This window comes from Bradyrhizobium neotropicale (assembly GCF_001641695.1).
Classification (GTDB): Bacteria; Pseudomonadota; Alphaproteobacteria; order Rhizobiales; family Xanthobacteraceae; genus Bradyrhizobium; species Bradyrhizobium neotropicale.
The window spans coordinates 94308-149864 of sequence record NZ_LSEF01000080.1; the positions used below are offsets into that span (position 1 = coordinate 94308).

The 55557-nt window shown below is 65.4% G+C and carries 57 protein-coding genes, 1 tRNA gene, 3 pseudogenes and 1 riboswitch (1 of these 62 cut by a window edge); of the genes and pseudogenes, 29 read left to right on the forward strand and 32 right to left on the reverse strand.

All coding sequences use genetic code 11. The features are described from left to right. The 3 genes from AXW67_RS44315 to AXW67_RS25650 all read left to right on the forward strand — a co-directional run. Nucleotides 1-1229 (forward strand): tetratricopeptide repeat protein (locus AXW67_RS44315; RefSeq protein ID WP_245315720.1); only part of this gene is annotated, 1229 nt, incomplete at its 5' end. 371 nt (nucleotides 1230-1600) lie between these two features. Next, nucleotides 1601-2518 (forward strand): sulfite exporter TauE/SafE family protein, encoded by a 918-nt coding sequence (locus tag AXW67_RS25645; RefSeq protein WP_027549709.1) that lies wholly within the window; start codon nucleotides 1601-1603, stop codon nucleotides 2516-2518. Continuing rightward, nucleotides 2515-3285 (forward strand): TIGR02186 family protein, encoded by a 771-nt coding sequence (locus AXW67_RS25650; RefSeq protein ID WP_027549710.1) that lies wholly within the window; start codon nucleotides 2515-2517, stop codon nucleotides 3283-3285. Before AXW67_RS25645 ends, AXW67_RS25650 begins: the two co-directional genes overlap by 4 nt. A gap of 152 nt (nucleotides 3286-3437) precedes the next feature. On the opposite strand, the gene AXW67_RS25655 is transcribed toward AXW67_RS25650, so the two are convergent. Both AXW67_RS25655 and AXW67_RS25660 read right to left on the reverse strand, forming a co-directional pair. Then, a complete protein-coding gene (locus AXW67_RS25655; protein ID WP_063680109.1) occupies nucleotides 3438-4211 on the reverse strand; it encodes an MBL fold metallo-hydrolase in 774 nt (257 codons plus the stop codon). Nucleotides 4212-4223: 12 nt separating this feature from the next. Then, nucleotides 4224-5135, reverse strand: a complete 912-nt coding sequence (locus AXW67_RS25660; RefSeq protein ID WP_063680199.1) for a DMT family transporter — start codon at nucleotides 5133-5135, stop codon at nucleotides 4224-4226. A gap of 95 nt (nucleotides 5136-5230) precedes the next feature. Between AXW67_RS25660 and AXW67_RS25665 the strand changes: the two genes are divergently transcribed. Continuing rightward, entirely contained in the window at nucleotides 5231-6094 is an 864-nt protein-coding gene (locus tag AXW67_RS25665; protein WP_063680201.1) for a LysR family transcriptional regulator, read from the forward strand. Nucleotides 6095-6113: 19 nt separating this feature from the next. Here AXW67_RS25665 and pdeM read toward each other — a convergent pair whose 3' ends face one another. The 4 genes from pdeM to AXW67_RS25685 form a co-directional block, all read right to left on the reverse strand. Then, nucleotides 6114-6812, reverse strand: a complete 699-nt coding sequence (gene pdeM, locus AXW67_RS25670; RefSeq protein ID WP_051310470.1) for a ligase-associated DNA damage response endonuclease PdeM — start codon at nucleotides 6810-6812, stop codon at nucleotides 6114-6116. A 149-nt stretch (nucleotides 6813-6961) separates the two neighbouring features. Beyond that, on the reverse strand, nucleotides 6962-9538 hold the full coding sequence (locus AXW67_RS25675; protein WP_063680110.1) for a ligase-associated DNA damage response DEXH box helicase: 2577 nt from the start codon (nucleotides 9536-9538) through the stop codon (nucleotides 6962-6964). Nucleotides 9539-9797: 259 nt separating this feature from the next. Then, nucleotides 9798-11027, reverse strand: a complete 1230-nt coding sequence (locus AXW67_RS25680; protein ID WP_027549716.1) for an ABC transporter substrate-binding protein — start codon at nucleotides 11025-11027, stop codon at nucleotides 9798-9800. Nucleotides 11028-11143: 116 nt separating this feature from the next. Continuing rightward, the gene (locus AXW67_RS25685; protein WP_063680111.1) at nucleotides 11144-12070 is read right to left on the reverse strand and encodes a class I SAM-dependent DNA methyltransferase; all 927 of its coding nucleotides are present in this window, start codon (nucleotides 12068-12070) and stop codon (nucleotides 11144-11146) included. 133 nt (nucleotides 12071-12203) lie between these two features. Between AXW67_RS25685 and AXW67_RS25690 the strand changes: the two genes are divergently transcribed. The 5 genes from AXW67_RS25690 to AXW67_RS25710 all read left to right on the forward strand — a co-directional run bounded on the left by AXW67_RS25690 (nucleotide 12204) and on the right by AXW67_RS25710 (nucleotide 17982). Continuing rightward, nucleotides 12204-13241, forward strand: a complete 1038-nt coding sequence (locus AXW67_RS25690; RefSeq protein WP_063680203.1) for a ligase-associated DNA damage response exonuclease — start codon at nucleotides 12204-12206, stop codon at nucleotides 13239-13241. Beyond that, nucleotides 13238-14899 (forward strand): cisplatin damage response ATP-dependent DNA ligase, encoded by a 1662-nt coding sequence (locus AXW67_RS25695; protein WP_063680112.1) that lies wholly within the window; start codon nucleotides 13238-13240, stop codon nucleotides 14897-14899. Before AXW67_RS25690 ends, AXW67_RS25695 begins: the two co-directional genes overlap by 4 nt. 609 nt (nucleotides 14900-15508) lie before the next feature. Beyond that, entirely contained in the window at nucleotides 15509-15814 is a 306-nt protein-coding gene (locus AXW67_RS25700; RefSeq protein ID WP_027549720.1) for a DUF6460 domain-containing protein, read from the forward strand. A 76-nt stretch (nucleotides 15815-15890) separates the two neighbouring features. Then, complete coding sequence (locus AXW67_RS25705; RefSeq protein WP_063680113.1) at nucleotides 15891-16625, forward strand: MBL fold metallo-hydrolase; 735 nt, start codon at nucleotides 15891-15893, stop codon at nucleotides 16623-16625. Nucleotide 16626: 1 nt separating this feature from the next. Continuing rightward, entirely contained in the window at nucleotides 16627-17982 is a 1356-nt protein-coding gene (locus AXW67_RS25710) for an MATE family efflux transporter (RefSeq protein WP_063680114.1), read from the forward strand. 115 nt (nucleotides 17983-18097) lie between these two features. On the opposite strand, the gene AXW67_RS25715 is transcribed toward AXW67_RS25710, so the two are convergent. After that, entirely contained in the window at nucleotides 18098-19195 is a 1098-nt protein-coding gene (locus AXW67_RS25715) for a quinone-dependent dihydroorotate dehydrogenase (RefSeq protein WP_063680115.1), read from the reverse strand. Then, nucleotides 19192-19536: a DUF952 domain-containing protein gene (locus tag AXW67_RS25720; RefSeq protein WP_063680116.1), complete on the reverse strand. Its 345-nt coding sequence runs from the start codon at nucleotides 19534-19536 to the stop codon at nucleotides 19192-19194. Before AXW67_RS25720 ends, AXW67_RS25715 begins: the two co-directional genes overlap by 4 nt. A gap of 205 nt (nucleotides 19537-19741) precedes the next feature. Between AXW67_RS25720 and AXW67_RS25725 the strand changes: the two genes are divergently transcribed. Beyond that, nucleotides 19742-20395 carry a S24 family peptidase gene (locus AXW67_RS25725; RefSeq protein WP_145927856.1) on the forward strand — a complete coding sequence of 218 codons (654 nt, stop codon included), beginning with the start codon at nucleotides 19742-19744 and terminating at the stop codon, nucleotides 20393-20395. A gap of 115 nt (nucleotides 20396-20510) precedes the next feature. Continuing rightward, entirely contained in the window at nucleotides 20511-21263 is a 753-nt protein-coding gene (locus AXW67_RS25730; protein WP_063680117.1) for a carbonic anhydrase, read from the forward strand. A gap of 67 nt (nucleotides 21264-21330) precedes the next feature. On the opposite strand, the gene AXW67_RS25735 is transcribed toward AXW67_RS25730, so the two are convergent. From AXW67_RS25735 to AXW67_RS25755, 5 genes are all read right to left on the reverse strand, one after another. Next, nucleotides 21331-22974, reverse strand: a complete 1644-nt coding sequence (locus AXW67_RS25735; protein ID WP_063680119.1) for a lysine--tRNA ligase — start codon at nucleotides 22972-22974, stop codon at nucleotides 21331-21333. Between the two features lie 197 nt (nucleotides 22975-23171). Next, nucleotides 23172-24107 (reverse strand): ABC transporter substrate-binding protein, encoded by a 936-nt coding sequence (locus AXW67_RS25740; RefSeq protein WP_063680207.1) that lies wholly within the window; start codon nucleotides 24105-24107, stop codon nucleotides 23172-23174. Nucleotides 24108-24344: 237 nt separating this feature from the next. Further along, nucleotides 24345-24935 (reverse strand): SCO family protein, encoded by a 591-nt coding sequence (locus AXW67_RS25745; RefSeq protein WP_063680121.1) that lies wholly within the window; start codon nucleotides 24933-24935, stop codon nucleotides 24345-24347. A 28-nt stretch (nucleotides 24936-24963) separates the two neighbouring features. After that, on the reverse strand, nucleotides 24964-25158 hold the full coding sequence (locus AXW67_RS25750; RefSeq protein ID WP_063680123.1) for a hypothetical protein: 195 nt from the start codon (nucleotides 25156-25158) through the stop codon (nucleotides 24964-24966). Nucleotides 25159-25278: 120 nt separating this feature from the next. Continuing rightward, nucleotides 25279-25800, reverse strand: a complete 522-nt coding sequence (locus AXW67_RS25755) for a Clp protease/crotonase-like domain-containing protein (protein ID WP_027549731.1) — start codon at nucleotides 25798-25800, stop codon at nucleotides 25279-25281. 251 nt (nucleotides 25801-26051) lie between these two features. Here AXW67_RS25755 and AXW67_RS44320 point away from each other — a divergent pair. From AXW67_RS44320 to AXW67_RS25775, 5 genes and pseudogenes are all read left to right on the forward strand, one after another. Continuing rightward, nucleotides 26052-26774, forward strand: a pseudogene (locus AXW67_RS44320) (FAD-binding protein); the annotation flags it as partial. Between the two features lies 1 nt (nucleotide 26775). After that, nucleotides 26776-27711, forward strand: a pseudogene (locus AXW67_RS44325) (FAD-binding dehydrogenase); the annotation flags it as partial. Between the two features lies 1 nt (nucleotide 27712). Further along, nucleotides 27713-28630 (forward strand): CE1 family esterase, encoded by a 918-nt coding sequence (locus tag AXW67_RS25765; RefSeq protein ID WP_145927857.1) that lies wholly within the window; start codon nucleotides 27713-27715, stop codon nucleotides 28628-28630. Between the two features lie 78 nt (nucleotides 28631-28708). After that, on the forward strand, nucleotides 28709-29059 hold the full coding sequence (locus tag AXW67_RS25770) for a RidA family protein (RefSeq protein ID WP_063680127.1): 351 nt from the start codon (nucleotides 28709-28711) through the stop codon (nucleotides 29057-29059). A gap of 172 nt (nucleotides 29060-29231) precedes the next feature. Next, a complete protein-coding gene (locus AXW67_RS25775; protein WP_027549735.1) occupies nucleotides 29232-29597 on the forward strand; it encodes a nuclear transport factor 2 family protein in 366 nt (121 codons plus the stop codon). Nucleotides 29598-29842: 245 nt separating this feature from the next. Here the strand turns inward: AXW67_RS25775 and AXW67_RS25780 are convergent, their stop codons facing one another. The 11 genes from AXW67_RS25780 to AXW67_RS25830 all read right to left on the reverse strand — a co-directional run bounded on the left by AXW67_RS25780 (nucleotide 29843) and on the right by AXW67_RS25830 (nucleotide 40286). Next, on the reverse strand, nucleotides 29843-30685 hold the full coding sequence (locus AXW67_RS25780; RefSeq protein WP_063680129.1) for an amidohydrolase family protein: 843 nt from the start codon (nucleotides 30683-30685) through the stop codon (nucleotides 29843-29845). Between the two features lie 3 nt (nucleotides 30686-30688). Further along, nucleotides 30689-31666: an aldo/keto reductase gene (locus AXW67_RS25785; protein WP_063680208.1), complete on the reverse strand. Its 978-nt coding sequence runs from the start codon at nucleotides 31664-31666 to the stop codon at nucleotides 30689-30691. A 122-nt stretch (nucleotides 31667-31788) separates the two neighbouring features. After that, complete coding sequence (locus AXW67_RS25790) at nucleotides 31789-32721, reverse strand: sugar-binding protein (protein WP_063680131.1); 933 nt, start codon at nucleotides 32719-32721, stop codon at nucleotides 31789-31791. Between the two features lie 93 nt (nucleotides 32722-32814). Next, complete coding sequence (locus AXW67_RS25795; RefSeq protein WP_027549738.1) at nucleotides 32815-33897, reverse strand: ABC transporter permease; 1083 nt, start codon at nucleotides 33895-33897, stop codon at nucleotides 32815-32817. Then, the gene (locus AXW67_RS25800; protein ID WP_063680133.1) at nucleotides 33897-34661 is read right to left on the reverse strand and encodes an ATP-binding cassette domain-containing protein; all 765 of its coding nucleotides are present in this window, start codon (nucleotides 34659-34661) and stop codon (nucleotides 33897-33899) included. Before AXW67_RS25800 ends, AXW67_RS25795 begins: the two co-directional genes overlap by 1 nt. Nucleotides 34662-34673: 12 nt before the next feature. Then, the gene (xylA, locus tag AXW67_RS25805) at nucleotides 34674-35996 is read right to left on the reverse strand and encodes a xylose isomerase (RefSeq protein WP_063680134.1); all 1323 of its coding nucleotides are present in this window, start codon (nucleotides 35994-35996) and stop codon (nucleotides 34674-34676) included. Beyond that, on the reverse strand, nucleotides 35997-37448 hold the full coding sequence (gene xylB / locus AXW67_RS25810) for a xylulokinase (RefSeq protein ID WP_063680136.1): 1452 nt from the start codon (nucleotides 37446-37448) through the stop codon (nucleotides 35997-35999). 109 nt (nucleotides 37449-37557) lie between these two features. Further along, nucleotides 37558-38622 (reverse strand): LacI family DNA-binding transcriptional regulator, encoded by a 1065-nt coding sequence (locus tag AXW67_RS25815; RefSeq protein WP_063680138.1) that lies wholly within the window; start codon nucleotides 38620-38622, stop codon nucleotides 37558-37560. Nucleotides 38623-38725: 103 nt separating this feature from the next. Beyond that, entirely contained in the window at nucleotides 38726-39190 is a 465-nt protein-coding gene (locus AXW67_RS25820) for a GNAT family N-acetyltransferase (protein WP_063680139.1), read from the reverse strand. Nucleotides 39191-39192: 2 nt separating this feature from the next. Then, nucleotides 39193-39705 carry a GNAT family N-acetyltransferase gene (locus AXW67_RS25825; RefSeq protein WP_082908050.1) on the reverse strand — a complete coding sequence of 171 codons (513 nt, stop codon included), beginning with the start codon at nucleotides 39703-39705 and terminating at the stop codon, nucleotides 39193-39195. Beyond that, entirely contained in the window at nucleotides 39705-40286 is a 582-nt protein-coding gene (locus tag AXW67_RS25830; protein WP_027549745.1) for a helix-turn-helix domain-containing protein, read from the reverse strand. Before AXW67_RS25830 ends, AXW67_RS25825 begins: the two co-directional genes overlap by 1 nt. 326 nt (nucleotides 40287-40612) lie before the next feature. Between AXW67_RS25830 and AXW67_RS25835 the strand changes: the two genes are divergently transcribed. The 4 genes from AXW67_RS25835 to AXW67_RS25850 all read left to right on the forward strand — a co-directional run bounded on the left by AXW67_RS25835 (nucleotide 40613) and on the right by AXW67_RS25850 (nucleotide 43397). Then, nucleotides 40613-41422: a cyclase family protein gene (locus AXW67_RS25835; protein ID WP_063680210.1), complete on the forward strand. Its 810-nt coding sequence runs from the start codon at nucleotides 40613-40615 to the stop codon at nucleotides 41420-41422. A 519-nt stretch (nucleotides 41423-41941) separates the two neighbouring features. Beyond that, nucleotides 41942-42181, forward strand: coding sequence for a hypothetical protein (locus AXW67_RS25840; protein WP_063680141.1), 240 nt, complete (start codon nucleotides 41942-41944; stop codon nucleotides 42179-42181). A 315-nt stretch (nucleotides 42182-42496) separates the two neighbouring features. Continuing rightward, on the forward strand, nucleotides 42497-42775 hold the full coding sequence (locus AXW67_RS25845; RefSeq protein ID WP_063680143.1) for a hypothetical protein: 279 nt from the start codon (nucleotides 42497-42499) through the stop codon (nucleotides 42773-42775). Nucleotides 42776-43196: 421 nt separating this feature from the next. Continuing rightward, nucleotides 43197-43397, forward strand: coding sequence for a hypothetical protein (locus AXW67_RS25850; protein ID WP_063680146.1), 201 nt, complete (start codon nucleotides 43197-43199; stop codon nucleotides 43395-43397). Nucleotides 43398-43500: 103 nt separating this feature from the next. Here AXW67_RS25850 and AXW67_RS25855 read toward each other — a convergent pair whose 3' ends face one another. Then, a complete protein-coding gene (locus AXW67_RS25855) occupies nucleotides 43501-43848 on the reverse strand; it encodes a hypothetical protein (RefSeq protein ID WP_063680147.1) in 348 nt (115 codons plus the stop codon). A gap of 313 nt (nucleotides 43849-44161) precedes the next feature. Between AXW67_RS25855 and AXW67_RS44785 the strand changes: the two genes are divergently transcribed. After that, the gene (locus tag AXW67_RS44785) at nucleotides 44162-44365 is read left to right on the forward strand and encodes an Arc family DNA-binding protein (RefSeq protein ID WP_161491289.1); all 204 of its coding nucleotides are present in this window, start codon (nucleotides 44162-44164) and stop codon (nucleotides 44363-44365) included. Next, on the forward strand, nucleotides 44362-44799 hold the full coding sequence (locus AXW67_RS25865; RefSeq protein WP_063680150.1) for a hypothetical protein: 438 nt from the start codon (nucleotides 44362-44364) through the stop codon (nucleotides 44797-44799). Before AXW67_RS44785 ends, AXW67_RS25865 begins: the two co-directional genes overlap by 4 nt. A 56-nt stretch (nucleotides 44800-44855) precedes the next feature. Here the strand turns inward: AXW67_RS25865 and AXW67_RS44330 are convergent, their stop codons facing one another. Continuing rightward, nucleotides 44856-44996, reverse strand: a complete 141-nt coding sequence (locus AXW67_RS44330; RefSeq protein ID WP_245315725.1) for a hypothetical protein — start codon at nucleotides 44994-44996, stop codon at nucleotides 44856-44858. 29 nt (nucleotides 44997-45025) lie between these two features. Between AXW67_RS44330 and AXW67_RS40880 the strand changes: the two are divergent. Then, nucleotides 45026-45760 (forward strand): annotated as a pseudogene (locus AXW67_RS40880) (tyrosine-type recombinase/integrase); the annotation flags it as partial. Nucleotides 45761-45813: 53 nt separating this feature from the next. Here AXW67_RS40880 and AXW67_RS25880 read toward each other — a convergent pair. Further along, nucleotides 45814-45887, reverse strand: a tRNA-Gly gene (locus tag AXW67_RS25880). Between the two features lie 172 nt (nucleotides 45888-46059). Between AXW67_RS25880 and AXW67_RS25885 the strand changes: the two genes are divergently transcribed. The 5 genes from AXW67_RS25885 to AXW67_RS25905 all read left to right on the forward strand — a co-directional run bounded on the left by AXW67_RS25885 (nucleotide 46060) and on the right by AXW67_RS25905 (nucleotide 49110). Further along, nucleotides 46060-46635 carry a methylated-DNA--[protein]-cysteine S-methyltransferase gene (locus AXW67_RS25885; protein WP_063680156.1) on the forward strand — a complete coding sequence of 192 codons (576 nt, stop codon included), beginning with the start codon at nucleotides 46060-46062 and terminating at the stop codon, nucleotides 46633-46635. 95 nt (nucleotides 46636-46730) lie between these two features. Continuing rightward, nucleotides 46731-47570 (forward strand): helix-turn-helix transcriptional regulator, encoded by an 840-nt coding sequence (locus tag AXW67_RS25890; protein WP_063680157.1) that lies wholly within the window; start codon nucleotides 46731-46733, stop codon nucleotides 47568-47570. Between the two features lie 55 nt (nucleotides 47571-47625). After that, entirely contained in the window at nucleotides 47626-47985 is a 360-nt protein-coding gene (locus AXW67_RS25895) for a VOC family protein (RefSeq protein WP_027549749.1), read from the forward strand. 126 nt (nucleotides 47986-48111) lie between these two features. Then, nucleotides 48112-48510: an SRPBCC family protein gene (locus tag AXW67_RS25900; RefSeq protein WP_063680159.1), complete on the forward strand. Its 399-nt coding sequence runs from the start codon at nucleotides 48112-48114 to the stop codon at nucleotides 48508-48510. A gap of 114 nt (nucleotides 48511-48624) precedes the next feature. Beyond that, nucleotides 48625-49110 (forward strand): hypothetical protein, encoded by a 486-nt coding sequence (locus AXW67_RS25905; protein WP_063680211.1) that lies wholly within the window; start codon nucleotides 48625-48627, stop codon nucleotides 49108-49110. A 50-nt stretch (nucleotides 49111-49160) separates the two neighbouring features. Here AXW67_RS25905 and AXW67_RS25910 read toward each other — a convergent pair whose 3' ends face one another. The 5 genes from AXW67_RS25910 to AXW67_RS25930 all read right to left on the reverse strand — a co-directional run bounded on the left by AXW67_RS25910 (nucleotide 49161) and on the right by AXW67_RS25930 (nucleotide 54416). Continuing rightward, nucleotides 49161-49868 (reverse strand): hypothetical protein, encoded by a 708-nt coding sequence (locus AXW67_RS25910; protein WP_063680161.1) that lies wholly within the window; start codon nucleotides 49866-49868, stop codon nucleotides 49161-49163. 146 nt (nucleotides 49869-50014) lie between these two features. After that, nucleotides 50015-51460, reverse strand: a complete 1446-nt coding sequence (locus AXW67_RS25915) for an MATE family efflux transporter (RefSeq protein ID WP_063680166.1) — start codon at nucleotides 51458-51460, stop codon at nucleotides 50015-50017. A gap of 166 nt (nucleotides 51461-51626) precedes the next feature. Further along, nucleotides 51627-52679 (reverse strand): hypothetical protein, encoded by a 1053-nt coding sequence (locus tag AXW67_RS25920; RefSeq protein ID WP_063680168.1) that lies wholly within the window; start codon nucleotides 52677-52679, stop codon nucleotides 51627-51629. Nucleotides 52680-52783: 104 nt separating this feature from the next. Next, nucleotides 52784-53197 (reverse strand): PAS domain S-box protein, encoded by a 414-nt coding sequence (locus AXW67_RS25925; RefSeq protein WP_063680170.1) that lies wholly within the window; start codon nucleotides 53195-53197, stop codon nucleotides 52784-52786. 112 nt (nucleotides 53198-53309) lie between these two features. Beyond that, complete coding sequence (locus AXW67_RS25930) at nucleotides 53310-54416, reverse strand: 2'-deoxycytidine 5'-triphosphate deaminase (RefSeq protein ID WP_027549756.1); 1107 nt, start codon at nucleotides 54414-54416, stop codon at nucleotides 53310-53312. 108 nt (nucleotides 54417-54524) lie between these two features. Next, nucleotides 54525-54604, forward strand: a riboswitch (SAM riboswitch). A 74-nt stretch (nucleotides 54605-54678) separates the two neighbouring features. On the opposite strand from AXW67_RS25930, the gene AXW67_RS25935 reads away from it, so the two are divergent. Next, on the forward strand, nucleotides 54679-55557 hold the 5' portion of the coding sequence (locus AXW67_RS25935; protein ID WP_063680172.1) for an O-succinylhomoserine sulfhydrylase. 309 nt of this gene lie beyond the right edge of the window; 879 of the gene's 1188 nt are visible here — the first part of the coding sequence; the start codon lies at nucleotides 54679-54681; its stop codon lies off the right edge, out of view.

Here is a 55557-nt window from a genome sequence, read left to right on the forward strand (position 1 = left end):
CCGCGCAGGCGGCCGCCGCGCAGCCCGAGAAACCCGCGCGCGGCGCCAAGGCAGCGACCGCCGGCCGCGCCAAGGACAACAGCAAGGACGGCACCTCGACGATCACCTCGAAGATCCGCTCGCTGCTGGTCGGCGCCAGCGTGGTCGTGATCGTGCTTGGCACCTTCAAGATGGCGATGAACCTGCTGGATGGCAGCGGTAGCGCGCCGGCGCCGCAGGCGATGGAGAATACGTCGAGCCAGCCGGCGCCGCAGCTCCCGCCGCCGCCTGCCGAGAGCAAACCCAGCGCGCCCGAGCAGATCACGCCGTCCATGACCTCGCCGACGCCGATCGGCCGGCAGTCACAGAACAATGCCGCCCCCGCGCCCGCAGCGAACTCGGGCAGCACGGCATCGGTCGAAATTCCGCCCGCGCCGGCTGCTCCGCCGCCCCCACCCGCGGCGAGCAACGACATCACCGGCGCGCTTCCAATGGCGAGCCGCGCGCGGCTCGGCCAGATCCAGGTGCCGCCGAGCGAAAAGCTGCCTGACGGCATCGGCGGTCCCGCGCTGCGCACGGCCGCGATGAAGGGCGATGCGACCGCGGCTTACGAGATCGGCCTGCGCTTCGCCGAAGGCAAGGGCGTCGCGACGAATTACGACGAAGCCGCCAAATGGTACGACCGCGCGGCGCAGGCCGGAGTGGTGCCCGCGACCTTCCGCCTCGGCACGCTCTACGAGAAGGGCCTCGGCGTGAAGAAGGACGCCGACATCGCCCGCCGCTACTACACGCAGGCCGCCGAGCGCGGCAATGCCAAGGCGATGCACAATCTCGCGGTGCTCGACGCCGACGGCGGCGGACGCGGCGCCAATTACAAGAGCGCTGCGCAATGGTTCCGCAAAGCGGCCGATCGCGGCGTCGCCGACAGCCAGTACAACCTCGGCATCCTCTACGCCCGCGGCATCGGAGTCGAACAGAACCTCGCCGAATCCTTCAAATGGTTCAGCTTAGCTGCGGCCCAGGGCGATGCCGACGCGGCAGGCAAGCGCGACGACGTCGCCAAGCGCCTCGACCCGCAGTCACTCGCCGCCGCCAAGCTCGCGATCCAGACCTTCAGCGCCGAACCGCAGCCCGACGACGCCGTCAACGTCCTGGCGCCTCCCGGCGGCTGGGACAGCGCGCCGCAGGCGAACGCCAAGCCCGCGCCGAAGCCCGTCGCCGCCAGGCGCACGGCCTCGGCCGCGCACTAAAGCGAAATAGCTAGATCAAACCAACCGGGCCGCAGGCTCGGTGCACCTCTCCCGCTTGCGGGAGAGGTCGGCGATCCCCGGGCGATGCGAAGCATCGTCCCGTGAGCGCCGGGTGAGGGCTTTGTCCTCTTGGGGAGTCTCACTGCGGAGGCACCCTCTCCCCAACCCTCCCCCGCAAGCGGGGAGGGAGCACACCTGCGTGGTCGTAACGATCACGCCCGGTTTCATGACGCTCTCGTCCCGCCCCTTCACCGCGCCCAAAATTCCTGATCCGCCCCGCATCAAATTCGGCTATTGAGGGACGCGGCAATCGTTCCGCTCTCCCGCGAGCATTCCGCGAAATCGATCCGTCTCGCCGGAGCTTCGGTCCGATGCAACTCTACCTCCCGATCGCCGATCTCCCCGTCAACGTCTTCCTGGTGCTGGCGATGGGCGCCGCGGTCGGGTTCGTCTCCGGCATGTTCGGGATCGGCGGCGGCTTCCTGATGACGCCGCTTCTGATCTTCATCGGCATCACGCCGGCGGTCGCGGTCGCCTCCGTCGCGAGCCACATTGCCGCCTCGTCGTTCTCCGGCGCGATCACCTATTGGCGCAGACGCGCGATCGATCCCGCGCTTGCGGCCGTGCTGTTATCCGGCGGCGTCACCGGCACCGCGCTCGGCGTGTGGACGTTCACGCAGTTGCGCGCGCTCGGCCAGCTCGACCTGATGATCGCGCTGTCCTACGTCATCCTGCTCACCACCGTCGGCAGCCTGATGTTCTCGGAAGGCCTGCGCGCCCTGATGCGGACGCGGCGCGGCACCGTACCGCCGCGGCGGACCCACAACTGGATCCACGGCCTGCCGCTGAAGATGCGGTTCAAGCGCTCGAAGATCTATCTCTCGGTGATCCCGGTGGTAATCGTCGGCATCGTGATCGGCTTCATCGGCGCCGTCATGGGCATCGGCGGCGGCTTCATCCTGGTGCCGATCATGATCTATCTCTTGCGGGTGCCGACCTCGACGGTGATCGGGACGTCGATGATCCTCACCCTCGTCACCATGCTGTTCGCGACCATGCTGCATGCGGTGACCAATCACCTCGTCGACGCCGTGCTGGCGCTGATCCTGATGGTCGGCGGCGTCACCGGCGCGCAGTTCGGGGCGCGCGCCGGCCAGCGTATTCGCGGCGAGCAACTGCGCCTGCTGCTCGGCATTCTGATCCTCTCGGTCGGCATCCGCTTCGCCGTCGAGCTCGTGATCCGGCCCGAGGATCTCTTCACCATCCGCGAGCTGGGGGTGACAGGATGATGCGCGCGCTGATCGCCGCCCTCCTCGTCCTGCTGCTCGGCACGTCCGCGCGGGCCGAGCGGCTGATCGTGTCGGTCTCCAACCACCGCGTCACGGTGACGCCGAACTATTCCGGCGAGGAGCTGGTGCTGTTCGGCTCCGTCGAGCGCGACGCCTCGACGCCGGCCGACCGCACCGCCTACGACCTCGTGGTCACCGTGATCGGCCCGCGCGCCGACATGGTGACGCGGCGCAAGGAGCGCACCTTCGGCATCTGGATCAACACCGACTACCGGCAGTTCCTGCAGGTGCCGAGCTATCTCGCGCTGTTCGCCAACCGTCCGTTCGACCAGATCACGTCAGCGGAGATCGCGCGGCGGCAGCAGATCGGGCTCAACAACGTGCTGCTGATGCAGCGCGTCGGCGGCGACTATGCCGACGTGGTGCCGAACGATGTATTCCGATCGGCCTTCATCCGGCTGCGCACGCAGCGCGGCCTCTATCGCGAGGACGCGAGCGCGGTGACGTTCCTGACGCCGACGCTGTTCCGCACCGGCATTCCCCTGCCCGCGGAGGTGCCGATCGGCACCTATGAGGTCGAGATCAAGCTGTTCGCCAATGGCGCGTTCATCGGCAAGACCGAGACCGCGTTCGAGATCGTCAAGGTCGGCTTTGAGCAGTTCGTGGCGACGAGCGCGCGGCAGAACGGATTGATCTACGGCCTCGCCACGGCGGCGATGGCGCTGATGACGGGATGGATGGCGTCGATCGTGTTCCGGAAGGATTGAGGGGGACTGTCATTCCGGGGCGCGCGACTTGTCCGCCGAAGCTCGAAGAGCGAAGGCGGAAGCGCGAGCCCGGAATCCATCGATCAGCGGAGTTGGTGGTGCAATGGATTCCGGGCTCGACGCTTCGCGTCGCCCCGGAATGACAGCTTGCATCACGGCGCCTCGATCACCGTCGGCAGACCCGGCTCCAGCAATCGCAGCCGCGGGCCGAAGCCGAGCGCATCAAAGGTCTTGCGCAGGTCCTCGCCGTTCTGGCGGAAATGCGCCCAGCCTTCGGTGTGCAGCGGCACGATCATCGCCTGGGGAAAGGCGCGCGCGGTCTCGACGGTGTCGTTGGTGTCCATGGTGAGATGGAACGGTCCGCGCGTTTGCGCCGCGCCGGCGAAGGGCAGCACGACGCCGCATTTGAAGCGGCGCGCGACCTCGGCGACGCCGTCGAACCAGGTGGTGTCGCCGCTGATATAGACCGGGCGGGTCTCCTTCCGGCTCGACGACACCACAAAACCGATGACATCGCCCGACAGCGGCTCGATGCCGGCCGGACCGTGGCGCGCGGGCGTGGCCGTAATCGTCAGCGTGTTGCCGTAGCCGTCCCTCACGCGAGCAGTCTCCCAGGGCGCGAGGCCCTCGACATGGCCGCCGAGGCGTTTGGCGCCGGCCTCGGTCGTCAGCACGCGCTTCACCTTGAAGAGAAACTCGCGGCCGGAATTGTCGAGATTGTCCGAATGCTGGTCGTGGCTAAGCAGGACCGCATCGACCGGGCCGATCGCATCGGCCTTCAGCGCGGGCCCGATCGTTTTCTCCAGCTTCACATGGGGCAGCTGGTAGGCACCGGGTGCATCGAAGGTCGGATCGGTCAGCAGGCGAAAGCCGTCGATCTCGATCAGCGCGGTCGGGCCTCCGATCAGGGTGATGGAAACGGGCATGCTGAACTCTCCTTAAGAAGACTTCGCTGCGGGGCGCGTCACCAGGTAAATGCCGAGCGCGACCGGAATGATCCCAAAGAGGTCACGCGCCTCGACATGCTCGCCGAGCACCAGGAAGGCGAACAGCATGCCGAGCGGCGGCATCAGGAAATGATACGCGCTCGCAGCGGTGGCGCCGCACACTTTCAGGAGATGGAACCAGAGCAGATAGGCCAGGATCGAGCCGCCGAGCACGAGGAAGGCGAAGGCACCGACCAGGCCCGGCGTATAGTCGATCGCATGGATGTCCGCGAAGGTCAGCGCCACCGGCGTCAGCACGATGCCGGCGGCGAGATTCTGGATACCGTTGCCGATCCACAAGCTTCCCTTCGGCGCGAGCAGCTTGAACAGGATGGTACCGGCGACGATGGAGGCGAGCGAAGCCAGCGTGAACACGATACCGTGCAAGCTGTCGGTGCCGACCGACAGGCGGTGCCAGACGATCAGTGTCACGCCGATGACGCCGAGCAAGAGGCCGCCCGCCTTGCGCCAGGTCATGCCTTCGCCGAGGAACAGCGCCGCAAGCGCGGCCGTGAATACCGGGTTGGCCGACACGATCAGCCCGCCGAGGCCGGCGGAGACCGATTGCAGGCCGGTGTAGCCGAGGCCGAGATAGAGCGCGTTGTTGGCGATGCCGAGCACGGCGAAGATCGCGGCATCGCGCCAGGACAGCGCCCAGCCGTCGCCGCGGACCAGCGTTGTGCCGAGGATCAGGATGCCGGCGAGCGAGAAGCGCGCCGCGAGCAGGATCAGGGGCGGGCAATGGGTGACGCCGATCTTGCCGGCGACGAAGGCGTAGCTCCAGAGCAGGCAGAACAGGCCGATGGTGAGCGGCAGCAGGTTGAAGCGGCTGCGGGGAACCGAGATCGAGGGGGCGAGCGACATGAACATTCTCCTGAGCCCCGATCTAGGGACCCCGCTTGCCATTTGGAAATTAAATGATTAACTGCCGATCAGTGGATTTTCGAATGGAGATGCCCATGCTCGATCTGGAGCTCCTGCGCAGCTTCGTCTCGGTGGTCGAGGCCGGCGGCTTCACCCGCGCCAGCGAGCGCGTCCACCGCACGCAATCGACCGTGAGCCAGCAGATCAAGCGGCTGGAGGAGGATGTCGGCCAGGTGCTGCTGCACCGGGACGGCAAGGACGTGCGCCCGACCGAAGCCGGCGAGCGCCTGCTCTCCTATGCGAGGCGGCTGCTCTCGCTGGCCGAGGAGGCGCGCGACGTGCTGCGCCAGCCCGATGGCGAGGGTGCAATCCGCCTCGGCATTCCCGAGGATTTTGCCGCGTATCGACTGGCAAAGCTGCTGGGCGCGTTCTCGCGTTCGCATCCGGGCCTGCGCCTCGATGTGCGCGCCGATCAGAGCAAGAACCTCAGCCGCGACCTCGAGCGCGGCGAGCTTGATCTGGCGCTCTACAAGCGCGAGGCCGGCGAGAAAGGCGCGATCGCGGTGTGGCCGGAGCAGGTACATTGGGTCACCAGCAAGAGCCATCCGATCAATGCCGATGTCACCTCGGTGCCGCTGATCGGCTTTCCGCTCGGCTGCCTCTACCGTGCCGGCGCCATCCACGCGCTCGAAAGCGCCGGGCGGCCCTGGCACATGGCCTACACCTCATCGAGCCTCGCCGGCATCCAGGCCGCTGTCGCCGCCGGCATGGGCCTGAGCATCTTGTCGGAGATGGCGATCCAGACCGATCACCGCGTGCTGACGACGAAGGACGGCTTTGCGCCGATCAACCGGACGGAAGTGGCACTGATGGCTTCGCCGGATGCAAGCCCCGCGACGCTGCGGCTCGCGGACAGGCTCGCGGAGTTTTGCGATGACGTCCAGGCGAAGGCGGCGTGATCTTATTGGACGCGTAATCTCAATAACACCGCGACGCGGCGATCGCGTGCACGCGACGGTCGCCGAGCAGGTGCGCGACAAAACCGTTCTTCGGGAAGATCTTTGCGAATGCGGCGTCGCGGATGCTGAGGCCGCCGGCATAGGCCCCGAAGGCGGGCATCACGGCGCGCATTCCGTCACAGGCGAAGCAGCGCCGCTCCATCGAGCGGCCGCGCGCCGAGACGCGCGCCTTGGGATGCAGATGGCCGGCGATCTCGCCGGTTGTGCCGGTCGGCTCGTGGCGGAAGGTGATCGGCCCGATCGCGACTTCGTCGGCGATGGTGCCGCCGAGATCGCGCGGCAACGCAGGATCGTGATTGCCGGAGATCCAGATCCAGTCGCGCCCCTCCTGGAGTGCGGCCACGCTGTCGCGATCTTCGGCCGAGAGACGCTCATGCGCGCTGCGATCGTGAAAACTGTCGCCGAGCGCGATGACGACGCGGGGATCATGGCGAGCGACGACTGCGGCGAGACGACCGAGCGTCGCGACGGTGTCGTAAGGCGGCAGCAGCACGCCGCGCGCGGCGAAGCTGGAGCCTTTTTCCAGATGCAGGTCGGAGACGACGAGCAGATGCTGCTCTTCCCAAAAGAGAGCGCCGGAGAGATCGGCGTGAAATGATGCGCCCGCGATATCCAAACTGCGCGTTGACGTGATTTGCAGCGCCGCTTGCTCCGTCATGGCCGGGCTTGTCCCGGCCATCCACGTTCTCGCCGCGGCAAGCAAGGCGTGGATGCCCGGGTCTTCCAATTGAAGACGCGCTCCGCGCTTTTGCCCGGGCATGACGACATGGAGAGAATTGCGCCCCGAAAAGTCATTGTTGCAGCAGTCTACGACATCGCCTCTTTGACGAGCTCATCGGCGGCTTCGGCCAAGAGTTCGTCTGCAGCTTCGCCATAAACTGACTCGCGGCCGATTTCCAGCATCACGGGGACGGCGAGCGGGGAGACGTGATCGAGTTCCCGGTGGGTGATGCGGCCCTGGATGCGCGCGAGCATGGCGCCGAGACGGCGCAGGTCGAGCAGGCCGGTGGCGGCATCGGCGCGCGCAGCACGCAGCAGGACATGGTCGGCCTGGTGCTTGCGCAGGACGTCGTAGACGAGATCGGTCGAGAACAGCACCTGGCGGCGGCTCTTGTCCTCGTCGGTGAAGCGGCGCGCGATCAGGCCGGAGATCAGCGCGCAATTGCGGAACATGCGCTTCATCAGCGCGGATTCCGCGAGCCACGCCTCCAGGTCGTCGCCGAGCATGTCGGGGGCAAACAGCGCATCGAGATCGAGCTGGCCGTTGCGGATCATGAAGGAGGCATCGCCGAGCCCCCAGATCGCCACCGCATATTCATTGGCGACGAAGCCGAGCGGCCGGGCCCGGGCGCGCTCGAGCCGGCGCGTGAGCAGCATGCCGAGGGTCTGGTGCGCGAGCCGGCCTTCGAACGGGTAGCAGATGAGATAATGCCTGCTGCCGCGCGGAAACGTCTCGACCAGAAGCTCGCGCACGCCGGGCACGCGCGAGACATCCTTTTGCAGCGACAGCCAGTCGCGCACCTGCTCGGGCAGACCATTCCACGCGCGCTTGTCGTCGAGCAGGCGGCGCACGCGTTCGGCGAGATAGGTCGAGAGCGGAAACTTGCCGCCCATGTAGGACGGCACTTTTGGATCCCTGTCGTTGGCGCGCGAGACATAGACCTGGTCCTCGGCCAGCGCCTCGTAGCGAACGACCTCGCCGCCGAACACAAAAGTGTCGCCGGGACTCAGGCCCTCGATGAAATACTCCTCGATCTCGCCGAGCACGCGGCCTCCGCGGGCGATCGCACCGGTCGAACCGCTGCCGGTGGAGCGCGAGCGCACCAGCCGCACCTTGAGCATCGGCTCTTCGACGATGGTGCCGACATTGAGGCGATAGCTCTGCCGCACCTTTGGATTGGCGACGCGCCAGCGGCCCTGCTTGTCCCGCTTGATGCGGGCGAAGCGCTCATAGGTTTTCAGCGCGTAGCCGCCCGTTGCGACGAAATCGACGACGTCGTCGAAATCCTGTCGCGCAAGATCTGCGTAGGGCGCGGCGGTTCGCACTTCGCCATAGAGCTCGTTGCTGAGAAACGGCTCGCCGCAGGCGCAGCCGAGCACGTGCTGCGCCAGCACGTCGAGCGCGCCGGTGCGAAGCGGCGGCGTGTCCTGCGCATTCTCCGCGATGGCGTCGATCGCGACGCTGCATTCCAGGACCTCGAAGCGGTTCGCGGGTACCAGCACCGCGCGTGAGGCCTCGTCCAGGCGGTGATTGGCGCGGCCGATACGCTGCATCAGGCGTGAGGATCCCTTTGGCGCGCCGATATTGACGACGAGATCGACGTCGCCCCAGTCGACGCCGAGGTCGAGCGAGGAGGTGCAGACCACGCCTCGCAGTTTTCCGGCCGCCATCGCGTCCTCGACCTTGCGGCGCTGCGCGACGTCGAGCGAGCCGTGATGCAGCGCGATCGCAAGGCCGTCGTCGTTCATGCGCCAGAGGTCCTGGAACAGCATCTCGGCCTGGCTGCGGGTGTTGACGAAGACGAGCGTGGTCTTGTTCTGCTTGATCAGCTCATAGACTTCGGGAAGCGCATGGCGCGCGCCGTGGCCGGCCCAGGGCAGCCGTTCGCGGGTATCCAGCATCTCGACCAGCGGCGGGGCCGCGCCGCCCGCGATGACGATATCAGCGGCTGCTTCCTTGCCTTCGGGCTGCGGCACCAGGAAGCGCGCGAGCTGATCGGGCTCGGCCACGGTCGCCGACAATCCGATCGCGCGTATCCCGGGTGCCAGCCGCCACAGCCGTGCGAGGCCCAGCGAGAGCAGATCGCCGCGCTTGGACGTCACCAGCGCATGCAGCTCGTCGAGCACGATGCGCTTCAGCGAAGAGAACAGGAACGGCGCATCGTCGGAGGAGAGCAAGAGCGCGAGCTGCTCCGGCGTCGTCAGCAAAATGTCCGGCGGATAACGCCGTTGCCGCTGGCGCCGCGACACCGGCGTGTCGCCGGTGCGGGTCTCGACCTTGACCGGCAGCCCCATCTCGGCAATCGGCCGCTCCAGGTTGCGCGCGATGTCGACGGCGAGCGCCTTGAGCGGCGAGATGTAGAGGGTGTGCAGACCGCCGGCGCGCTGCACGCCGCGGCCGGTGGAGATGACCTTGCCGCTCTCACCTGCCCGCGCCTCAAGGGAGGAAGACGACAGCTCCACCAGCGTCGGCAGAAATCCCGCAAGCGTCTTGCCGGCGCCGGTGGGCGCGATCAGGAGCGCGGAGCGGTCCTCGCGCGCCTTCTCCAGCAGCGCCAATTGATGTTCGCGCGGCGACCAGCCGCGGCCCGCGAACCACGCCTGGAAGCGGTCGGGCAGCAACGCGGCCGGCTCGGCCGATATTTTGAGGATACGGGGCGGCACGGCGTAAGAGGTAAGCCGTGGGGGCGGGTTCGTCGAGGGGTGGGCTTCACCGCGCCTGCCGCGTGACGCTCCCGTCGGGTGGGCAAAGCGAAGCGTGCCCACCATTCGCGCCAGGATGACCGGAGAGGTGGTGGGCACGGCGCAAGAGCGCCTTTGCCCACCCTGCGGCACTGCTATCGAACCCGCGGAAGAGCCCCTCACCCCGACCTCTCCCCGTAAGAACGGGGAGAGGGAGAATTGGCAGCGTCGCAAGCGGCTTCTACTCCGACATCGGCTTATCGGAGATGTCCCAATCCGTGCCGCTGAAGGTGGAGATGAAGAGCGTCTTCATCGGCGTGTAGTCCTCGGGCGTGTAGCTGTAGGTGACGCCGTCGAGGAAGTAGGGCGAGTGGAAGCCGGCGAGCGTGGAGGCCTGCTTCAGCACGTTGGCCCGGGTGAGATCGTCGCCGCAACGGCGCAAAATCTCGCCCATGGTGACGGCCTGGCCGTAGCCGGCGAAGGCGATGGTGTTGTCGGGATCGATGCTGGGCAAATATTTCTTGCGCAGCTCCTCGAACGCCATCACGTCCGGATCCTTCTCCCACTTCGGCAGGCCGACCTCCTTGTTGTAGCGGATGGCGACGATGCCGGTGGCGTTCTCGAGGCCCGCAGCGTTGAGGATCGAGCGGCCGGTCGAGCCGGCCGACAGGAGTTGCAGCGGCTTCCAGCCGAGCTCGGCGACCTTGCGGATCGACTGCGACGTCGCCTTGCCGGTGGTGATGTTGTAGAAAACGTCCGCGCCCGACTTCGAGAGATTGATGAGCTGGGAGTCGACGGTCGGATCGCTCAGATCGTAAGTCTGCTCCATGATCACCTGCGCGGTGCCGCCGGCATCCGCCAGCACCTTCTTGAACGGGCCGAGGAAGTCGCGGCCGAAATCATCGTTCTGGTAGAGGATGCCGATCTTCGCATTCGGCTTCACGCTGACGACGTGCCGCGCCAGGATGCGCGCCTCGGTCGGATACAGCGGCAGGCCCGCCATCGTCCACTTGAACTCTTTCGGATTATTCCACTTGGACGCGCCGGTGTTGAGCAGGAGCTGCGGCACGCCCTTGGAGTTCAGGTATTTGTGCACGGCGGTCTGCGGCGCGGTACCGAGCGAACCATAGAGCGCGAGGACCTCCTCCTGCTCGACCAGGCGCCGCGTCGCCTCGACGCATTTCGGCGCGCTGTAGGCGTCGTCGAGGGTAAGAAACTTGATCTTGCGCCCGTTGATGCCGCCCTTCTCGTTCAGCATCTGGAAATAGGCTTCGCCGATGCGCCCCAGCACGCCATAGAGCGAGCCGGGACCGGAATGCGGCACGGTCTGCCCGATCTTGATCTCGGTGTCGCTCGCGCCCGCATCATATTTCTTCTCCGCGGCCCAGACGTAAGGCGCGGGCAGAGTGGATGCTGCGATGGTGGCGAACGCAGCGGCGCTGAAATCGCGCCGCGATGGATTCCTTGTCATTGTTGTTTTCTCCCTAATGCGCGCATTGTGCTGGCATCGCCGCACGCGTCGCAAGTGGGAAGTCGCAGCTTTGCGACGCAATGACGCTCAAATCGCTGCGTGCGCAGCGCCTAGACTCAAGTTTTCTCGGCAACGACGACGAGACCGCGCACCGGCTCGTTGTTCTCGTTGCGCGGGGACGCCGGCTCCAATGTAAGGAGCTTGAGTCCGGCCTTGGCGATCGCGCCGCGCACATATTCCGCGGAATGGGCATAGCGCAGGCCATCGCCGAGCATGACGCCGCTGCCGTCATGCGTCTCCAGCGTGAAGGCGAGCGTGCCGCCGGGCGCGAGCACGCGCCTGGCTTCACTCAGCACCGGCGCAAGGTCGGAGAGGTACACGAACGCATCCGCCGCCACGACCAGGTTCGCACTCGCGTCGGCCTTGTCGCGCAGGCCTTCGATCATGTCGGCGACTTCGAGCTCGGCATAGAGCCCGGTGGCCTGCGCCTCCTTGATCATGCCGGGCGAAAGATCGATGCCGATGAAATGATCGACCTGCTTCACGAAAGCGCTGGCAGCCAGCCCCGTGCCGCAGCCGAGATCGATGGCGCGCTTGAAGAAGGCCGGCTTCTTCGCGGCGACGCGCGCGGCCAGCACCGCCTTGAAGATCAGGCTAGGCGCGCGATAGCCGAGATCGTTGATCAGCGCGTGCTCGAAGCGCGGCGCGTATTGATCGAACAGCGCCTGCACATAGGCCTTTGGCATTTCGGACAGTTGCGTGTCGCCGAGCCGCATCAGATGCAGGCCGGCGCCGTGCTGGTCCTCGGGATCGGATCGGCGCGCTTCCCGGAAGGCCGCGATGGCCTTGTCGCGCTCGCCGAGTTGCTGACGAATCTCACCGAGCGTGAACCAGGCCGAGGTGAAGTTCGGCGCGAGCTCGATCGCCTGCTCGAGGAGATCGGCGGCGGCAGGCAGGTCGCCCTTGAGCTGGAGGTCGCGCGCAAACTCGAAGCGGCGGTCGGCCATCAGATCGCCGGAGGACAAAAACAGACGCAGGGGCATTGGGGAACCAACACTCGTCTTGCCGGCTCGCCCGGCAATCCATCAAAAAAGCACTGTTTAGGGCGATGGATGCGCGGGTCAAGCCCACGCATGACGGGTGAACATTGGGGCACCGGCGCCCTATATGAACGGCATGCGTCCGCAAGACATCCTGCTGCCAGCTGCTGCCGGCCTGTGCTGCAAGCCGGGCGGCTTCCATATCGATCCTGTCCGCCCGGTCGAACGGGCCGTGATCACCCACGGCCATTCCGACCATGCCCGCGCCGGTCATGGCGCGGTGCTGGCGACACAGGAAACGCTGGACATGATGCGGCTGCGCTACGGCGAGAATTTTGCCGGCTCGACGCAAGCGATCCGCTATGGCGAGGAGATCCGGCTCGGCGATGTCGGCGTCAAGTTTCACCCGGCCGGCCATGTGCTGGGCTCGGCGCAGATCGCGGTGACCTGCAAAAACACGTGCATCGTTGCCTCCGGCGATTACAAAGACGCGCCGGACCCGACCTGCACCCCGTTCGAGCTCGTGCCCGGCGACGTCTTCATCACGGAGGCGACGTTCGGGCTGCCGGTGTTCCGGCACGGCGATGCGGCCGATGAGGTGAAGAAGCTGCTGGCCTCGGTCGCGGTGTTTCCGGAGCGCGCACATCTCGTCGGCGCCTATTCGCTCGGCAAGGCGCAGCGCGTGATCGCGCTGCTGCGCGCGGCCGGCTACGACGCGCCGATCTATCTGCATGGCGCGATGGAGGCGATCACGCATTACTACCAGAGCCGCGGGATCGAGCTTGGCGAGCTGCGAGCCGTGAAGGGTGTGAAGAAGGCGGCGCTCGCCGGCACCATCACGCTGGCGCCGCCTTCAGCGACGTCCGATCTCTGGACCCGGCGCTTTCCCGATCCCGTCACCGCGTTCGCCTCGGGGTGGATGCGGGTGCGCGCCCGGGCGCGACAGCGCGGTGTCGAACTGCCGCTGGTGATCTCCGATCATGCCGATTGGGACGGCCTCACCGCGACGATCGCCGCGACCGGCGCCGGCGAGATCTGGGTCACCCATGGCCAGGAAGATGCGCTGGTGCATTGGTGCAAGAGCAAAGGCCTGCAGGCGCGGCCGCTCGATCTCGTCGGCTATGGCGACGAGGAAGAGACCGAGACGCCGCTTCAGGACGAGGCCGAAGCATGAACCGCTTCGCCGAGCTGCTGGATCGCCTTGCCTACGAGCCCGGCCGCAACAACAAGCTGCGGCTGATCACGAGCTATTTCCGCGCGGTCGGCGATCCCGATCGCGGCTATGCGCTGGCCGCGCTGACCGGCGCGCTCAGCTTCAAGCATGCCAAGCCCGGGCTGATCCGCGACCTGATCGCGGCGCGCACCGATCCGGTGCTGTTCGGTTTGTCTTATGATTATGTCGGCGATCTCTCGGAGACGGTGGCGCTGATGTGGCCGAAGTCCGAACTCGCCGCCCACAACAATCCACCACCGCCAACGCTGACCGAAGTCGTCACCACCCTCCGCACGCTCGGCAAGACCGAGCTGCCGGCACAGCTTGCGCGCTGGCTCGACGAGCTCGACGAGACCGGCCGCTGGGCACTGCTGAAGCTCGTCACCGGCGCACTTCGCATCGGCATCTCCGCGCGTCTGGCAAAAACCGCGGCCGCAGCGCTCGGCGACAAGGACCCGCATGAGGTCGAGCTGATCTGGCCGGGCCTCGTCCCGCCCTATCTCGACCTGTTTGCCTGGCTGGAAGGGCGCGCGGAAAAGCCGGTGAATCGCGATCCCGCGCCGTTCCGCCCCGTGATGCTGGCGCATGCGATCGAAGAGACGGATTTTGCGGCGCTCGATCCCGCCGACTACATCGCCGAATGGAAATGGGACGGCATCCGCGTGCAGGGGGTCGCGGGCCGCGACGATCGCGGGCACATCGCGGCACGGCTCTATTCGCGCACCGGCGAGGACATCACGGGGAGCTTTCCGGACCTCGTGCCGTCGCTGCGCCTGCCAGGCGCGATCGACGGCGAGCTTCTGATCCTGCGCGACGGCCGCGTGCAAAGCTTCAACGTTCTGCAGCAGCGCCTGAACCGCAAGGTCGTCTCGCCAAAGCTGATCAAGGAGTTTCCGATCCATTTGCGCGCCTACGACCTGATCGGCGACGACGAGAACGATCTGCGCGAGCTGCCCTTCGCCGAGCGCCGCGAGCGGCTGGAAGTATTCATCAGGAAGCTCGACGACCCCCGCATCGACCTGTCGCCGACCGTTCCCTTCGCAAGCTGGGACGCGCTCACCGCTGCGCGCGCCGATCCCGCGAGCGCGGGAGCCGGCGAGGATGCGGACGCCGTTGAAGGCGTGATGCTGAAGCGGCGCGATGCGCCCTACCTGCCAGGACGGCCGAAGGGACAATGGTGGAAGTGGAAGCGCGACCCACACATCATCGACGCCGTGCTGATGTATGCGCAGCGCGGCCACGGCAAGCGCTCGTCCTATTATTCCGATTACACATTCGGCGTCTGGACCGAGGGCGACAGCGGCGACGAACTGGTGCCGGTCGGCAAGGCCTATTTCGGCTTCACGGACGAGGAGCTGTTGCAGATCGATCGCTTCGTTCGCCGCAACACCACGGAAAAATTCGGTCCCGTGCGCCATATCGTGCACGAGCCCGACAAGGGGCTGGTGCTCGAGGTCGCCTTCGAGGGGCTGCAGCGCTCGCCGCGCCACAAGTCCGGTGTCGCCATGCGCTTTCCTCGCATCAGCCGCCTGCGCTGGGACAAGCCGCCGCGCGAGGCGGACCGGCTGGGGACGCTTGAAAAGATGCTGAAAACGGAGGCCGCGGAAGTCGACGCCTGAAAATGGTCCCGCCGCCGGCCAGCGCAACGCCAGCCAGCCTATGCGCAGAGAACCGTTAATTGGCCCCGGCGGCGGTCCCATGGCGGTCTTAAAGAACTTGGCTCGTCAAACCGTTCGAGCCGCGACGCAGACCTGTGCGACACCCGCGTGGCGTCGCACGGCCCCTCTTAAGAGCCTGGGCGGGGCGGGAGCAATCAACAGCCGTTCACACACACAGGAACGCGCGCATTTACCTTACCGGCTGTTGCTTTCCGGCGACTCGCGCCGGCCCCTGGCCCCGGTCGCTTTTGCCGAGAGACCAGCATCTCCTCCCTCTCCCCGTTCTTACGGGGAGAGGGTTGGGGTGAGGGGCTCTTCCCGCAAGGACGATGGCAGAAAGACTCGCGGTGGCTCCCCCTCACCCGGATTGCATCTGCGATGCAGTCCGGCCTGTCCCCGCAAGCGGGGAGAGGCGAAGGAATCCTCGGTGAGACGCAGAGCCGGGACCGTCGCTTTTGGCGCGCTGTCGGATTAAAATGCGGTAAGCCGATTGACGGCCGGGCGCGGGTTCCCCATGTGCCCCGCCGTGACCTATAATCGGGGCTATAGCCCCGCGAGGAGTTTTTTGCGATGGCCAACGACGTCAGAGACTTGCCGGCCGGCCACAGCGATGGCCTGAACCGCTTTCTCGGCGGCTCGCCGCTGGCGGTCGCATTTCGCCTGATTTTGCTCTCGATCCTGGTTGGCGTCGTGCTGGCCGCGATCGGCTTCGATCCCTGGAATATCATCTACAGCATTCGCCTCTTGTTCCAGCGGCTATGGGATCTCGGCTTCGATGCCGTCAACTGGCTATGGCGCTACTTCCTGCTCGGCGCAGTCATCGTGATCCCGATCTGGCTGCTGTCGCGCGTCTTCGGCGCGCCACGCGGCCGATAAGTTATCTTTTGAGCACGATCTTGTCGGAAAACCGCTTCACACTTTTCCGGATCATGCTCTAGGGAGTGCGCAGCCGATGCAACTACGCTTTGTCGGCTGCGGCGATGCCTTCGGTTCTGGCGGCAGGCTCAACACCTGCTTCCACGTCACGGGGCGCGAGGCCAATTTCCTGATCGATTGTGGCGCGTCGGCCTTGCCGGCGCTGAAGCGGTTCGAGATCGATCGCAACGCGATCGACCTCGTCCTGATCACGCATTTCCACGGCGACCATTTTGCCGGCCTGCCCTTCTTCCTGCTCGATGCGCAATTCTCGCGGCGAACACGGCCGCTCACCATCGCCGGCCCGCAATGGATCGAGACGCGGCTGGCGCAGGTGATGGAAGCGCTGTTCGAGCACTCCTCGAAGACAAAGCAGCGCTTCGAGCTCTCCGTCATCGAGCTACAGCCGGAGCAAAGCCGAAGCTTCGGCGCCGTGACGGTGACACCCTACGGCGTCGTGCACGGCGAATCCGGCGGGCCGTTCCTGGGCTATCGCGTCGAGGCCGAGGGCCGCACCCTCGCCTACAGTGCCGACACCGAATGGACGGAGACGCTCATTCCGCTGGCGCATGGCGCGGACCTTTTCATCGCCGAGGCCTATATGTACGAGAAGGTGGTCAAGAATCACCTCAGCCTGAAGACCTTGGAACAGCACTTGCCCGCCATCGGCGCCAAACGGCTCGTCCTCACCCATATGAGCGACGACGTGCTGTCGCGCCTCGAGGACATCGCGCATCTGGCCGCCGAAGACGGCATGATGCTCGTCATCTGACATGCACGCCCCCGTTCATCCCAGGGTCGGCTCGCGCGAGGTGTTCGCCATCGCGGGGCCGGCGATGGTCGCGAACCTCACCACGCCGCTGATCGGCGTGGTCTCGACCACCGCGATCGGACGGCTGGACGACGCCGCGCTGCTCGGCGGCGTCGCGATGGCGTCGGTGATCTTCGACTGCCTGTTCTGGCTGTTCGCCTTCCTGCGTATGAGCACGCTCGCCTTCACCGCGCAGGCGCTGGGCGCGGGCGAGACGCACGAGCTCAGCGCGATCCTGGTGCGCGGCTTCATCGTCGCAGGCCTGATCGGCGCCGCGCTGATCGCGCTGCGATTGCCGCTGGCCGCCGTGCTGTTCGATCTGATGGGCGGCAGCGAGGGCGTGACGCGCGCTGCGAAGACCTACTTCATGATCAGGATATGGTCGTCGCCGTTCGCCTTCGCCAACTACGTCGTCCTCGGCTGGCTGGTCGGCCAGGCGCGCGCCAACCCGGCGCTGCTGCTCCAGATCGTCATCAACCTCATCAACATGGCGGCGACCATCCTCCTGGTGCTGGTCTACGACACCGGCATCGCGGGTGCGGCGATCGCCGCGCTGCTGTCGGAAACGGTCGGCTTCGTCCTCGGCGTGATCGTCTGCCGGCGTTATGCTGACGGCGGCTTCGCGGTGCCATATGCGACCCTGTTCGACCGGGTGAAGCTGATGCGGATGCTGTCGGTCAACTCCGACATCATGATCCGCACCGCGGCGCTGATTGCGGTTTTCCTGTTCTTCACCGCCAAGGGCGCGCGCGCCGGCGACGTCACGCTGGCTGCGAACTCGGTGCTCAACAATTTCCTGCTGGTCAGCGCCTTCTTCCTCGACGGCCTCGCCAATGCGGCCCAGCAGCTCTGCGGCCGCACCTTTGGCGCGCGCGACGCAAGGGGCTTTGCCGATTCGACCCGGCTGGTGCTGATGTGGGGGCTTGGCTTTGCGCTGGTCGTCGCGGTGCTGTTCGCGCTGTTCGGGCCGGCCATGATCGACTTCATGACGGCGAGCGAAGACGTCCGCCGCGCCGCGCGCGATTTCCTGCTGTTCATCGTGCTTGCACCGGTGCCCGGCGTGTTCGCCTTCGGCTTCGACGGCATCTATGTCGGCGCGACCTGGGCGCGCGAGATGCGTAATCTGATGCTGGCCTCGCTCGCGATCTTCCTTGCTGCCTGGTGGGCGCTGCAATCGTTCGGCAATGCCGGGCTGTGGAGCGCGCTGATCGCCTTCTACGTCGCGCGCGGCGGCCTGCAGGGCGCGCGCTATCCGGCGCAGTTCAGGGCGACGTTTTCTTCTCCTCTCTCCCCGCTTGCGGGGAGAGGGTTGGGGTGAGGGGGAGTCTCCGCGAGGACGGTGAGAGTTGGATTCGTGGAGAGTCCCCTCACCCGGAATCCGCGCTGCGCGCGCATTCCTGCCTCTCCCCGCAAGCGGGGAGAGGCGAAGAACCTCACATCCCCGGCCAGTCTTCCGCGGTGAGCGTGGCGGCGTCGGCGCCGACGATCTCGGAAAGCGAATCCCGGCCCGTGCGCAACAGCGTCGAGGTGAGGTCGCGCTTGATCTCGTCGACGAGGCCGAGGCCCTTGTAGACCAGCGACGAATAGAGCTGGATCAGGCTGGCGCCGGCGCGGATCTTTGTCAGCGCGGCACCGCCGGAATCGACACCGCCGACGCCGATCAGCGGGAACGCGCCCTCGACGCGGACATAGGTCTCCGCGACCATGCGTGTCGACAGGCGGAACAGCGGCCGGCCGGACAGGCCGCCCTGCTCCTTGGCGCGCATCTCCTCGCGCAGCGTGCTCGGCCGCGCGATCGTGGTGTTCGACACGATCATGCCGTCGACCCGGCGCGCGCGCGCGACCTGCACGACGTCGTCGAGCTGGGCGAGGCTGAGGTCCGGCGCGATCTTGAGCAGCACCGGCGTGTCGCCGGCCTTCTGGCGCACCTGCTCGCGCGCGTCGATCACCCTTGCGAGGAGATCATCGAGCAGCGCGCCTTCCTGCAAATTGCGCAGGCCCGGCGTGTTCGGCGAGGAGACGTTGACGGTGAAATAGCTGGCGACCGGCGCAAAGGTCTCGATCAGCTTGACGTAATCGGCGACGCGGTCGGGCGAATCCTTGTTGGCGCCGACATTGACGCCGACGATGCCGCCATTCTGCGCGCGCGCGGCAAGACGCCGCAGCGCGGCTTCCGCCCCGTCATTGTTGAAGCCCATGCGGTTGATGACGGCCTCGTCGCGCTCCAGGCGAAACAGCCGCGGCCGCGGATTACCGCTTTGCGGCTTCGGCGTCACCGAGCCGATCTCGACAAAGCCGAAGCCGAGCCGCAGCAGCGCATCCGGCACCTCGGCGCTCTTGTCGAAGCCCGCGGCCATGCCGATCGGATTGGGGAAATTCAGCCCGAAGGCGCGCACCGCGAGCTTGGGATTATCGTCATGGGGCTTTCCCGGCGGCAGGAAGCGCAATCCCTGGATCGCAAGCCGATGCGCATCCTCCGGATCGAGCCAGCGCAGGACCGGCAGAGACAGGGCGTCGAAGGCGCGAATCACGGCAAGAGCTCCGGAATATCGTGACCGCCGTCGGAGCGCATCGCGAGATTGATCACCGAGATCACCGCGCCGAGGTCGAGCTCGCCATAGAGATGCGGAAACAGCTCGTCGTTGCGCGAGCGTTCCCAGCGCAAGGCGGCGCCGAGCGCATCGGCGTCGACCTCGACCAGAAACAGCGCGCGCTGCCCGAAGAAATGCTTTCGCGCGGTCTCGGGAACCTGGGATGCGGTCGAGAAATGGATGAAACCGTCGCGCGCGTCGTCCGTGCTGCCCCGGTACACACCCTGCCGTTCCGCCTCGCGCCAGGCCGAGGCCGGACAGATTTTGTAGATCTTGACCACCGCTTACGCAGCCCTGTTTGCTCTCGGAGTCAGCTCTTTGAGTCTCTTGGGGTTTTTCGCCTCGTCCGGGTCTGAAAACCCGGGCGCGACCGTAAAGGCGCCCCCAGCCGAACTCAAGGCTTGCATGCCGCCTCTTGCACGGAAAACGGAAAACCGGTTGATTTAAAGGATAGTTTTCCTGAGTTGCGACGGGGCCGGATCGACCATGATCAGGCAGGCCAAAGCGCAGAGGATGCTGACCCACGATCAGATCTGGGGCGCGCTGGATCGTCTGGCGGCGCGCGCCGGCCTGTCGCCGTCGGGACTTGCCAAGCGTGCCGGGCTCGACCCCACCACCTTTAACAAATCCAAGCGCGTCACCTCCGACGGCCGCGAGCGGTGGCCCTCGACCGAATCGATCGCGAAGGCACTCACCGCGGCCGGGTCCTCGATCGAGACCTTCGTCAAGCTGATCGACGACAGCCCGGGCGACGGCCGCTCAGTGCCCCTGATCGGCTTCGCGCTGGCAGAGGGAACCGGCTATTTCGACGATCAGGGTTTTCCATCCGGCAAGGGCTGGGACGAGGTCGCGCTGCCGACGGCAGAGGACGGCCGCACCTTCGCGCTGGAGATTTCCGGCGACACGCTACAGCCCGCCTATCGCGACGGCGACGTCATCCTGGTCTCGCCGGGCACGCCGATCCGCAAGGGCGACCGCGTGGTGGTGAAGACCCGAGCGGGCGAGGTGATGGTGACGACGCTGATGCGCCGCACCGCGAAGGCGCTGGAATTGCAGCCGCTCGATGCGGCTCAGGCCGCTCGCACGCTCGCCCTCGGCGATGTCGCCTGGATCGCGCGGATCGTGTGGGCGAGCCAGTGATTGCTTTTCGCCCGGTGTCATGACCGGGCGGTGACATGCGCGGCACCGCGATCGCCATTGCGACTCACCACACCTCTCGCCTAGGTTGCGCACCGAATCATCGAGGGGGAATAGGATGAATCGACGTCATGCATTGAAGGCGCTTGCGGGTCTCGCGCTGTGTCCGCTGTGCAAGCCGGCATTCGCGGCCGAAGGCGCGCACTGGAGCTATGAGAGCGGCGGCGGTCCCGGCAAATGGGGCGACCTCGATGCGGCCAACAAGGCCTGCGCGGTCGGCCTGCAACAATCGCCGATCGACATCGAGGCGGCGATCAAATCGCAATTGCCCGCCCTGAAGCTGAACTGGGCGAAGAGCGCCGACACCATCGTCAACAACGGGCACACGATCCAGCTCAACTTCGCGGAAGGCAACACGCTGACGCTCGGTGACGTCAAGTACAAGTTGCTTCAGGTCCACTTCCACCGGCCGAGCGAGCATATGATCGGCGGCAAGAACTTTCCGATGGAGGCGCATTTCGTCCATCGCAACGACTCCGGCGGACTCGCCGTGGTCGGCGTGCTGATGGCGGAAGGCAAGGCGAACGCGTCTTTCGGCAAGATCGTCAAGTCCATGCCGGCTGCGGAAGGGCCTGCGATGAAGGCTGACGCGACCATCGATCCCCACGCGATGCTGCCGCAAAAGCTCAGCTACTTCCGCTATCCCGGCTCGCTGACGACGCCGCCCTGCTCGGAGGTCGTCGAATGGCTGCTGCTGACCGATCCGATCCAGGTCGCGGCCGCCGACGTCGCAGCCTTCGCAAAGCTCTACCCGATGAACGCGCGCCCGGTGCAGAAGGACAACCGGCGTTACGTGTTGCGGTCGAGCTGATACGGAATACGCCACCAATTGTCGTCCTGGCGAAAGCCAGGACGACAATTGGTGGGCTACACGTCCCTTACGCGCTGCGCGCCAGCGCGCCGTCGATCATGTTCACCGCGTTCTGGATGCCGTAAACGGCGACGAAGGAGCCGAAGCGCGGGCCTTTCTCCTGACCGAGCAGCACCTGGTAGAGCATGTTGAACCAGTCGAGCGTGACGCCGGGTCGGCCATCCTTGCCCTTCTTGACCTGGTCGAGGAACGGCTCGCGGCGGCCGATCTCGTAGACGACGTTCTGGATGTCCTCGGCCGATGACTCCTGCGGCAGCTGCGACAGCGCATCGCGCAGATCCTGCAGCGCGGCGCGCTCGGTGTCGGTCGGCACGCGGAACTGCTTCGTCGGCGCGACGAAGTCACGATAATAGTTGATGGCGTAGCCGACCATCGCATCCAGCTTCGGATGCGTCTGCGGGCTCACGCCGGGACGGTAGCGGCCGATGAAGCCCCACAGCGTCTCGGCATTCTCCGCATTCGACGACGACACCAGCGTGAGCAGGAGCTGGAAGGTGACGGGCATGTCGCCCTTCGGCGGATGGCCGTTGTGGATGTGCCAGACGGGATTGCCGAGCTGCTGCTTCCCATCCTGCTTGGCAAAGCCGTCGATGAACTGCTGGTAGTCGTCGACATTGCGCGGAATGACGTCGAAATACAGCCGCTTGGCCGCCTTCGGCTCGCGATACATGAACAGCGACAGCGATTCCGGCGAAGCGTAGCGCAGCCATTCGTCGATGGTGAGCCCGTTGCCCTTCGACTTCGAGATCTTCTGCCCCTTCTCGTCGAGGAAGAGCTCGTAGTTGAAGCCTTCCGGCGGCGTGGCGCCGAGCGCCTTGGCGATCGCGCCGGAGAGTTTCACCGAATCGATCAGGTCCTTGCCGGCCATCTCGTAGTCGACGCCGAGCGCGACCCAGCGCATCGCCCAGTCGGCCTTCCACTGGCACTTCACATTGCCGCCGGTGACAGGCGTTTCGACTTCCTGGTTGGTGTCGGGATCGACATAGGTCACGGTGCCGGCGGCGACGTCGCGGCGGATCATCGGCACCTGGAGCACGATTCCGGTGGTCTTGCTGACGGGGAGGAACGGCGAATAGGTGGCGCGGCGATCGGGGCCGAGCGTCGGCAGGATGATCGCCATGATCTGATCGTAGGCGGCGAGCATCTTCAGCAGCGTCGCGTCGAAGCGGCCCGACTTGTAATAGTCGGTCGAGCTTGCGAACTCGTAGTCGAAGCCGAAATGATCGAGGAAGGCGCGCAGGCGCGCATTGTTGGCGGCGCCGAACGAGGGATATTCGTTCGAGAACGGATCCGGCACGGCAGTGAGTGGCCGTCCCAGGTATTGCGCCAGGAGGTCCTTGTTCGGCACGTTGTCCGGCACCTTGCGCAGGCCGTCCATGTCGTCCGAGAAGGCGAGCAGGCGCGTCTTGATCCTGTCCTCGGTCAGCACGCGGAAGGCATGGCGCACCATCGAGGTGCGCGCGACCTCGCCGAAGGTACCGATATGCGGCAGGCCGGACGGGCCGTAGCCGGTCTCGAACAGCACCTCGTCCTTCGGGCTTTTCTTCAGCCGCGCGACCAGCGCCTTCGCCTGCTCGAACGGCCAGGCGTTGGATTGTTCGGCGAGCGCACGAAGATCGCTCGGGCTGGCGGCAGGATCGATAACGGACATTCAGGGGCCTCCGGGCCGCGGAAATTAGCGATTTCCGGGCAGAATGCAATTTTGCGGGGTGACTTCAGACCCCTCACCCTGAGGAGCGCGCTCTTCGCGCGCGTCTCGAAGGGCGAGGCCGAGAGCCGGGCCTTCATCCTTCGAGACGCTTGCTTTGCAAGCTCCTCAGGATGAGGACCTGACAACGGAGCGTGAAGCTAAAACGGGCTCACCGAGAAGTAGCGCAGCCACAGATCGGTGTAGCGGCCTTTTTCCCAGACCCGGAACAGCGCCCAGTTCAGGGCCTGGCGCAGCACGTCATTGCCCTTGCGCACGGCAATGCCGATGCCCTCGCCGAAGAAGCGGCTTTCGACGAAGGGGCCGCCGGAGAAGGCGCAGCAATCACCCGAATCGGTGCCGTTGATCCAGAACGCCAGCGAGATGGCGTCGCCGAAGATGAAATCGACCTCGCCCTTGCGTAAGGCGGCGCGCAGCGCCTCGTCATTGGGATAGCCGTGCAGCTCGGCGTCGGTGAACATCGCCTTCAGATACGCCTCGTGCGCCGAGCCCGCGATGACGCCGACCTTCTTGCCTTCGAGATATTCCGGGCGGATCTCCGGCATCACCGCGTCCCTGCGTGACACGAAGCGCGCCGGCACGCGATAATAGGGATCGGTAAAATCGACGCGCGCGCGGAGCTGCGGGCTCACAGCCATCGAGGCGATGATGGCATCGCCCCGGTTGGAGGTGAGCGCATCGACCAGCGTCTCGAAGCGGCGCATCTGCACCGTGCAGCTGACCTTGATCTCATCGCACAGCGCGCGGGCGAGATCGACGTTGAAGCCGGCCGGATTGCCGTCGGCGCCGGTGTAGTTGAACGGCGGATAGTCGGTCTCGGTCAAGAAGCGGATCACGGTCAGGCGCGACAGGTCCGGCCGCTCGGGGCGCCGCCGCGGATCCCAGAAGCCGGGCACCGCCTGGGGGGCTGCGACTTGAGGAGCGGCTTTGGGTGCCGCGGCTTGGGGGGCCGCCGGCTGGGCAGGGGCCTGCGCCTCGGCGCTTGGCACCGTTGCGAGCAGGCACGCTCCGACGGCCAGCCCGGTCAGGAGGCCACGGACAGTTTTGGGCGATTTCGCCTGTTGCGATGGGGCCATCGGCCGAAAATGAATGAATTTCATTGGGATCGGAAGGCCTTATAGACCATTCGGCTGCGAAGGCGAGTGGGGATTATGGCCCGGGGTGCGAGGTCAGACGGACGCCATGCCCGGGCTTGTCCCGGGCATCCACGTTCTTTGTGCCGTGAGGTAGGCGTGGATGGGTCAAGCCCGGCCATGACGATATGGAAGCTTCAGCGCCCCGAGAGATGCGACGGAGGTCGCGGCGAGCAAACCTCAGAGATACCGCTTCAGGTCGGCCGCGGCCTCTTCCGGGCTCCGCTTCAGGTTGAACGGCGAGACGAAGTGGCCGTCGCGGTCCATCAAATAGATCAGCGCGGTGTGGTCCATGGTGTAGTCGCCGTCCTTGGCCGGGACCTTCTTGGCGTAGACCCGATAGGAGGTGAGGACCTTGGCGATGTCAGCGGGATCGCCGCTCAGGCCCTCCAGATGCGGATCGAAGCTCGACAGATAGTCCTTCATGGCCGCCTGCGTGTCGCGCTCGGGGTCGACCGAGATGAAATAGGCATTGACCTTGTCGGCATCCTTGCCCATCGCGCGCAGCACCTCCGATATCTCGAACAGGGAGGTCGGGCAGACGTCCGGGCAATGGGTGTAGCCGAAGAAGATCAGGGTCGGCTTGCCCTTGAGGCTCCTGTCGGTGACGGTCTTGCCGTGCTGGTCGGTGAGCTGGAACGGGCCGCCGATCGCGGCCGGCTGCGCCACCTTGCTCACGCCGCCCATCGCCCAGAACACGACGAGGAGCCCGACGACGAGGCTTGCGGCGAAGGCGGTTGCGATCACCAGCGGGCGGGCTGTGGAGCTCATGGTCGGAAAACTTCCTGTTGTCCCGGGGTCAGAAACAGGCGGCGAAGCCAGTCCTGATCATTTCGAAGAACACCCGGGTGCCATAGTGGAACCACAGTGCGAGCGCGCCGATCACGACCAGGCCACTGAGGCCCGCGCCAGCCAACACCAGCATGGACGGCGTTCGGCCGGCAGTGGGCGAATTGTCCGATACAGGATGGGCGGGATGCAGCGATTGAGCCATGACAATGATCAGGGCGAAGGCCCGGTTTCCTTGCCATTCAAATAGGCACTGGCCCGCGCCCGGGCAAGCGCCGCCGGCGGGCCAAGGAACAGTCCCCGGAAATTAGATCACGCAGTGTTATCAGTGAAGCAACTGGCCCCGGGCGGACTCCAGCTCTTCCGCTTGCGGGAGAGCCCGGCGCACCGGTCGGCTGGTCGAGGCCTGCGCGTCCAGATAGCAGGGCTTGTACATCGACTGGAGCTGCTTGCCCCGGAGGAAGATCATGTGCGGGGTGAGACCGCCGCGCTGATTGATCCAGCGCCTCACCTGCGAGGGATACATCGCATAGAGCATCTGGGTCGCTTCGGGATTGGTGATGGCGCGGCCGTTGGAGCCGAAATCCCAGGCGGCGTGGAAGCCCAGCGTCGCATGCGAGGTCACGCAGATCCGATCGTGCGGGATGGCGCCGAGGACGATGGTGCAGGCTGAGGCACAGAGCCCGTCGATGATGACGGTCTCACCGGACTGGCGCAGGTCCTGATATCTATCGACGTAGGTTCCAATCCTGCCGCCGCGATCATCCGCGATCCGGACCACCGCGTGGGACGCCCCCATACCCGCGAGCAAGAGCACCAACGCGAGCAACCCCGTCAGAACCTTCATGTCCCCCGCCCCAGTCGCATTCGAATCTGTTTGTCAGGTGATGCAAGCCTGATGCTAGCGTCCGTCGACTCTGTGGTTTTGTCTAGGCGCCCCGGCTCGCTCAAAACAAATTCAACCCTAGTGTTGCCGGCGCGCTGCACCCGGTGCATCCCGGTCCCAAACTGGAACATGTTAACGGACTCTTACGCACCGCACCCTTGATCTCAGCTACAACCGCTGGCTTCAATCCGGGCAACTACAGGGGGGAACTCATGACGGAGCAGGCGGACGTCATCGTCGTCGGCGGAGGACTGTCGGGATTGGTGGCCGCAACGGAGATTGCGGATGCGGGCAAGCGCGTGATCGTGGTCGACCAGGAGGGCGAGCAGTCGCTGGGCGGCCAGGCGTTCTGGTCCTTCGGCGGATTGTTCCTGGTCGATTCGCCGGAGCAACGACGGCTCGGCATCAAGGACTCCTTCGATCTCGCATTGCAGGACTGGATCGGCACCGCCGGCTTCGACCGCGACGAGGATTTCTGGCCGCGCCAATGGGCCGAGGCCTATGTGGCGTTCGCCGCGGGCGAGAAGCGCGACTGGCTGCGCGCGATGGGTCATCGCATCTTCCCGGTAGTCGGGTGGGCCGAGCGCGGCGGCTATGATGCGATGGGCCATGGCAATTCGGTACCGCGCTTCCATGTCACCTGGGGCACCGGGCCAGGCATCGTCGAGCCGTTCGAGCGCCGCGCGCGCGAGGCGGCGAGAAGCGGCCGGCTGATCTTCAAGTTCCGCCACCGCGTCGATGCGCTCAGCATGACGAACGGCACGGTCGACGGCGTCAGCGGCGCCGTCCTGGAGCCTGATCACGTCGAGCGCGGCAAGAGTTCCTCGCGCAAGGTCGTCGGCGATTTCGCGCTGAAGGCGCAGGCGGTGATCGTCGCCTCCGGCGGCATCGGCGGTAATCACGACCTGGTGCGGCAGAACTGGCCGAAACGGCTCNGGCGAGCCGCCGCAATTCATGATCTCCGGCGTACCCGAGCATGTCGACGGCCGCATGATCGGCATCACCGAGGCGGCCGGCGCGCGGCTCATCAACCGCGACCGCATGTGGCATTATGTCGAGGGCATCCAGAACTGGAATCCGATCTGGCCGCGCCACGGCATCCGCATCCTGCCCGGCCCCTCCTCGATGTGGTTCGACGCGACGGGCACGCGCCTGCCGGCGCCGCTGTTTCCCGGCTCCGACACGCTCGGCCAGCTCAAATACATCATGTCGACCGGCTACGATTATTCCTGGTTCGTGCTGACGCAGAGCATCATCAAGAAGGAGTTCGCGCTGTCGGGATCGGAGCAGAATCCGGACCTCACGGGCAAGAGCTGGCGCATGACGCTGCGCCGCGCCACCAACAAGGGGGCACCGGCGCCGGTGGAGGCCTTCAAGAGTCACGGTGTCGACTTCATCGTGCGCGACAAGCTCGACGACCTCGTTGCGGCCATGAACAAGCTCGCCGGCAACGACCTTCTCAAGCTCGACCATGTGAAGATGCAGATCGAGGCGCGCGACCGCGAGATCGTCAATCCTTACGTCAAGGATGCGCAGGTGATGAACATCCACAATGCGCGCCGCTATATCGGCGACAAGCTGATCCGCACCGCTTCTCCGCACAAAATCCTCGATCCCGCGCACGGGCCGCTGATCGCGGTCAAGCTCAACATCCTCACCCGCAAGACGCTGGGCGGCTTCGAAACCGACCTCGACTCGCGCGTGTTCGGCCAGGAGGGACAGATCATTCCCGGCCTCTATGCGGTCGGCGAAGCCGCCGGCTTCGGCGGCGGCGGCGTGCACGGCTATCGCTCGCTGGAGGGCACCTTCCTCGGCGGCTGCCTGTTCTCGGGCCGCAATGCCGGCCGCGCGGCGGCAAGAGCGGTGGGGTAAAGTGCGACGGTGGTTGCGCATCGGGGCGGTGGTTGCGGGACTTGCCGCCGTCCCGGCCGCATTCGCCGATACGATCGACGTTGGCGGCGTGAAGCGGTCCTACACCGCGCAATTGCCGGCAAAGAAGCCCGCGCCGCTCGTGATCGTGCTGCACGGGAAAACCCAGCGCGGCGCCGATATGATGGCGCGCACAGCCTGGCCGCAGGTCGCCAAGCGCGACGGTTTTGCCGTGGTTTTTCCCGACGGGCTGAACAATGCATGGGCCGACGCGAGGACCGAAGCGGGGCGCGCCGGAAGAGACCCGCCCGCGGGCACCGACGACGTCGCCTTCATCGCAAAGATCGTCGAGAAGCTGATGGCTGACGGCACCGCCGACCCCAAGCGCGTCTACGTCACCGGCGTCTCCAATGGCGGCGCCATGACCATGACGCTGATCTGCGCGCGCGCCGATTTGTTCGCGGCGGGTGCGAGCGTGATCATGAATCTCACCGAGGAGGCCGCTGCCGCCTGCCATCCGTCGCGCCCATTGCCGATGCTGTTCATGAACGGCACCGCCGATCCGCTGATCCCCTACGATGGCGGACGCGGGTCGAGCTATTTTGCCGCAGACGGGTTCTGGTCGACCACCAGGACGCTGGCGTTCTGGCGCAAGCTCAATGGCTGTGAGGCGGACGACGCGGCCGCGACAAACTTGCCCGACGGCAATCCGGCCGACCAGTCCACGGTCACGCGGATCACCTCCCGTTGTCCCAAGGGACACGACGTCCAGCTCTATCGCATCAACGATGGCGGCCATCGCATGCCCGGACTGTCCCCCGACGCCCGCTTCCCGAAGATGGCAGCTAGTCTGCTCGGGCCGCAGAACGGCGACATCGACGGCGCCGAGACGATCTGGGCTTTTTTCAGCCAGTTTCCGTAGGCGACGCATGCATCGCGCGGGGTGGCAGAGCGCGAGGCCCTGCGCTAGACAGGGCCGCCATTTTACCAGGAGCCCCCAATGAGCATTCAGCGTTTCGAAACCGGCCCGCGCATGAGCCAGGTCGTCGTGCACGGCAACACCGTCTATCTCGCAGGTGTCGTCGCCAACAAGACGGCGGGCGAAAGCGTGACCAAGCAGACCCAGGACATCCTGGCGACGATCGACGGCCATCTCGCCAAGGCCGGCACCGACAAGTCGAAGCTCTTGTCGGCGACGATCTACATCACCGACATGAAGACCTTCCAGGAAATGAACGCGGTGTGGGACGCCTGGGTGTCGCCCGGCAACACCCCGGCGCGCGCCACCGTCGAAGCCAAGCTGGCGGCGCCGCAATACACCGTCGAGATCATGGTGACCGCGGCGAAGTAATTTTCGCGCAAGAATTATGGTGCTTCTGAAGCGCGATGAAAACATCATCGCGCTTCAGTTTTTTGTTGGCGCATTGTCGCATGCGCATGACCTCAGAGGTAATCGATCGGCGCGCGCAAACCTTCGATAGTCAGGGACAGCCGAGCACACGGCGCCATCGAAGGAGAGCACCATGACCGATCACGTCACCATCGCCCGCCGCTACATCGACCTCTGGAACGAGCGCATGGCGAGCCGCCGGCGCGAACTGCTCAGCGAAAACTGGACGGCGGACGCGAGCTACGTCGATCCCCTGATGAAGGGCAACGGCCATGACGGCGTCGACGCGCTGATCGCCGGCGTGCAGCAGCGCTTTCCCGACTTCAAGTTCAAGCTGATCGGCGAGCCCAACGGCTATGGCGACCATGTCCGCTTCAGTTGGGGCCTCGGTCCCGACGGCGTCGACAGCCCGATCAAGGGCACTGATTTTGCGGTGCTCAGCGGCGGCCGCATCAAGAGCATCACGGGATTTCTGGATCAGGTGCCGGCGGGCGCGTGAGGAGAGGTACTCTGCTCACCCTCTCCCCCTGTGGGAGAGGGTGGCTCGCCGCGTAGCGGCGAGATGGGTGAGGGGTATCTCTCCACGCATGATTTTCGCGACAGGAACTTGCGGAGATAACCCCTCATCCGGCGCCATAGCCGATGCAAAGCATCGGCGTTCTTAAGAACGGCGGCCGAAGGCCGACTATGCCACCTTCTCCCCACAAGGGGAGAAGGAAGAGAGCAGCTTGCTCGCTGATGCAATCAACCCAACCGATACGCCGCCTTCGCGTTCGCCCCGAACGCCTTGTCCCGTACCTGCGGTCCCAGCCTCGCCAGGCACGCTTCCAGCGCGCGCTTGATCTCGCCGTAGCTGCCGGCAAGCAGACACACCGGCCAGTCGGAGCCGAAGATCAGGCGGTCTTCGCCAAAGCAGTTTGCGGCATGCTGCACGAACGGGAACAGCCGCTCTGCATCCCAATCATCCCACTTCGCCTCTGTCGCGAGGCCCGAGATCTTGCACCAGACGTTGCCGCAAGTCGCGAGCGCGGCGATGCGATCGGACCATTCGTCGCTTCCGCCATCGGCGATCGGCGGCTTGGCGGCGTGATCGAGAACGAAGCGCGCCTTGGGGAAGGCCTGAGCGGTTGCGATCGCGGCCGGCAGCTCGCGGCTGCGGACCAGCAGGTCATAGGCGAGATCATTCGCGAACACCGCGGCGAGGCCGCGCTGCACGTCCTCGCGGAGCAGCCAATCCGGATCGGCCTCGTCGTGGACCTGATGGCGAATGCCGACCAGCTTGTCGCCGCCCGGCGAGGCGCGCAGGCGATGAAGCGTCTCGTCGAGCGCTCCGTCCGTGAGATCGGCCCAGCCGACCACGCCGATGACGGACGGCGTTGCGCTGGCGATGCGCAAAAACTCCTCAGTCTCGGCCAGCGCCGAGCGGCATTGCACAAGAATGCTCGCATCGATACCATTCGCCTTCAGCAGCGGCGCGAGATCGGCAGGGCCGAAGGCGCGGCGGATTGGCGTGAGCTCAGGCGAATCCATCCAGGGATAATCCGCGCGCGCCGGATCCCAGAAATGCTGATGGCCGTCGATCACCATGCGCTACACTCCACCCGGCAGCGGCGCCCGCGCATCGACGAGCTTGCGCGCACGCAGCTCCTGCCAGAAGGCCGGCGGCACGGTGCGCTCCGCCATTGCGATGTTGTCGGACACTTCCGCGGCGTTGCGGGCGCCGGTCAACGCGACCGTCACCGCCGGATGGGCCATGCAGAACTGGAACGCGGCGGCCTTCAGCTCGGTGCCGTGCTTGCGGCAGAGCTCGTCAAGCTCCAGGGCGCGCGCGACCAGCGCGGCGCCGGCATCCTCATAGTTGAATTTCGCGCCGGCGCGCGGATCCGCGAGAATGCCGCTGTTGTAGATGCCGCCGAGCAGGATGCCGATGTTTTTCGCGAGGCATACCGGGAACAGCGCATCCAGCGCGCCCTGGTCGAGCAGCGTGTAGCGGCCGGCGAGCAGGAAGCAGTCGAGCGGCACAGCCTCGGCGAAGCGGACCAGCATCTCGGACTGGTTCATGCCGGCGCCGATCGCCTTGATCGTTCCCTCGTCACGGAGACGACGGAGCGCACGGAAGGCGCCAGCGACGGCATCGTCATAGTGATCGTCCGGATCATGCACGAGCAGGATATCGACGCGATCGAGCCCGAGGCGCTCAAGGCTCTCCTCGACCGAACGCATCACGCCGTCATGGCTGAAGTCGAACACCGGCCGCTCGCGCGAGGTGCCTTTGTAGTGATCGTCTTCGGCGGCAGCGCCATCCGGCGAGCGCAAGAGGCGTCCAACCTTGGTCGAGATGACGTAGGCGTCGCGGTCCTTCTGCCGCAGGAAGCCACCCAGCCGCCGCTCGGCGAGACCGAAGCCGTAGAGCGGCGCGGTGTCGAAAAAGCGGACCCCCAGCGACCAGGCGCGCTCAATCGTTGCTTCCGCATCGGCATCGCTCACGGGTGCAAACAATCCGCCCAGCGGCGCCGTGCCGAGACCGATTGACGTAATGTCGAGAGCGCCGAACCGCGACCGTCTCATTTCCATTCCTTTCAAAGCCCAGGATCTTCAAGGGCCGAAGTTCCTTCCAAGGGCCAGTGTCTCTCCCGCCTGCGGGATGCGCAAGCGGGAGAGAGCATAGGAGTGTGGGGCTGGCGACACTCCTATTTCAGCATCTGTGCGACGTTGTCCTTGGTCACGAGATCGAGGCCGGTGTAGACGATCTCCGGCACCTTCTCGCCCTTCTTGATGGCGAGCAGCGTGTCCATCGCCTTCTCGCCCATCTCGAACGGCCGCTGACCGACCAGCGCATTGGCGTAGCCGTCGCGGAGCAGCTCGAGCTGCATCTTCAACGTATCGGCAACGACCAGCGTGAACTTGCCGGCATCGATGTCCTTCTTGTACCTGGAGGCGAAGGCCTTGAAGCCTTCGGGCGCGAACATCGGCCAGCCGCCGACGGGAACGATCGCGGCGAGGTCGGGCGTCGCGGTGCGCAGATCCGTCATCTGCTGGACCGCGAGCGCGGGATCATCGTTGCAGAACGTCGGCGAGCCACCGACCTCGGTCCACTTCGAGCCCTTCAGCGCCTCGCGGACGCCATCGACGCGCTCGGCGAGATTCTTCGCGCCGGGGCCGCCGGAGACCATGGCATATTTACCGCCGTCGGGCCGGAGCTTCAGCAATTGCTTGCCGAGCGCGACGCCGAACTCCTTGTTGTTGGTGCCGATATAGGCGATCCGCTTGGAGCCCGGCGCGTCGGCGTCGAAGGTGATGACGGGGATGCCGGCCGCGGTCGCCGCCTCGATCGACTTGGTCATCGCCGCGACGTCGGCGACCGAGATCGCGAGGCCGTCGACCTTCTGGGTGATGAAGTCCTGGATGATCTGCGCCTGCGTCGCCGGCTCGTGCTCGACCGGCCCCTTGTAGATGCACTCGATGTTGCCGAGCTCCTTGGCGCGCTTCTGGCAGCCGTCGCGCGCGAAATCGAAGAACGGATTGTTCATCGCCTTGGGCACGATCACGAAGCGGTAGTTCGCGGCAAACGCCGGTGTCGCCATCATCGCGACGGCAATGCCGGCAAGAAGAAGCTTCCTCATTGTCTCCTCCACCCTTTTCTGGCGCCTGTCCTCTCAAGATCGTCCGGGAAGCGGACGGGCGTATCTTCGTTGCCATCCCGAAACGACGTCACTTCAACTCATCCGCGAGCGGATACGGTCGACCAGCACCGCCAGGATGATGATCACGCCCACCAGTGTCTGCTGCCAGTACGAGCTGACCTGCGCCAGCACGAGGCCGTTGCGGATCACCTCGAGCAGGACGCAGCCGACAATGGCCCCTAACGGGCCGCCGATGCCGCCGGCCAGATTGGCGCCGCCGATCACGGCCGCGGCGATCACGTTGAGCTCGTAGGATGTCGCCATGTTGGCAGGCGCCGAGCCGAGCCAGCCGGAGATGATGATGCCCTGGAGCCCCGCGGCGAGCGCGCAGATCACATAGACCTCGATCTTCACCCGCACGACCGGGATGCCGGTCAGCTCAGCCGCCTTCTCGTTGCCACCGAGTGCGAAGACGTGGCGGCCGAACGAGGTGTGGTGCAGGACGACGGCCATCGCCAGCGCCAGGATGACGAGATAGATGAAGGGCACGGGCACGCCGAGCACGTCTCCCGAGGTGAGCGCATAGAAATAATCGGCGTCGGGCCCGCCCGGAAAACTACCGCGGCCGTTGGAGACGACATAGCCGAGCCCGCGCACGATCGAGAGCATGCCGAGCGTGGTCACGAACGGCGACAAGCCGAGCACGGCGATACAGAAGCCGTTGACGAGGCCGGCAATCAGCGCCACGCCGAGGCCCGCGAGAAGCGAGACCAGCAGGATCAGCCCCGGCACGTTGGCAACCACGGTCTTGCCGTCGGCCGCCATGTGCACGAACAGGGAGCCCGCGGGCGAGCCGGGCGTCGACAGCTCGGTCATCACCATCGAGGTGATCATGGCCGAGAAGCACATCATCGAGCCGACGGAGAGATCGATGCCGCCGGTGATGATCACGAAGGTGACGCCGAGCGTGGCAATGGCGATGAAGGAGAAATTCTTCGCCACGTTCTGCATATTGCCTTCGGTGAAGAAATACGGGCTGGCGAAATGCATGATCACCAGCAGCACCGCCAGCGCCAGCAGGACGTAGCCGGTCTGAGAGGCGAAGATGCCGCGCTGCCACCATTTGGCCTTGCCGACATTGGTGAAGGTGATCGGGGATTCCATGGGCATGGCCATCACGCCGCCTCCTTCGCGCCGGTGATGAGGGCGGTGACTTCCTCAGGGGAGGTCTCATGGATCGGCTTGTCGGCCCGCTTCTCGCCGCGGCGCATGACGACGACGCGGTCGCACACCGCGAACACGTCCGGCATGCGGTGGGAGATCAGCATCACGGCGACGCCCTGCTCCTTCAGCCGGTGGATCAGGCTCAGCACCTGCTCGACCTGGCGCACCGAGATCGCGGCCGTCGGCTCGTCCATCATCACGAGCTTCGCATTGGAAAGCCTCGTCCGCGCGATCGCAACCGCCTGGCGCTGGCCGCCTGACATCTGCTTGACGAGATCGTCGGGGCGCGTCTCCGAACGCAGCTCGCCGAACAGCTCCAGCGCGCGCGCCGCCATCGCCTTGTGATCGAGCAGGGCAAGCGGGCCGAACTTGCGCTTCAGCTCGCGGCCGAGAAACACGTTGGCGGCCGCCGTCAGATTGTCGGCGAGCGCAAGATCCTGATAGACCACCTCGATGCCGACGGCACGGGCATCAACCGGGCGGTTGAAATGCACTGCGCTGCCGGCGAAGCGGATCTCGCCATGGCTGGGGCGGAAATTGCCGGCGATGATCTTGACCAGGGTCGACTTGCCGGCGCCGTTGTCGCCCATCAGGCCGACCACCTCGCCCGGGTGGACATGCATGTCGACGCCATGCAGCGCGCGGATCGCGCCGAACTCCTTGCCGATCCCGGTCAGTTCGAGGACCGGCTGCGATGCTGTCGCTGCATTTGCCATAGGCGGCCTCGCTCAGACGTAGCGGTTGACCAGGGATTCCAGATATTCCTGCCGTCCCGAGCGCGGCTGCGGGTCGAAGCCGGGCTTAAGCGCACGATCGGCAAGGTCGGCCAGCGAACGCTCGCCGCCGAGAATGGCGCGGCCCTCGCTGCTTGCCCATCCGTCGTAGCGCTCGACAAGCGGCGCCGTGAGCGCGCCGGCATCAAGCATGTCGGCGGCGGCGAGGAACGCGCGCGCGCAGGCATCCATCGAGCCGACATGGGCATGGATCAGGTCATCGGGATCGATCGACTGGCGCCTGATCTTGGCGTCGAAATTGAGCCCGCCCGAGGTGAAGCCGCCACGGTTCAGGATCTCGTGGAACACCAGGGCCAGCTCGGGCACGTTCATCGCGAACTGATCGGTGTCCCAGCCGAGCAGATCGTCGCCGCGGTTGATGTCGAGCGAGCCGAAGACGCCGAGCGCCTCGGCCAGCGCGACCTCGTGATGGAAGGAATGGCCGGCGAGGATGGCGTGGTTCTGCTCGATGTTGAGCTTGACGTCCTTCAGCAGATCGTAGCGCTGCAGGAAGCCGTAACAGGTGGCAACGTCGAAATCATATTGATGCTTGGTCGGCTCCTTCGGCTTGGGCTCGATCAGGATCGGGCCCTTGAAGCCGATCTTGTGCTTGTGCTCGACGACCAGCGACACGAAGCGGCCGAGCTGATCGAGCTCGCGCTCGAGGTCGGTGTTCAGCAGCGTCTCGTAGCCCTCGCGCCCGCCCCACAGCACATAGTTCTGGCCACCGAGCCGGTGCGTCACTTCCAGCGCGGCGCGGACCTGGCCTGCAGCATAGGTGAAGACATCGGGGTCCGGATTGGTCGCTGCGCCCGCCATGTAGCGGCGATGTGTGAACAGGTTGGCCGTGCCCCAGAGCAGCCGCACCTTGGCTGAAGCCATCTTCGCTTCGAACAGATCGGCGATCGCGTTGAGGTTGGCGACGGATTCTGCGAGCGAGGCGCCTTCCGGCGCGGCATCGACGTCATGGAAGGTGAAGAAGGGCACGTCGAGCAGGCGGAACAGCTCGAAGGCGACGTCTGCCTTGGCGCGCGCCTGCGCCATCGGATCGGTGCCGCGATGCCAGGGGCGCAGGAACGTCTCGCCGCCGAAGGGATCGCCGCCAGGCCAGCACAACGAATGCCAGTAGCAGACCGCAAAACGAAGATGATCCTCGAGCCGGCGGCCATGCACGACGCGATCCTTGTCGTACCAGCGGAAGGCGGGCGCCTGTCCGGCATCCTTGCCGGCAAAGGCGACGGGTGCGCTTGCATCGAAGAATTTGGCTGATGCGTTCACTTAAAGCTCCTTCAACGCGGGATAAAGATCGCGCCAACGACGATAGGCATCGTGGTAGGCGCTGGTCGTCGATGCGCGGGGGGCGAGGGTCGCAAGCCGCCGCGGACGCGTGCAGACCTCTGCGGGGTCCTCGCCGGTGGCGGCGAGCCGGCCGAGCCGCGCGGCGCCGAGCGCCGCCCCCACCTCGCCTTCCTCGACGCGGTGGACGGGAATGCCGAGTACGTCGGCGCAGATCTGCGCCCAGAGCGGCGAGCGCGAGCCGCCGCCGACGAGATCGACCTCCGCAATCGGCGCGCTCGCGCCGCTCAGCGCCGCCAGATTGTCGCGCGCGGCGAAGGCGACGCCTTCGAGCACGGCCTGAACGATCTGGGAGCGTCCGGTCGCGCCGCGCAAGCCGACGAAGGCTCCGCTGGCGGCAGCGTCATTGTGCGGTGTGCGCTCACCGTCGAGATAGGGCAGGAATTTTATGGGGCTCGGCCCGTCGACGCGCTCGCCGAGGGGCGCGAGCAACGCGGCGGCCGGCGTCTCCATCACGCCGGAGAGCCAGGCGAGCGAGGCCGCCGCCGACAGCATCACGCCCATCTGGTGCCATACACCAGGCAGCGCGTGGCAGAAGGCGTGGACCGCCGAGGCCGGCGCCGGCGCGAACCGGTCGGTGACGCGGAACACGACGCCGGAGGTACCGAGCGACAGGAAGGCATCGCCGGGGGCTATCGCGCCGAGTCCGATGGCGCTTGCCGCGCAGTCACCGGCCCCGCCGGCAACCACGACATTCCCTGCCATGCCCCAGCGCTGCGCCAATTCCGGCGCGAGCATCGCACTCGCTTCGCTGCCTTCGACGAGGCGCGGCATGTGATCGAGATCGAGGCCGGTGGCCCGCAACAGCTCGGCTGACCAGCGGCGCTGGCCGACATCGAGCCAGAGCGTGCCCGCGGCGTCCGACATGTCCTCGATCATCTCGCCCGTGAGGCGATAGCGCACATAGGCCTTCGGCAGCAGCACCTTTGCGACGCGCGCGAAAATGTCGGGCTCGTTTCGCGCGACCCAGAGCAGCTTTGGCGCGGTGAAGCCTGGCATCGCCAGATTGCCGGCGATGGCGTGCAGCGACGGACAGCGCCGCTCGAGCTCGACGCATTCGGCATGCGAGCGGCCGTCGTTCCAGAGGATGGCCGGGCGCAGCGGCCGTCCGTCCGCGCCGAGCAGCGTCGCACCATGCATCTGGCCGGACAGACCGATGCCGCGCACCTGCGCGACCTCGCGCGGATAGTGAGCTGCGAGATCGTCGACCGCGCCGATCGCGGCATTGACCCAGGCGTCCGGATCCTGCTCGGACCACAGCGGCGCGGGATGCGACAGCGAAAGTTCGCGCGCCGCCGTTGCGACGATCGCGCCGGCCGGGTTCACGAGCACCGCCTTCACACCGGACGTGCCGATGTCCATTCCGAGATACACGCCATCCTCCCTTTCAGCTCCGTCGCGGCCTGCGAACTTGCGTCGCCTCTTCCGCAACAGGCCTTCTCGAATCTCGACCTGCCGTTGGCCCTTCGTTCGACCTTTTGACCTACGGCAGATTGTCCCGCATCACGATGTCGATCCTGATCTTTTCCTGTTCACGCAGAATCGGCTCGCCACGGGCGAGCGCGAGCAGCACGCGCACGGCGGCGCGCGCCTCATGTCCCGGATTCTGCGAAATCGCGGCATCCATCACGCCCTGCAGCAGCAGCCGGCGCGTCAGCACCGTGACGTCGTGGCCAACGAACACCACCTGCTTCTCGCGGCCGGCATTGCTCAACGCCCTGGCGACGCCTGGCGTGCCGGCACCGACATTGTAAAGACCAACAATGTCAGCATGCCGGCCGAACAGCCGCGCCAAAGCCTGTTCCGAGCGATCGTCGTCGTCGCGTCCTTCCAGCACCGGCAGCACGTCAAGCCTGGGGAATTCCGAGGCCATCACCTGGTTGAAGCCGAAGATGCGCTCGGCATGGTCGCGCAGGCCCTGCGAGCCCGCGACGATCGCCACTTTACCGGACTTTTGGCCGGCGAGCCGCCCGACCAGCGCGCCGGCGGTGCGGCCGGCGGCGATGTTGTCGATGCCGACATAATGGTGGCGGCGCGAGGACGGCACGTCCGAGACGAGCGTCACCACCTTGGTGCCGGCCTCGACGAGATCGTCGATCGCGGCGCGGACGCTCGGATGGTCCAGCGCCACCACCGCGACGCCGTCATAATCGCCCGACAGCGCCTCCAGTGAGGCGGCGAGCACGGACGGATCGAACACGTCGGTCGCAACCACTTCGACGCTGAGGCGGCGGGCCGAGAGCCAGGCCGACATCTCGTCGAGATAGGCCTGAATCTGCTGCATGAACAGGTTCGGCCCTGTCGGCATCACGAAGGCAAAGCGGCGGGCCCGCGCGCGCGCAAGCTCAGCGGCACCCACATGGGGTTGGAACGCATTGCGCGCGATCGCCTCCTTGACGCGCCGGACCGTGTCCGGCCGCACGCCCGGACGGTTGTGCAGGACGCGATCCACCGTGGCGAGGCTGACACCCGCCTGGCGGGCGATGTCCTTCAGCGTCAGCGCGGGGGTGGCGACCGTGTCAGTCGCTGTGTCCGTGTCCTGGTCCATGGCTGAAGGCTAGCAGAGGCATTTTGAGGTACGCAACTCATTTTGAGGGGCCGGCCGATGCTTTCGAGTGCCGGTTGTGCGTCGCACGTCGCCCGGCGAGGCCCTAGCGACCGGTCAGGTCGAGCGTCAGGAACACGCTGTTGGGGTCCTCGACATAGCCCTCGAACGGGCCGCAGGGCACGAAGCCGTGCGCACGGTAGAGCGCATGCGCGGGCTTGAAATGGTCCCACGAGCCGGTCTCGAGGCTGAGCCGCTTGAGGCCGCGCGCGCGGGCCTCGGCGATGAGGTGGCCGAGCATCTGGCCCGCAAACCCGCGCCGTCGCGCCACTTGCAGCGTGTGCATCGACTTCACCTCGCCATGATCGGCCGAAAGCGTCTTCAGCGCGCCCACGGCAACGAGCGTCTCGCCGTCCCAGCCGGTCCAGAACGCGATGTCGGGCGCACGAAGCCCGGAGAGATCGAGCGCGTGCGCGCTGCCCGGCGCGGTCTGCGCCCGCACCGTCGCGACGTGATGATCGAGCATCGCGATCACGCGCGGATCGTAGGTGTCGCCGGTGCCAATCTGCATCGTCACGGCTTCACCTCGGTCGCAAGCCGCCGCTGCATGAAGACGAGATCGAGCCAGCGGCCGAACTTGCAGCCGACCTCCGGCATCCGCGCGACCTCAACAAAGCCGAGCGAGGCATGCAGCGCGATCGAGGCGGCGTTGGCGGCCTCGATGCCGGCGATCATGCTGTGCTTGTCGAGCGCGGTGGCGCGCTCGATCAGCGCGGCGACGAGGCTGCGGCCGATGCCACTCCTGTGGTGCTGCTCATCGACATAGACGGAATTTTCGACGGTGTGGCGATAGCCGGGCCAGGGACGGAAATCGCCGAACGAGGCGAAGCCGACGACATCCCTGCCCTTCATCGCGACCAGCACGGGATAGCCAGCCTTCTGCCGCGCAGAGATCCAGTCGCGCCGCGAGGCAAGATCGGCCGGGCCGTCGGTCCAGACCGCCGTGGTGTTGAGCGCGGCAAAATTGTAGATGGCGAGGATGTCGGCGGCATCCTCGAGCGTGGCGTCCCGCACGATCAGCGACATCACATCTTCCCGTAAGAGGTACCGCGCCGCACGATGATGATGTAGCGCGCGTCCTGCCTGGTTTCGTTCTCGAAAATCACCGAGCGCATCACGTCGAAGTCGAGGCAGTCGCCCTCGCGCAAGCGCACCGTCTTGGCGTCGATGTGCACGGCGATCGCACCCTCCAGCATCAGGAGCTGCTGGGTGAAGGCATTACGGCCCCAGGGGCTGTACGGCACCCGCGCGCCGGCCGGCAGGTCGACGACGATGATCTCGATACCGCTCGCCGCATCCGTCGGCGAAGCATGGCGCCGGCGATAGCCGCTCTCGGGATCGCGCCAGTGCGGCTGGTCTGCGAGCCGCACCAGCCGCTCCGGCGGCTTCTCGGCGAGCGCGACCACGTCGCTCAAGGACACGTCGAGCGCGGCGCAAAGCTTTCCCAGCAGCGAAGCGGTCGCGCTGCTCTGCGCCCGCTCCACCCGCCCGATCATCGCGCGGCTCACGCCAGAGCGCGCGGCGAGTTCATTCAGCGTCATGCCCGCATGCGTCCTGAGAGTCTTCAAGCGGCGACCGATCGCCCTGTCGAGCTTTTGCTGGTCCATTCTCGTTGGTCCTGGCCTTCATCCGAACATCGCCCGGCAACCGGACCGCACCTGCCGGGCGAGAGGAGCTTAGGCGGGAAGCGCGGTGAATGCCGGGACCGGTAGACTAATATATTAGAATCTCGCTGGCGCATGATTTTGGCTCCAGGACGAGACGCAGATCTGGCGGAAAGGAAATTCGTGCCTCTTCGACATTGAGGTTTCCAATGCGTTTGACTTCAGCCTTGTCGTGAAAGCCTGAAGTGCCCCACTTGTGAGGCGCCATCCTCCTTGCGAACCGCCAACGAACGCCGATGTAATCCCAAAGCGCCATCATGGAGCCGGCCATGCAGCCGAAATTCCGCACCATCGTCACCCGCCTGCTCGCCGGCGCATGTCTCCTCTGTGCAACGAACGCGGCCGCGACGGCGGCATCGCTGAGCACCGTCTACAAGACGATCGCGAATGCGCGCTTCGTCGATCTGACCCACAGTTTCGGAACGGACACACCGGTCTGGTCCGGATTCGGCCAGGCCAAGATGACGCCGGCCGTCGATCCCACAACCAAGCGGCCCTACGACATCGCGCATGACGGCTTTCGAGCCACCTATTACGAGATGGTCGGACAATACGGCACGCATGTCGATCCGCCCGCGCATTTCGACGAGCACGGGACCACGATGGACAAGATTCCGCTGAAGCAGATGATCCTGCCGCTCATCGTGCTCGACGACACGCCCTATCTCGTCAAGGATCCCAACCACGCATTCTCGCTGGACGACTTACATGCATGGGAGCACAAGAACGGCCGTGTGCCGGAAGGCGCATTCGTCGCACTGCGGACCGACATGTCCAAGGACTGGGAGAGCAATCCGGATCGCTTCAAGCGCAGCCCATTTCCCGCCTGGAAGCTCGAGACCCTCAAATTCCTGTACGAGCAGCGCCACGTCACCGCGACCGGTCACGAGTCCATGGATACGGACATCACCGACAAGATGGATTCAGAGACCTATATCCTGAAGAGCGGTCACTATCAGATCGAGGTCATGGCAAATCTCGATCAGGTCCCCGCCAAGGGCGCCCTGATCGTCGTGAGCTGGCCGAAGGTCAAGGACGGCCTGGGCTTCCCCGCCCGCGCCTTCGCCATCGTGCCGTGATTTCGATCGATGCTCGTCCGCCGAGCGGCGAAGCTTTGGAGCGGGCGGAGGGAATCGAACCCTCGTATGCAGCTTGGGAAGCTCGACGTCTATCAGGCATATCAAGAGCTTGGCTACAAAACTAGCGCTAACCGCCCTCAATGCCGTCAATGGGTTTGAGGCGCGATACAAAACCAGTGGGCGCGCGCCGGAGTCTGTGTGGCGGCCGCACCTGATCGAGACCGCGAGCACCTATGTCAAGGTGCGGAAGCGAGCTGACGATGCCTGATCGAAATCACCACATAAGCAAACGCGCTTTCGCAGAGCGCGGAGACCAAAGGAGACCATTCCCATGCACCAGCTATCGATGAAGGAAGGACTCGGTAATGCCGCCGGAAAAGCCGAAAGGCCGCCCCTCGAGTGAGGAAGCGGCCTCTGGCGCGATCGAGCTCGACCTTGCGGAGTTGGGCGGCCCGCGGTCACCATCCCAGAAAGTGACGGCGCGCGCCCGCGGGAGTGGAACGTAACCGATTTTATTGGATGCGCCGGAGCAACAACGTGCAGGACAGGCGCGGTGACGGTCCCATCATGAACAAGATGCGAGACCTCGCCGCTTGGGGCAGCGATTTCGTCACCGCGCTCGAGAATGCCACCGGGACCGCGCCGCCACCCGCGAAGGATGAAGACAGCAAGCTGGCCGACGAACTCGGCGCCAAAGATATCAAGGCTATGGAGAAGGCGCCGGCCGAGAAGCTTGCCGCGGGGGAGACCGCGCCATGAGCGAGCGCAAGGTCTGAACGTGTCGCCGAATTCCGTCGCCGGCATCCGGGCGTCTCGGCCGAGGAAGCGAGGCGTGTTTGGCGACGCGGTCTGGCTGTTGACTAGGAGGTAGACACGCCGATCAGCGCGCGACATCGTGCTCCAGCGCCACGCGCGCGCCGGGCGGCAAGCGATCGAGGGCGACATCGTTCCCTTGTAAGCTTGCCGTCAGCACATTCGTATCAAAGACGCACCTACGTCTTATTTTGAACACGCCAAATACGAATCCTAGTTTTTCTCGATTAGATTTCATTTTGATAATCTGCGCGTGGTCTTATGAAGACGTTTCTGATCATCGTCGGCATGTGGCTGCTGATCAACGCGCTTTTCGTCGTCGTGATGACCCCGCCGCGAAAGGCGGGCAAATCCAACCCGGCTGGCCTCGCTTCTGCGCCGGCCGACCAGAACAGCGACCAAGCTGATGAAGATAAAGTATCGATCCGGTATACCATCATTGCGGTCGCATTAAGCGCCTTCTATTCATTGACGCCGCCATTGATCGAAGCTGCCGGGTCGATCAGACAAATGATCAAGAAGCGTCGAAAGGACGCGTAGTAAGAGGCCCGCAGAATCCCGGCGTGGCGCTACCGCCGCTTCAATCGCATGATCCGCCGCGCTGGCGAGCCCGCTGACGCGCGCTCTTCTTCCGGCACCGGAGATAGCCGGCCGCTCGAAATAACGCATCACACCCAGCGGCACACGCGGCGCGGGGGGTATAATCGCGCCGGATCGCGTTGAAGAAGGAAGCCGCGAGCCCCTAGACTCCCAACACATCGACGTTCTGCCGGCTGAGGTGGGGCTTTGCAGGCCAGCAGCACCAGAGGCAGGTCAAGCTCTTGTGATGAAAGTGCACCAAAAGCCGGGGAAACTGGTGCACCTATGGCCCGTGGAAATGGTGCAGACTTCCATCGCCGGCAGAACCGGCGCGGCTTTCGCAGGGTCGCCAAGGGAGACCGTCAATCTTTGGAGACTAACCATGTCAAAAGCCACTGCAATCCCATCGCCCGCCATCACCTTTGCCGGCTCAGACTTTGCACAATACAGGTTCGACGTTTCCGGCCGTACAATCGAGATCGAGCGCGACCAAGCCGTGCGGCTCGCCATCGCGATCCTTGCTGTGCGAACCGTGCTCACCGAGCAGCATGAGACCTTGAAGCAGCTCGCCTCCGCGCTCTGATCGCACCGACAACAACACAGTGGCCCGCCGGATCAGCAGAGGGTGCTACGAAGCAGCACTCCGACCGCTAACCGGCGGGCCTACCGCGCTGGCGTAACGCTGATTAGTCCTCGTCGTCGTCCCAGCCAGAAACGGGTCGGTAGTCGTGATCGCAATGGCGATGGCGGGGCGCGTAATACCCTTCGTCATAGCCGCTAGAATAGTGGCGCGGGGCTGAGTAGTAGGTGCCGCCATACGCGGGGTAGCGGTAGGAACGGTACGCCGGCGCGGGCTCATACGCCTGCGCGTCCGATGCCAACGCGCTGCCGACGAGAGTCCCGACAACCAAGCCGCCGATCAGGGCGGCGTTGCGGCCGTCGTGCGCTTGAGCGGGCGCAGAGCCGACGAATATCGTCGCGGTGACGGCGATCGCGGCGACGCTGGCTGAGAGAGCTTTATTGAGCGAAATCATTGTCCCCTCCACTCCATGATGTATGTGGTGATCGCGTTCTACATCGCGCGCTTTGAAGCAATGCTGAACCCGCCGTTTATCAGCTGTTCACCCTTAAGGGAGTGGCTGGCCGTCGAGCGCATCGCCGCCGCGCTCTGACACGATCTCGGGTATCCACCAACAAATGGCCCGGCATCTCGCCGGGCCATTTACTTTTGTGGCGGATAACCTCGTGTGCGGTATCCACCTCGAATGACGTTAGTTCCGCTTGCCCGGTGTTGAGCGAAGCAAGATCATCTCTGGCGACATGCTTGCTGCTTCGCACGAGGATTCCATGAAGCCATTGAATTTGAGAGCTCCCCAAGACGTCCGCGACCACCTCCAGTCTTGGGCTGAGAGAAATTGCACATCCATGACGGCCGAGCTGATCAGATCGATCAGGGAGCGTGCCGAGCGGGAGAAGACGGCCGAGTACAAGCCATTCATGGCCGCTCTCAATGCCGAGCGCGAGGAGCGCGAGAAGGCGGTGCAGAGATGAGCGACGGCCTTATCAACGAGCTACAAACCGAGGCACGCGAGCGGTCCAAACTCGCCTACGAGAACCTTGTCGCCAACGGCAAGCTATTCACCGGCATCACGCGCCCGAAGGGCTTTCGCCAGATGGCGCGCAAGTCTTGCTTCCGCAACGCTCAACGCCTCGCCATTGCTGGACGCGCTGCCTATGTTGAAGGGCTTTGCCTTAGTAGTCGCTCGGGGATCGCTTTCGCGCACGGCTGGCTGACGATTGATGGTCAACACGCCGTAGATGTCACACTGCCGGACGCGGAAGGCTACGCATATTTCGGTATTACCTTCGATAACACTGTTCTGGCCAAGGCCGTGCTCAGGGCGGCGTGCTACAAGAGTCTTCTTGGCCTCGACCCCATAATGGATGTCCCGCCGCAGTTGGCGAAGGCGATCGAGACCACCTGATGTCTCGCGCCCGCCAGCACTTCCGCCGGACCGACCTCGCCAAGACCGTCAAGACTCTAGTGGACGCGGGCTTGCCGGCTGGCGTCCAGATCAGGATCACGGCGGAGGGGGATGTTCTTGTTTCCTGCATTGGCCGGGAGCAGGATGGCGCCGCCGCCGAGCTGGACCGAGAGCTCGCGGAATTCGAGGCTCGCCATGCAGATTAACCTCAAGGGCATCGCGAAGCGACCTGCGGATCGTCCAATTCGACCGTCCGGAGAAGATTCGCCCGGTCATTCGCCGCTGGCGCAATCGGTGGGCCGCTACACCGCGCACCGCCGACTACGGTATGCAGGTTCTCTCGCGCGTGCTGGCGCATGCCGTCGAGCTGGGCAAGATCGCCGGCAACCCGTGCGAGGGCATCGCGCACCTCTACAGCAACGATCGCTCCGAAATCATCTGGACCGACTCCGACATCGCGCACATCAAGCAGACCTGCTCGGCCGTGATCGCCCACGCAGTCGACCTCGCCGCGCATACTGGCTTGCGGCTCGGTGACTTGGTGAAGCTCTCATGGTCTCATGTCGGAGACGACGCGATCATCCTCACCACCGGCAAAAGCAAGCACAAGCGGGAGGCGATCATCCCGCTTTACGGTGCACTGCGCGAGGTTCTCGCGCGCATCCCTAAGCGGGCAACCACGATCCTCACGAGCACCAAGCGACGACCCTGGACAGTCGACGGGTTCGGAAGCTCATTCAACAAGGCCAAGATCGACGCCGAGATGTCGGAGCGGGATCTGCACTTCAACGACCTACGCGGAACTGCGGCGACCAAGTTCTACGTCGCCGGCTTCACCATGCGCGAGATCGCCGAAACGCTCGCATGGGAGGAGGAGTCGGTCGAGAAGATCATCCGCAGATACGTCGGGCGGAACGCCGCCATCAAGGCGCGGATCAGGAAGCTGGAGGCCAGAGAGTGAACAGACTCTGCAAAACCACCTGCAAAACCTTCCAGCCGAGTCCTGCTAAGTGCTGGAGCGGGCGAAGGGAATCGAACCCTCGTATGCAGCTTGGGAAGCTGCCGTTCTACCATTGAACTACGCCCGCGGTGCGCGCTCTTCACGCCCCACCTGATTAGCCGAGACGGCGGCTCGCGCCAAGCGGTTTGGCGCACTTGGCCTCACGCTTCTTAACTTGTTGGCAAGATTCCAGGTGCGCCGGATTGTGGCGGTGTTATGGTCGCACGGTTGGGGAAACGTAGTGTGAGTGGGGCGTGCGCATGGTGGGGCGTGCTTACGCGATATTCGACACGGCCATAGGCCGCTGCGGCATCGTCTGGAGCAATATCGGCGTGATCGCCGTGCAATTGCCGGAGGCGCGGGAGATCGACACCCGCCGCCGGATTTTCCAGGTCCATCCCGAGGCGCGCGAGCAGCGGCCGTCCGACAACGCCGAGCTGGCGATCGAGGGCATTGCGGCGCTGCTGCAGGGCGGCGACCCCGATTTTTCCGACGTCAGCCTGGACGCCGGCGGCATGCCCGCCTTCCACCGGCGCGTCTATGAATTCGCCTGCAGCATCCCGCGCGGGGAGACGCGCACCTATCTCGAAGTTGCCAAAGCGCTCGGGGCCTCCGGCGCCACGCATTCGGTGGCGCAGGCGATCGCGAAAAATCCCTACATGATCATCGTGCCCTGCCACCGGGTGCTGGAAGCCGGCAACTACACCGACCGGCTCTCGCCTTACGGCGGGGTGATCTCCAAGCGGCGGCTGCTCGCGCTGGAAGGCGCCCACCCCGTCGCCAGCAAGACGCTGTTCGAGGTGCTGCTGCCTGTTGCCCCACCGCGGGCGAGCTGAAGCGCGATTTTGATCGCGCCTCGGCCCACTTTTTTGGGCATGATCTTATCGGAAAACCGCTACACACTTTTCCGGATCATGCCTAGATAAGGTGGATGGAAGCGACCCGTCTGCTGACGACACAATCCATGACCGTCTCCGAGTTTCGCTGCGATGCGGGACCGGATGACAAGCCGTTTGCGGAGTGCCGCACCGGTCATTCCATCGCCTATGTCCGCTCGGGCAGCTTTGGCTGCCATTGCCGCGCCGGCTTCTTCGAGCTGGTGGCGGGCTCGGTGCTGGTCGGCGCCCCCGGCGACGAATACACCTGCACGCATGAACACGTCTGCGGCGACGTCTGCCTGTCCTTCTTCCTCAGCGAGGACCTCGTCGACGCGCTCGGCGGGCGGCGCGAGATCTGGCAGGTCGGCGCGACGCCGCCGCTGCCGGAGCTGATGGTTCTCGGCGAACTGGCCCAGACGGCAGCAGATGGCAACAGCGATATCGGCCTCGACGAGGTCGGCCAGATCTTTGCCGGCCGCTTTGTCGATGTGGTCTCGGGCAAGACGCGCAAGCAGGCCACACCGACCGCGCGCGACCGCCGCCGCGCGGTCGAAGCCGCGCTGTGGATCGACGAGAACTCGCACGCCGAGGTCGACCTGGAACAGGCCGCGCGGCAGGCGGGATTGAGTCCCTTCCATTTCCTGCGGCTGTTCTCGGCCGTGCTCGGCGTCACCCCGCATCAATACCTGGTGCGCTCGCGGCTGCGGCATGCGGCGCGCCTGCTGACCGATGACGAGATCGCGGTCACCGATATCGCCTATGACGTCGGCTTCGGCGATCTCTCCAACTTCGTCCGCACCTTCCACCGCGCCGCCGGCGTGTCGCCGACGAAGTTCCGCCAGGCCTCGCGCGGCGACCGCAAGATTTTCCAAGAGCAGCTTGCCCTCAACTGAATAGGTTTGTCTCCGGCGCGCGCCATTCGCGGCGCGCTTTGCAATGGAGACGATCATGTACGACCACATCGGATTACGCGTTGCCGATCTCGACGCCAGCATGCGCTTCTACACCGCAGTGCTGGCCCCGCTCGGCTACGTCCTGTGCTCGAACGGCGACGGCTATGCGGGCTTCGGGCCGAAGGGCGAGCCCGCGCTCTGGCTGCATCTGAACAAGGGACGCAAAGCCGACGGCGCCCACATCGCCTTCCGCGCCAAGGACCACGACGCCGTCAAGACCTTCCACAGCGAGGGCCTGAAGAGTGGCGGCCGCGACAATGGCGGCGCCGGGCCGCGCAGGGATTACAGCCCGACCTACTACGCCGCGTTCCTCATCGATCCCGACGGCAACAATGTCGAGGCGGTTTGTACGTGACGGACCGGTAGGGTGGGCAAAGCGAAGCGTGCCCACCAATTGCGCGCGACAACGTCGATGAATGGTGGGCACGGCGCCTTGCGCCTTTGCCCACCCTACTCTCTACCGCAAATTCAAGGACACCCCATGGCCTCCATCCACAACGACATTCCCCTCAATGCCTCCGCGCGCGATGTCTGGGACGCGGTGCGCGATTTCGGCGCGCTGCATGAGCGGCTGGTGCCGGGCTTCGTGACCGCCTGCACGCTCGACGGCGAGGTGCGCGTCGTCACCTTCGCCAACGGCTCGGTGGCGCGCGAGGTGCTCGTCGATTGCGACGATGCCCGGCAGCGCCTGGTCTATGCGATCAACAACGAGCGGCTGGAGCATTACAGCGCCTCGGTGCAGGTGATCGCCGAGGGCGAAGCCAAGAGCCGTCTCGTCTGGATCATCGACATGCTGCCCAACGAGCTTGCGGCTTACGTGCAGGGGCAGACCAAGGAGGCGGTGATCGCCATGCACAAGGCGTTTCCGTCTGCGGCCTAGCGGCGGCTCTGTGATTTTTCTCACAGAGTTCACCCCTGCTCGCCCGTAACCATTCTCGCGTGCGTCCGGTTGGCTCTGCTCTTCCGGCGGAGCTGCGCACGCGAGGAGCATGCCATGAGAGGTGCGGACAAGGTGATCTGCCAGGCGGCTGCCGTGCTGCTGCTGCTATCGATCGCGAGCTCGCCAGCGAAGGCGCAGTTCGCAGGCTCCAGTGGAAGCGCCGGAGGCGAGGACATGATGACCCAGATGGCGCCGATGCTGGAGATGATGAAGGCGAAGATGGGCAAGCGCCGCTTCGCCATGCTGATGCGGACCATGGGCCCGATGATGAGCCGCATGATGGAGAACGGCGGCGGGCTCGGTGGCATGACCGGCGGCCTTGGCGGCGCGAATTTCGGCGGCGGTTTCGGTGCGCCCAACTATGGCGGCTACGCGTCGATGGGCGGCACCATGCCGACCGGCATGGGATTTGGCGGCGGCGACATCATGGGCATGCTGGGCGGCGCCGGCGGCGGCGACATGATGGCAATGATTCCGCAACTGATGCGGCTCGCCAATGTCGGCGGCGGTGGCGGCCATCGCCGCCACAGGCATCGCTGAATCGCGGCGACGTACAGCCGCCGCGCCAAGCGTAGATGCGGCCGCCGATATCAGATCCGATCGTCGATCAGGACGCCGGAAAGCGACGGGTCGCTTGCCTTCGCCGGGTCGCCTGGTCGCGTCGCGCTGTAGGTCGAATCCGCGAGCGAGTTCTTTAGCGACTGAAGAAATTGTTCAAGCAGGTCCGTCGCCGAGTTGCTGCTCGACGGACTATCCGTGCCGTTGGCCGCAGAAGATCCGTTTGCATGCGACATGTCGCTCGATCCTGTCGTGCTGGAAGAGGTCGAATCCGTGAGCTGGCCTTTCAGCGAATCGAGAAATTGTTGAAGCAGGTCCACCACCGAACTGCCGCTGGATGAACGCGCCGTGCCGTTGGCGGGAGCAGGCCCGCCGGCTGGCGGCGGCCCACCTGCTTCACCCGGTCCGCCGGCTCCATCCGGTCCATGGGACAACGCGGCCTTGAAGATACCTTGCAGCTCGGTTGCCTGCTGGTCGGTCAGCTTGCCGGCCGAAACTTCCTGCTGGATGAGATCATCGATCTTCGACTTGAAGGCCTCAGGCGATGATTTGCTACCGCTGGACTGATCGGTCGCACTGCTTGATTGCAACGAGGAGTCAATGTCGCTGAGCGCTGACGCCAGCGCCGACTGATCGGACGAATTGATCGCGCCGGAGCTCACTTCCGCTTGCAGTTCATCTTGCAATCGTTTCAACGGCGATGCGTGGTGGTGGTGGGAGAGCGCCGAAATCGAGGTCATGGTGGCTTTCCGTGCTTTTGGTGGACTCGCCGCGACGTTGTCCCCAAGAGCTGGCGCGGAGCCTTCGGCAAGAGCCGTTCCGGTTGCCCGATATTGCCAATGAGCGACGGGAAACATTCAGAAACAAAAATTCTGGCGGGCGCGTCCTAGTCCGCTGCGGCCGAAAGAGCCGGCCTGATTGCGGACTTGCCCTCGCGCGGCCCCCAGCGCGTCAGCACCACGCTGGAGCAGGAGAGCAGGCCGAGCACGACCATCGAGCTTGCCGCAAGCCAGAAGAAGCCTTGCGCGGTGGCATCATGCGTCGACAGCCACCAGCCGCAGCTCGCGATGTAAACGAGCCGCGCGGTCTGCGCCAGCACCGGGCCGATCACCTTGGCCGCGCCCTGCGACGAGAAATACATCGTCGAGGCAAGGCCGATGAAGGCGTAGAACGGCGCCACCGTCGACAGATATTGGTGGCTGGTCGCACGCACGGCCGCGCTGTCGGTGAAGATGTTGACCCAGAGATCGGGGAAGAGCGCCACGAGGCATGCCGGCGCGCCGACGGCAACGAAGGCCGACGCTCCCGCGATCCAGGCGATGCGCCGGGCGCGCGCGATGCGGCCGGCACCGACCGCCATGCCGATCATCGGCACCGAGGCGATCCCGAACGAGAACCCGATCGAGGTCAGCAGGAATTCGAGCCGCGCGCCGATGCCATAGCCGGCGAGGATCGCGGTGCCGAACTTCGCCAGCATGTGGGTGAAGATCGCGATCGTCAGCACCGATTGCAGCGGCGAGAAACAGGCGATGGCGCCGACCTTCAGGATGTCGAAGAACATCGCCCATTGCACGCGCAAGCCGCGCAGCTTCGGCACGACACGGGCGCGGCCGGAGAACAGGTACCAGCCCATCACGCCGATGTTCATCGTATAGGCGATCAGCGCGCCGGCCGCGACGCCGCGCATGCCGAGTTGCGGCACCGGCCCGAGCCCGAGGCCAAGCGTGCCGCCGAGCACGACCTGCCAGACCGCGGAGTTGAGGATCAGCAGCGAGGGCAGCTTCATGTTGCCGGTGCCGCGCAGCACGCCCGCCATGGTGTTGAGCAGCCAGGGCAGCACGGCGCCGCCGAAGAACACCTGCGTGTAAGCGATCGCATGCGCGAGCACCGCGCCGCGGCCGCCGAGCAATTCGAGGAGGCGCGGCCCGAAGATCAGCATGCCCAGCATGAAGACGAGACCGAAGCTGACGCCGATCAGCAGCGCATGCGCGGCGAGCGTGCCGGCGCGCTCGCGATCGCCGGCGCCGAGTGCGCGCGCGATGGCGGAGGCCACCGCGCCGCCCATGGCGCCGCCCGACATCGTCATGGTCAGGATGACTGTCGGAAACACCAGCGCCATCGCAGCGAGTGCCTCGACGCCGAGCCGGCCGATATAGGAGGTCTCCGCGATCACCACGCAAGTGCCGGCCGACAGCGCGACCACGTTCGGCCAGGCGAGGCTGAGCAGCGTGCGCAGAATCGGTCCGTCGGTCAGTGCGCTCCTCACCGGCCGCGAAGGCGGCGGCAGCGGACGCTCTTGTTCATCGACCGGGATTTCGGCGATGTCGGACATTTCCTCTCCGGGGCCCGAACGCCAACCAGGGCGCGGCAATGACTAGCTGTGCCAATGAATATCTTCGCGTCAAAGGCGCGGTAGGCACTTGTTAGCACGGCCGGCACCGATTCCTCCTGCGCCGGACGCAGGCGTGCCCTGCGGCAGCGCATTTCAGCGGGTGGAATTACTCGATCGTCCACATCAGCGGCGGACGACCGCCCGCTGGCGCGCGCATGTGCACGCCGATATGGCGGCCGCAGCCGGCGGCCAGTCCCTCGAACAAGCCCTCCAGCACCTTGGCGCACGCGGGATGATAATCGGCGACATCGTCCATCAGCTTCCAGCTCTGCTGACGGATTTCGAATGTGCCTTCGGAGCTCGTCATCTCGGCGGCATCGTCCTGCGCGGTGAACAGCGCCTGCAGGAACGATGCGAACTCGCCCGCACCACCGCGGCCCGCCGACAGCGCGGAGGCGACCTCGTCAAAGGACTGCATGCCGATCAGCTTGCCGGTGAGGTGCAGCAGATAGCTCGCATCCTCCGGCCCGAACAATTGCACCATCACGGGCGCCGCGGTGCGCACATATTCCATGGCGTAGTTGCGATAGGCCTTTTCCAGCCGCGGCTTCGGCCAGCTCGCGACGGGCAGCGCCGGCGCGGTCTTCGCATCGAACAGCGGCGCTTCCAGATGCCGCGCGAATACGAGGCGCTGATCGAGCTCGAGCGGATGATCGTATTGGTAGTAGTAGCCCTCTAACCCGTCCTGACCGTCGACGCTCTGCTTGGTGCAGACGAAGCCGAGGCGGAGATCGCCGAGCGCGACGCCGTTATTGGCGTGCCAGCCGCGCAGCATCGCACGCGACACCTCGCCCGGCACGCCGCAGATCGCCGTGCCCTTCCAGATCCAGCGCGGCGGCGGATAGCGGATCCAGGCCTTGGCGTCGCTCTCGTACATGTATTCGACATGCACGCCGCCGATCCAGTTGGAGAGATAGTGATATTGCGCGGCCGCCACCGCCGGCGGCAGGTGACTGATGCCGAGCTTCTTCAACCCCGGCAGGAAGCGCTCCTGCTGCTGGCGGCGGAACACGCGGAAGACGAATTCGGCGGCATCCGCCGTGCCGCGCCGCGTCACCACCGTGAGGATCAGCCCAGTGAAATAGGCATGGTAGAGATCGGCGACGGCGCGCCAGCGTTTCCACTGAGCCTCCTGCGCGGAGTCCAACGTGACGGCCATGTTCACTCCCGATCGTTGTTTTGATCGAGTGTGTCACTGCACCCCGTGACAGGCAACCTGACGCTCATGCAGGCCGCTCTGCACAGAGGCTCACCAATTCCGTATCACGAATTTTGCGTCGCCTTGGCGGCACGCTCGCGCTCGACCCGTTCGGTGACATCACGCGCCATCGCGACCGATCCCTGCACGATCCCACCGGCATCGCGCACCAGCGCGAAGGTCATCTCGATGTAGAGCCTGCGCCCGCTCTTGTGCAACGCGCGGGTCAGCGTCGGTCGACCCGCAAGCTTCATGGTGCCACTCGCAATCGCGGTCTCGAAGCCTTTCCAATGCGCGGCGCGCAAATGCTCGGGAACGATCAGATCGAGATTTTGGCCAAGCGCTTCGTCCGCGGAGAAGCCGAACAGCGCGCTCGATGCACGATTCCAGCGCACGATCGTGCCGGAGCGATCCGAGTAGATCAGCGCGTCGGCGGCGTCTTCGAGGATCTTTGCGTCCAGTTCGGGTTGATTACTCATCTCGTCACCTCGCGCGAAATGTAGCCCGGATGGAGCGCAGCGCAATCCGGGATGTGCTTGGCGAGGAGAGTTCCCGGATTTCGCTTCGCTGCATCCGGGCTACCGAAGGCAGCTACACCCGAAAATGCTTGCTCAGCTTCAGGCCCTGGGCCTGGTAATTGGAGCCGATGCGCTGGCCGTACATCGCGTCGGGACGCGCCAGCATCTTCTCGTAGACGAGGCGGCCGACGATCTGGCCATGCTCGAGGATGAAGGGCACTTCGCGCGAACGCACCTCCAGCACCGCACGGGCGCCCTGCCCGCCGGCGCCGGCATAGCCGAAGCCTGGATCGAAGAAGCCGGCATAGTGCACGCGGAACTCGCCGACCAGCGGATCGAACGGCACCATCTCCGCGGCAAAGTCGGGCGGCACCTGCACCGCTTCCTTGGAAGCGAGGATATAGAACTCGCCGGGATCGAGGATCAGGCTGCCGTCGGGTCGCGCCGAGATCGGCTCCCAGAAATCCTCGACCGCGTAGCCCGAGCGGCGGTCGACATCGACGACGCCGGTGTGGCGCTTGGCGCGGTAGCCGACGAAGCCGCCGCCCTTCTCCCCGGAAAGATCGACGGAGACGGCGACACCGCCGGAGAGATCGGCCTCGTCGACATCGACGAGGCGCTCGGCCGCATGGAGCGCGTCGAGCTCGTCGGCATTGAGGATGGCATCACCGGTGCGGAAGCGGACCTGCGACAGGCGCGAGCCTTCGCGCACCAGCACCGGAAACGTCTTCGGGCTGATCTCGGCATAGAGCGGGCCGTGATAGCCGGCGCCGATCATGTCGAAGCGACGAGTGCCATCCGCGATCACCCGGGTGAAGACGTCGAGCCGGCCGGTCGAGCTTTTCGGATTCGCCGCCGCGACGATCTCCGGCGGCAGCGCGAGGCTTTCCAGGAGCGGCACGATGTAGACGCAGTTGGTCTCCAGCACCGCGCCGTCGGCGAGGCTGAACTCGTGCAGCTTCAGCTCGTCGATGCGCTCGGCGACGGTGGCGCCGGGTCCGGGCAGGAAGCTTGCGCGCACGCGATAGGCGATGTCGCCAAGCCGAAGATCGAGGCTCGCCGGCTGGATCTGGCTTTCGACGAAGTCGTAGGCAGGCAGGATGAGCCCCTCTTCCGCCATCGCCGCGATCATGCGGTCGGGCAGGATACCATTCGCGTCGGCAGCAACCGTGAACGTCAAACGGTGGTCCTCTTCGGGGTCAAACGCATCCGAAAACGCGGAAAAATGAACCTTTTACGGCTATCCGATGGACGCCTTGACGGAAAGGGCATTGCGGAATAAGAGCATGACTTATCCCGTGGTGATTTGAGCCGGCCGGCTTGCAGCCACGTTAAATAAGTCGCTAAACAGGCCGGGGACCTCTGTGATCCCGGCCAGTGGAGATATCCAGGCCGGTTTTTTTGTGACCGCTTTCGCTCGCGTGGTCATGTCGGAGGTACCTATGTCGAAGTCGCCTGCTACTTACCGTCCCGAAACCCGCCTGGTCCATTCCGGCACCCTGCGCTCGCAATATGGCGAGACGTCGGAGTCGCTGTTCCTGACACAGGGCTATGTCTACAACAGCGCCGAGGAGTGCGAGGCGCGGTTCAAGGGCGAGGATCCCGGCTTCATCTATTCGCGCTATTCGAACCCGACGATCGCGATGTTCGAGCGCCGCATGATCGAGCTCGAGGGCGCCGAAGCCGCCCGCTCGGCGGCAACCGGCATGGCCGCGGTGACCACCGCGATCCTGGCACCGCTGAAGGCCGGCGATCACGTGGTGGCCTCGCGGGCGCTGTTCGGCTCGTGCCTCTATGTCGTGCAGGACCTGTTGCCGCGCTACGGCATCGAGACCACGCTGGTCGACGGTCTCGACCTCGACCAGTGGCAGCGCGCACTGAAGCCGAACACGAAAACCTTCTTCCTGGAGAGCCCGACCAATCCGACGCTCGACGTCCTCGATATCCCCGGGATTGCCGAGATCGCGCACAAGGGCGGCGCGCGACTGGTCGTCGACAACGTGTTCGCAACGCCGATCTGGCAGAGCCCGCTGGCGCTGGGCGCCGACGTCGTGGTCTATTCCGCGACAAAGCATATCGACGGCCAGGGCCGCTGCCTCGGCGGCATCATCCTGTCCTCGGAAGCCTTCATCGCCGAGCACATCCACAACTTCATGCGCCAGACCGGGCCGTCGATCTCGCCCTTCAATGCCTGGGTCCTGCTCAAGGGCCTGGAGACGCTGGGCGTGCGCGTGCGCGCGCAGACCGATACTGCGGCCCGCATCGCCGAGGTGCTGGCGAGTCATCCCAAGATTTCGCGGCTGGTCTATCCCGGCCGCGCC

Coding starts and splice junctions, on each gene's coding strand:
- AXW67_RS25645 (WP_027549709.1), top strand. CDS start 1,601: ATGCAACTCTACCTCCCGATCGCCGATCTCCCCGTCAACGTCTTCCTG.
- AXW67_RS25650 (WP_027549710.1), top strand. CDS start 2,515: ATGATGCGCGCGCTGATCGCCGCCCTCCTCGTCCTGCTGCTCGGCACG.
- AXW67_RS25655 (WP_063680109.1), bottom strand. CDS start 4,211: ATGCCCGTTTCCATCACCCTGATCGGAGGCCCGACCGCGCTGATCGAG.
- AXW67_RS25660 (WP_063680199.1), bottom strand. CDS start 5,135: ATGTCGCTCGCCCCCTCGATCTCGGTTCCCCGCAGCCGCTTCAACCTG.
- AXW67_RS25665 (WP_063680201.1), top strand. CDS start 5,231: ATGCTCGATCTGGAGCTCCTGCGCAGCTTCGTCTCGGTGGTCGAGGCC.
- pdeM (WP_051310470.1), bottom strand. CDS start 6,812: ATGACGGAGCAAGCGGCGCTGCAAATCACGTCAACGCGCAGTTTGGAT.
- AXW67_RS25680 (WP_027549716.1), bottom strand. CDS start 11,027: ATGACAAGGAATCCATCGCGGCGCGATTTCAGCGCCGCTGCGTTCGCC.
- AXW67_RS25685 (WP_063680111.1), bottom strand. CDS start 12,070: ATGCCCCTGCGTCTGTTTTTGTCCTCCGGCGATCTGATGGCCGACCGC.
- AXW67_RS25690 (WP_063680203.1), top strand. CDS start 12,204: ATGCGTCCGCAAGACATCCTGCTGCCAGCTGCTGCCGGCCTGTGCTGC.
- AXW67_RS25695 (WP_063680112.1), top strand. CDS start 13,238: ATGAACCGCTTCGCCGAGCTGCTGGATCGCCTTGCCTACGAGCCCGGC.
- AXW67_RS25700 (WP_027549720.1), top strand. CDS start 15,509: ATGGCCAACGACGTCAGAGACTTGCCGGCCGGCCACAGCGATGGCCTG.
- AXW67_RS25705 (WP_063680113.1), top strand. CDS start 15,891: ATGCAACTACGCTTTGTCGGCTGCGGCGATGCCTTCGGTTCTGGCGGC.
- AXW67_RS25710 (WP_063680114.1), top strand. CDS start 16,627: ATGCACGCCCCCGTTCATCCCAGGGTCGGCTCGCGCGAGGTGTTCGCC.
- AXW67_RS25725 (WP_145927856.1), top strand. CDS start 19,742: ATGATCAGGCAGGCCAAAGCGCAGAGGATGCTGACCCACGATCAGATC.
- AXW67_RS25730 (WP_063680117.1), top strand. CDS start 20,511: ATGAATCGACGTCATGCATTGAAGGCGCTTGCGGGTCTCGCGCTGTGT.
- AXW67_RS25735 (WP_063680119.1), bottom strand. CDS start 22,974: ATGTCCGTTATCGATCCTGCCGCCAGCCCGAGCGATCTTCGTGCGCTC.
- AXW67_RS25740 (WP_063680207.1), bottom strand. CDS start 24,107: ATGGCCCCATCGCAACAGGCGAAATCGCCCAAAACTGTCCGTGGCCTC.
- AXW67_RS25745 (WP_063680121.1), bottom strand. CDS start 24,935: ATGAGCTCCACAGCCCGCCCGCTGGTGATCGCAACCGCCTTCGCCGCA.
- AXW67_RS25750 (WP_063680123.1), bottom strand. CDS start 25,158: ATGGCTCAATCGCTGCATCCCGCCCATCCTGTATCGGACAATTCGCCC.
- AXW67_RS25755 (WP_027549731.1), bottom strand. CDS start 25,800: ATGAAGGTTCTGACGGGGTTGCTCGCGTTGGTGCTCTTGCTCGCGGGT.
- AXW67_RS25770 (WP_063680127.1), top strand. CDS start 28,709: ATGAGCATTCAGCGTTTCGAAACCGGCCCGCGCATGAGCCAGGTCGTC.
- AXW67_RS25775 (WP_027549735.1), top strand. CDS start 29,232: ATGACCGATCACGTCACCATCGCCCGCCGCTACATCGACCTCTGGAAC.
- AXW67_RS25780 (WP_063680129.1), bottom strand. CDS start 30,685: ATGGTGATCGACGGCCATCAGCATTTCTGGGATCCGGCGCGCGCGGAT.
- AXW67_RS25785 (WP_063680208.1), bottom strand. CDS start 31,666: ATGAGACGGTCGCGGTTCGGCGCTCTCGACATTACGTCAATCGGTCTC.
- AXW67_RS25790 (WP_063680131.1), bottom strand. CDS start 32,721: ATGAGGAAGCTTCTTCTTGCCGGCATTGCCGTCGCGATGATGGCGACA.
- AXW67_RS25795 (WP_027549738.1), bottom strand. CDS start 33,897: ATGGCCATGCCCATGGAATCCCCGATCACCTTCACCAATGTCGGCAAG.
- AXW67_RS25800 (WP_063680133.1), bottom strand. CDS start 34,661: ATGGCAAATGCAGCGACAGCATCGCAGCCGGTCCTCGAACTGACCGGG.
- AXW67_RS25815 (WP_063680138.1), bottom strand. CDS start 38,622: ATGGACCAGGACACGGACACAGCGACTGACACGGTCGCCACCCCCGCG.
- AXW67_RS25820 (WP_063680139.1), bottom strand. CDS start 39,190: ATGCAGATTGGCACCGGCGACACCTACGATCCGCGCGTGATCGCGATG.
- AXW67_RS25825 (WP_082908050.1), bottom strand. CDS start 39,705: ATGTCGCTGATCGTGCGGGACGCCACGCTCGAGGATGCCGCCGACATC.
- AXW67_RS25830 (WP_027549745.1), bottom strand. CDS start 40,286: ATGGACCAGCAAAAGCTCGACAGGGCGATCGGTCGCCGCTTGAAGACT.
- AXW67_RS25835 (WP_063680210.1), top strand. CDS start 40,613: ATGCAGCCGAAATTCCGCACCATCGTCACCCGCCTGCTCGCCGGCGCA.
- AXW67_RS25840 (WP_063680141.1), top strand. CDS start 41,942: ATGCGCCGGAGCAACAACGTGCAGGACAGGCGCGGTGACGGTCCCATC.
- AXW67_RS25845 (WP_063680143.1), top strand. CDS start 42,497: ATGAAGACGTTTCTGATCATCGTCGGCATGTGGCTGCTGATCAACGCG.
- AXW67_RS25850 (WP_063680146.1), top strand. CDS start 43,197: ATGTCAAAAGCCACTGCAATCCCATCGCCCGCCATCACCTTTGCCGGC.
- AXW67_RS25855 (WP_063680147.1), bottom strand. CDS start 43,848: ATGATTTCGCTCAATAAAGCTCTCTCAGCCAGCGTCGCCGCGATCGCC.
- AXW67_RS44785 (WP_161491289.1), top strand. CDS start 44,162: ATGAAGCCATTGAATTTGAGAGCTCCCCAAGACGTCCGCGACCACCTC.
- AXW67_RS25865 (WP_063680150.1), top strand. CDS start 44,362: ATGAGCGACGGCCTTATCAACGAGCTACAAACCGAGGCACGCGAGCGG.
- AXW67_RS44330 (WP_245315725.1), bottom strand. CDS start 44,996: ATGGCGAGCCTCGAATTCCGCGAGCTCTCGGTCCAGCTCGGCGGCGGC.
- AXW67_RS25885 (WP_063680156.1), top strand. CDS start 46,060: ATGGTGGGGCGTGCTTACGCGATATTCGACACGGCCATAGGCCGCTGC.
- AXW67_RS25890 (WP_063680157.1), top strand. CDS start 46,731: ATGGAAGCGACCCGTCTGCTGACGACACAATCCATGACCGTCTCCGAG.
- AXW67_RS25895 (WP_027549749.1), top strand. CDS start 47,626: ATGTACGACCACATCGGATTACGCGTTGCCGATCTCGACGCCAGCATG.
- AXW67_RS25900 (WP_063680159.1), top strand. CDS start 48,112: ATGGCCTCCATCCACAACGACATTCCCCTCAATGCCTCCGCGCGCGAT.
- AXW67_RS25905 (WP_063680211.1), top strand. CDS start 48,625: ATGAGAGGTGCGGACAAGGTGATCTGCCAGGCGGCTGCCGTGCTGCTG.
- AXW67_RS25910 (WP_063680161.1), bottom strand. CDS start 49,868: ATGACCTCGATTTCGGCGCTCTCCCACCACCACCACGCATCGCCGTTG.
- AXW67_RS25915 (WP_063680166.1), bottom strand. CDS start 51,460: ATGTCCGACATCGCCGAAATCCCGGTCGATGAACAAGAGCGTCCGCTG.
- AXW67_RS25920 (WP_063680168.1), bottom strand. CDS start 52,679: ATGGCCGTCACGTTGGACTCCGCGCAGGAGGCTCAGTGGAAACGCTGG.
- AXW67_RS25925 (WP_063680170.1), bottom strand. CDS start 53,197: ATGAGTAATCAACCCGAACTGGACGCAAAGATCCTCGAAGACGCCGCC.